Annotated in this window: 52 protein-coding genes (2 of these 52 only partly in view); all 52 read left to right on the top strand. The window is 46.4% G+C overall.

The genetic code is table 11. The annotated features are described in order from the left end of the window. A protein-coding gene (gene flhF / locus NOM90_RS10090) for a flagellar biosynthesis GTPase FlhF (protein ID WP_255941704.1) crosses the window boundary here: on the top strand, nt 1-1024 show its 3' portion. 404 nt of this gene lie to the left of the window's left edge; the window shows 1024 of its 1428 coding nt (coding positions 405-1428); the start codon falls outside the window, past its left edge; the stop codon is at nt 1022-1024. Continuing rightward, nucleotides 1021-1917, top strand: a complete 897-nt coding sequence (locus NOM90_RS10095) for a MinD/ParA family protein (RefSeq protein ID WP_255941706.1) — start codon at nt 1021-1023, stop codon at nt 1915-1917. Before flhF ends, NOM90_RS10095 begins: the two co-directional genes overlap by 4 nt. A 33-nt stretch (nt 1918-1950) precedes the next feature. Then, nucleotides 1951-3429 (top strand): protein-glutamate methylesterase/protein-glutamine glutaminase, encoded by a 1479-nt coding sequence (locus NOM90_RS10100; protein ID WP_255941708.1) that lies wholly within the window; start codon nt 1951-1953, stop codon nt 3427-3429. 29 nt (nt 3430-3458) lie between these two features. Continuing rightward, a complete protein-coding gene (locus tag NOM90_RS10105; protein ID WP_255941710.1) occupies nt 3459-5546 on the top strand; it encodes a chemotaxis protein CheA in 2088 nt (695 codons plus the stop codon). A gap of 123 nt (nt 5547-5669) precedes the next feature. Next, nucleotides 5670-6131 carry a chemotaxis protein CheW gene (locus NOM90_RS10110; RefSeq protein WP_255941712.1) on the top strand — a complete coding sequence of 154 codons (462 nt, stop codon included), beginning with the start codon at nt 5670-5672 and terminating at the stop codon, nt 6129-6131. Between the two features lie 3 nt (nt 6132-6134). Continuing rightward, complete coding sequence (locus NOM90_RS10115) at nt 6135-6761, top strand: chemotaxis protein CheC (RefSeq protein WP_255941714.1); 627 nt, start codon at nt 6135-6137, stop codon at nt 6759-6761. Continuing rightward, nucleotides 6754-7251 carry a chemotaxis protein CheD gene (locus tag NOM90_RS10120; RefSeq protein WP_255941716.1) on the top strand — a complete coding sequence of 166 codons (498 nt, stop codon included), beginning with the start codon at nt 6754-6756 and terminating at the stop codon, nt 7249-7251. The genes NOM90_RS10115 and NOM90_RS10120 overlap by 8 nt, the downstream gene beginning before the upstream one ends. A gap of 2 nt (nt 7252-7253) precedes the next feature. Next, entirely contained in the window at nt 7254-7715 is a 462-nt protein-coding gene (locus NOM90_RS10125; RefSeq protein WP_255941718.1) for a hypothetical protein, read from the top strand. Between the two features lie 2 nt (nt 7716-7717). Then, nucleotides 7718-8506: a FliA/WhiG family RNA polymerase sigma factor gene (locus tag NOM90_RS10130; protein ID WP_255941719.1), complete on the top strand. Its 789-nt coding sequence runs from the start codon at nt 7718-7720 to the stop codon at nt 8504-8506. 70 nt (nt 8507-8576) lie between these two features. Then, entirely contained in the window at nt 8577-9980 is a 1404-nt protein-coding gene (locus NOM90_RS10135; RefSeq protein ID WP_255941720.1) for a flagellar assembly protein A, read from the top strand. Nucleotides 9981-10018: 38 nt separating this feature from the next. Next, nucleotides 10019-10339 carry a hypothetical protein gene (locus tag NOM90_RS10140; protein WP_255941721.1) on the top strand — a complete coding sequence of 107 codons (321 nt, stop codon included), beginning with the start codon at nt 10019-10021 and terminating at the stop codon, nt 10337-10339. A 14-nt stretch (nt 10340-10353) separates the two neighbouring features. Next, nucleotides 10354-10920, top strand: a complete 567-nt coding sequence (locus NOM90_RS10145) for a hypothetical protein (protein WP_255941722.1) — start codon at nt 10354-10356, stop codon at nt 10918-10920. Continuing rightward, nucleotides 10920-11612 carry a hypothetical protein gene (locus NOM90_RS10150; protein ID WP_255941723.1) on the top strand — a complete coding sequence of 231 codons (693 nt, stop codon included), beginning with the start codon at nt 10920-10922 and terminating at the stop codon, nt 11610-11612. Before NOM90_RS10145 ends, NOM90_RS10150 begins: the two co-directional genes overlap by 1 nt. 253 nt (nt 11613-11865) lie before the next feature. Further along, nucleotides 11866-12564, top strand: a complete 699-nt coding sequence (rpsB, locus tag NOM90_RS10155; protein ID WP_255941724.1) for a 30S ribosomal protein S2 — start codon at nt 11866-11868, stop codon at nt 12562-12564. A gap of 136 nt (nt 12565-12700) precedes the next feature. After that, nucleotides 12701-13348 (top strand): translation elongation factor Ts, encoded by a 648-nt coding sequence (gene tsf, locus NOM90_RS10160; RefSeq protein ID WP_087800906.1) that lies wholly within the window; start codon nt 12701-12703, stop codon nt 13346-13348. Nucleotides 13349-13476: 128 nt separating this feature from the next. Then, the gene (gene pyrH, locus NOM90_RS10165) at nt 13477-14205 is read left to right on the top strand and encodes a UMP kinase (RefSeq protein WP_255941725.1); all 729 of its coding nucleotides are present in this window, start codon (nt 13477-13479) and stop codon (nt 14203-14205) included. Then, entirely contained in the window at nt 14205-14759 is a 555-nt protein-coding gene (gene frr, locus NOM90_RS10170; RefSeq protein ID WP_255941726.1) for a ribosome recycling factor, read from the top strand. Before pyrH ends, frr begins: the two co-directional genes overlap by 1 nt. An 81-nt stretch (nt 14760-14840) precedes the next feature. Then, nucleotides 14841-15617, top strand: a complete 777-nt coding sequence (locus NOM90_RS10175) for an undecaprenyl pyrophosphate synthase (RefSeq protein ID WP_255941728.1) — start codon at nt 14841-14843, stop codon at nt 15615-15617. Between the two features lie 28 nt (nt 15618-15645). Beyond that, nucleotides 15646-16446 carry a phosphatidate cytidylyltransferase gene (locus tag NOM90_RS10180; protein ID WP_255941730.1) on the top strand — a complete coding sequence of 267 codons (801 nt, stop codon included), beginning with the start codon at nt 15646-15648 and terminating at the stop codon, nt 16444-16446. Nucleotides 16447-16502: 56 nt separating this feature from the next. Continuing rightward, nucleotides 16503-17639, top strand: a complete 1137-nt coding sequence (locus NOM90_RS10185; RefSeq protein WP_255941732.1) for a 1-deoxy-D-xylulose-5-phosphate reductoisomerase — start codon at nt 16503-16505, stop codon at nt 17637-17639. A 63-nt stretch (nt 17640-17702) separates the two neighbouring features. Then, a complete protein-coding gene (gene rseP / locus NOM90_RS10190; protein ID WP_255941734.1) occupies nt 17703-18989 on the top strand; it encodes an RIP metalloprotease RseP in 1287 nt (428 codons plus the stop codon). A 39-nt stretch (nt 18990-19028) separates the two neighbouring features. Next, nucleotides 19029-20486 carry a proline--tRNA ligase gene (proS, locus tag NOM90_RS10195; protein WP_255941736.1) on the top strand — a complete coding sequence of 486 codons (1458 nt, stop codon included), beginning with the start codon at nt 19029-19031 and terminating at the stop codon, nt 20484-20486. 109 nt (nt 20487-20595) lie between these two features. Continuing rightward, nucleotides 20596-24927, top strand: a complete 4332-nt coding sequence (locus NOM90_RS10200) for a PolC-type DNA polymerase III (RefSeq protein WP_255941738.1) — start codon at nt 20596-20598, stop codon at nt 24925-24927. 206 nt (nt 24928-25133) lie between these two features. Continuing rightward, a complete protein-coding gene (gene rimP, locus NOM90_RS10205; protein WP_255941740.1) occupies nt 25134-25595 on the top strand; it encodes a ribosome maturation factor RimP in 462 nt (153 codons plus the stop codon). Between the two features lie 35 nt (nt 25596-25630). Beyond that, nucleotides 25631-26728, top strand: a complete 1098-nt coding sequence (gene nusA / locus NOM90_RS10210; protein ID WP_255941742.1) for a transcription termination factor NusA — start codon at nt 25631-25633, stop codon at nt 26726-26728. 57 nt (nt 26729-26785) lie between these two features. Further along, on the top strand, nt 26786-27097 hold the full coding sequence (gene rnpM, locus NOM90_RS10215) for an RNase P modulator RnpM (protein WP_255941743.1): 312 nt from the start codon (nt 26786-26788) through the stop codon (nt 27095-27097). Beyond that, nucleotides 27090-27413 (top strand): L7Ae/L30e/S12e/Gadd45 family ribosomal protein, encoded by a 324-nt coding sequence (locus NOM90_RS10220; protein ID WP_255941744.1) that lies wholly within the window; start codon nt 27090-27092, stop codon nt 27411-27413. Before rnpM ends, NOM90_RS10220 begins: the two co-directional genes overlap by 8 nt. After that, the gene (gene infB / locus NOM90_RS10225) at nt 27406-29832 is read left to right on the top strand and encodes a translation initiation factor IF-2 (protein WP_255941746.1); all 2427 of its coding nucleotides are present in this window, start codon (nt 27406-27408) and stop codon (nt 29830-29832) included. The genes NOM90_RS10220 and infB overlap by 8 nt, the downstream gene beginning before the upstream one ends. Before the next feature lie 17 nt (nt 29833-29849). Then, nucleotides 29850-30248 carry a 30S ribosome-binding factor RbfA gene (rbfA, locus tag NOM90_RS10230; RefSeq protein WP_255941747.1) on the top strand — a complete coding sequence of 133 codons (399 nt, stop codon included), beginning with the start codon at nt 29850-29852 and terminating at the stop codon, nt 30246-30248. Next, entirely contained in the window at nt 30235-31209 is a 975-nt protein-coding gene (locus NOM90_RS10235) for a DHH family phosphoesterase (RefSeq protein WP_255941749.1), read from the top strand. The genes rbfA and NOM90_RS10235 overlap by 14 nt, the downstream gene beginning before the upstream one ends. Next, nucleotides 31206-32120, top strand: coding sequence for a tRNA pseudouridine(55) synthase TruB (truB, locus tag NOM90_RS10240; RefSeq protein ID WP_255941750.1), 915 nt, complete (start codon nt 31206-31208; stop codon nt 32118-32120). Before NOM90_RS10235 ends, truB begins: the two co-directional genes overlap by 4 nt. 69 nt (nt 32121-32189) lie before the next feature. Further along, nucleotides 32190-33131, top strand: coding sequence for a bifunctional riboflavin kinase/FAD synthetase (locus NOM90_RS10245; protein WP_255941752.1), 942 nt, complete (start codon nt 32190-32192; stop codon nt 33129-33131). Nucleotides 33132-33315: 184 nt separating this feature from the next. Continuing rightward, the gene (gene rpsO, locus NOM90_RS10250) at nt 33316-33585 is read left to right on the top strand and encodes a 30S ribosomal protein S15 (RefSeq protein WP_255941754.1); all 270 of its coding nucleotides are present in this window, start codon (nt 33316-33318) and stop codon (nt 33583-33585) included. A gap of 162 nt (nt 33586-33747) precedes the next feature. Then, complete coding sequence (locus tag NOM90_RS10255) at nt 33748-35850, top strand: polyribonucleotide nucleotidyltransferase (RefSeq protein ID WP_255941756.1); 2103 nt, start codon at nt 33748-33750, stop codon at nt 35848-35850. Nucleotides 35851-36016: 166 nt separating this feature from the next. Continuing rightward, a complete protein-coding gene (locus NOM90_RS10260) occupies nt 36017-37282 on the top strand; it encodes a M16 family metallopeptidase (protein WP_255941758.1) in 1266 nt (421 codons plus the stop codon). Continuing rightward, on the top strand, nt 37254-37706 hold the full coding sequence (gene dut, locus NOM90_RS10265; protein WP_370866586.1) for a dUTP diphosphatase: 453 nt from the start codon (nt 37254-37256) through the stop codon (nt 37704-37706). Before NOM90_RS10260 ends, dut begins: the two co-directional genes overlap by 29 nt. A gap of 180 nt (nt 37707-37886) precedes the next feature. After that, the gene (locus NOM90_RS10270) at nt 37887-38930 is read left to right on the top strand and encodes an aspartate-semialdehyde dehydrogenase (protein WP_255941761.1); all 1044 of its coding nucleotides are present in this window, start codon (nt 37887-37889) and stop codon (nt 38928-38930) included. A 15-nt stretch (nt 38931-38945) separates the two neighbouring features. Then, nucleotides 38946-40166 carry an aspartate kinase gene (gene dapG / locus NOM90_RS10275; protein WP_255941762.1) on the top strand — a complete coding sequence of 407 codons (1221 nt, stop codon included), beginning with the start codon at nt 38946-38948 and terminating at the stop codon, nt 40164-40166. 47 nt (nt 40167-40213) lie between these two features. Continuing rightward, the gene (dapA, locus tag NOM90_RS10280) at nt 40214-41098 is read left to right on the top strand and encodes a 4-hydroxy-tetrahydrodipicolinate synthase (protein ID WP_255941764.1); all 885 of its coding nucleotides are present in this window, start codon (nt 40214-40216) and stop codon (nt 41096-41098) included. A gap of 382 nt (nt 41099-41480) precedes the next feature. Continuing rightward, nucleotides 41481-43163: a ribonuclease J gene (locus NOM90_RS10285; protein WP_255941765.1), complete on the top strand. Its 1683-nt coding sequence runs from the start codon at nt 41481-41483 to the stop codon at nt 43161-43163. A 292-nt stretch (nt 43164-43455) separates the two neighbouring features. Continuing rightward, nucleotides 43456-45996: an FtsK/SpoIIIE family DNA translocase gene (locus NOM90_RS10290; protein WP_370866595.1), complete on the top strand. Its 2541-nt coding sequence runs from the start codon at nt 43456-43458 to the stop codon at nt 45994-45996. A gap of 241 nt (nt 45997-46237) precedes the next feature. After that, on the top strand, nt 46238-47524 hold the full coding sequence (yfmF, locus tag NOM90_RS10295; RefSeq protein WP_255941769.1) for an EF-P 5-aminopentanol modification-associated protein YfmF: 1287 nt from the start codon (nt 46238-46240) through the stop codon (nt 47522-47524). A 2-nt stretch (nt 47525-47526) separates the two neighbouring features. Continuing rightward, nucleotides 47527-48807 carry an EF-P 5-aminopentanol modification-associated protein YfmH gene (gene yfmH, locus NOM90_RS10300; RefSeq protein WP_255941770.1) on the top strand — a complete coding sequence of 427 codons (1281 nt, stop codon included), beginning with the start codon at nt 47527-47529 and terminating at the stop codon, nt 48805-48807. Further along, nucleotides 48807-49580: an elongation factor P 5-aminopentanone reductase gene (gene ymfI / locus NOM90_RS10305; protein WP_255941771.1), complete on the top strand. Its 774-nt coding sequence runs from the start codon at nt 48807-48809 to the stop codon at nt 49578-49580. Before yfmH ends, ymfI begins: the two co-directional genes overlap by 1 nt. A 142-nt stretch (nt 49581-49722) precedes the next feature. Beyond that, nucleotides 49723-50490, top strand: a complete 768-nt coding sequence (locus NOM90_RS10310; RefSeq protein WP_255941772.1) for a YmfK family protein — start codon at nt 49723-49725, stop codon at nt 50488-50490. Between the two features lie 22 nt (nt 50491-50512). After that, nucleotides 50513-51616 (top strand): helix-turn-helix domain-containing protein, encoded by a 1104-nt coding sequence (locus tag NOM90_RS10315; protein ID WP_255941773.1) that lies wholly within the window; start codon nt 50513-50515, stop codon nt 51614-51616. Between the two features lie 89 nt (nt 51617-51705). Further along, nucleotides 51706-52197: a YajQ family cyclic di-GMP-binding protein gene (locus NOM90_RS10320; RefSeq protein WP_255941774.1), complete on the top strand. Its 492-nt coding sequence runs from the start codon at nt 51706-51708 to the stop codon at nt 52195-52197. Nucleotides 52198-52400: 203 nt separating this feature from the next. Further along, nucleotides 52401-52976 (top strand): CDP-diacylglycerol--glycerol-3-phosphate 3-phosphatidyltransferase, encoded by a 576-nt coding sequence (gene pgsA, locus NOM90_RS10325; RefSeq protein WP_255941775.1) that lies wholly within the window; start codon nt 52401-52403, stop codon nt 52974-52976. A gap of 42 nt (nt 52977-53018) precedes the next feature. Then, complete coding sequence (locus NOM90_RS10330; protein ID WP_255941776.1) at nt 53019-54284, top strand: competence/damage-inducible protein A; 1266 nt, start codon at nt 53019-53021, stop codon at nt 54282-54284. A gap of 284 nt (nt 54285-54568) precedes the next feature. Beyond that, entirely contained in the window at nt 54569-55630 is a 1062-nt protein-coding gene (recA, locus tag NOM90_RS10335) for a recombinase RecA (RefSeq protein ID WP_255941777.1), read from the top strand. A gap of 129 nt (nt 55631-55759) precedes the next feature. Then, nucleotides 55760-56551, top strand: coding sequence for a regulatory protein RecX (locus tag NOM90_RS10340; protein ID WP_255941778.1), 792 nt, complete (start codon nt 55760-55762; stop codon nt 56549-56551). Nucleotides 56552-56865: 314 nt separating this feature from the next. Beyond that, nucleotides 56866-57671 carry the 5' portion of a ribonuclease Y gene (gene rny, locus NOM90_RS10345; protein WP_255941780.1) on the top strand. Its footprint extends 739 nt past the window's final position, so the window shows 806 of its 1545 coding nt (coding positions 1-806); the start codon lies at nt 56866-56868; its stop codon lies beyond the right edge, outside the window.

Below are 57671 nucleotides of genomic sequence, written 5' to 3' on the forward strand. Positions count from 1 at the left end.
AACCGATAATTTGTCTAGTGGGAGCGTTTTAGCCACAGTTCCGGTTTCGAACGAAAGCGTCGAAATGTCCAAAGACTCGCCAACTATACAAGCGGAACAACAACGTCAGTTAGAAAGAAGTATTCGCGAGTATCAAAACGAGAAAAAGATGCCTGAACGAGAAGATCGATTATATGAAGAATTGCAACAAATGCGCAAAATGATCGATAAGCTTTCCCGAAACCAGGATGAACCGGATCCGCTTCCCGAAAATTTGGACAAGCTGCTTGCTAGGTTAAAAGAACAACAAGTAGAAGAAGCATTGATTGAACAGTGGTTGGAAAAAGTACGTGCTGATGAAGGCCCTGCTTTCTCCGATACTTCTGCCGAGCAAGTCAAGCAGGAGATTCGCTCCTTTACCGAGAACCGTGAAGGAGGAGGTATAGATGATCAGACACGTATCGTTTATATCGCCGGACCTACAGGTGTTGGCAAAACAACGACTATTGCTAAGCTTGCTGCGGAACAAATGTTCAAGAAAAAGCGGAAAGTCGGTTTTATCACTTCGGATACTTACCGAATTTCGGCGATCGAACAACTGCGGACGTATGCTTCAATTCTTAATGTCCCTCTGGAAGTCGTACAATCGCCTGGAGATTTGCAACGAGCTTTTCAAAAACTCGAAAATTGCGATCTGATTTTGATGGATACTGCAGGACGCAATTATCGTAATGAGTTGCTGGTATCCGAACTCCAGGCGCTAATTGCTCCCGCTGAGTACAGCGAAACGTATCTGGTGCTTAGCCTAACTTCCAAATTTATGGACATGGAAGAGATCACGGAAAACTTCAATCAGTACAAACTGGACAAAGTTATTTTCACCAAAGCGGATGAAACCGGAAGCTTTGGCAGCATTCTTAGCTTGCTCTATCGCTATCCGCTTAAGTACTCTTACATCACGAATGGACAAAATGTACCCGATGATCTGTTACTTCCAAGTGGAGAATGGCTTGTTGATGTACTGTTAGGAGAGCAAACGATATGAGTGATCAAGCTGCGGCACTTCGAGAACTTATTTCTTCGATCGATAAAGCTCCTTCGAAGCAAAAAGACACCTCCGGTTCGCAGGAAAAAACAGCGCATATTGTCGCTGTGACGAGCGGAAAAGGAGGCGTCGGTAAATCGAATTTCACGTTAAACTTTGCGCTTGAACTACAGAAGTTAGGCAAAAAAGTACTGATTTTCGATGCAGATATTGGGATGGCGAATATCGATGTACTTATGGGCGTTCGTTCACAGTACAATCTGCTTCATTTACTAAATCGGGAAAAAAAGATGAGTGAAATCATCCAGTCAGGTCCTGATTCGCTTCCTTTTATTGCAGGCGGCTCCGGTTTGACCGAACTATTTTCACTTTCGGAAGAAGATTTGATCTATTTCACGCAGCAAATTGAAGAAATTGCACATGAGATGGATTATATCTTTTTCGATACAGGTGCAGGATTATCGAAAGAAACGATTCAGTTTATTACGGCGGCGGATGAATGTATTGTGGTAACAACGCCTGAGCCTACTGCGATTACCGATGCTTACGCACTAGTTAAAGTGGTTCATGATCTTGAACATGCTGCTTTATTTCGTTTAGTTGTCAATCGTGCTTCTGATCGTCGTGAAGCCCAGCATACGGCCGATAAATTTCAATTGGTAGCTGAAAAATTTCTACAGTTGGAGATTCCAGTATTAGGCCATGTAAGCGATGACCCGCATGTCAGTCAAGCAGTTAAAAAACAAACACCTTTCTCGATTCGTTTTCCGAATACACAAGCGACAAAAGACGTCCAAACGTTGGCACTACGTTATGCAGAGCAAAATATGCAAGTTCGAAGTGATTCACCGAAAGGGTTCAAAAGTTTTGTACGCAGATTTTTAAAACGGTAATACTGATTCTGGTGCTGGACGGGAGTTGAGGATATGACGCCATATCGCGTACTTGTGGTCGACGATTCCGCTTTTATGCGGAAAATCGTATCCGACCTGATTGAAAGAGATGTATCATTTGCAGTCGTAGACACAGCAAAAAACGGTATAGAAGCCGTAGAGAAAATAAAAAAACTCAAACCGGATATTGTCACGATGGACGTAGAGATGCCTGAAATGAACGGGCTTGAATCTTTGCAACATATCATGCGCGAATATCCGCTTCCTGTCATCATGTTGTCGGGCATCAACGAAGAAGGTATGCGAGAAACAATTATGGCGCTGGAAGCAGGTGCTTTCGACTTCATCCGTAAACCTTCTGTATCGAACTCTCAAGACATCGAAGCGGTAGGCGAGGCACTGCTTCGTCAATTGCATGCAGCGGTGCACGATTCGGCTTGGAGAAAAGATAAAAAGCCTACGTTGTCTTCGACAGCTATCGTTGAAGACACGCAAAGTCAAACGCAAGATGAAGAATTAAAAGTTTCAACGCATGAGAAGCGGCAGCCAGAAGAGCGGGCTTTTGAAAGACCTCGTCGAAAGATCGATCCGCCGGCTTCTGAAGCTCGCCCTCAGAAAAATGTTCCTTCCGGAAGCGCGCCGGTAGCACCGCAGCGAAATCCGATACCTACAGCGAAGCCGAAGCCTTCCGTTTCACCTGTTCCTCCTGCTTCAGCATCATTGAATCGCCCTATTAAAACAAATGAAGAAAAAAAGCTTCCAACATCACGAAGTTCTACATCTTTAGATAAAAAGCCAATCAGCACGGAACCGGTAGGTTCGACTTCTAAGCCTTTGACAACAACGCCTAAAACGCAAGTGACGGAACGTAAAGTTCCCGAACGTCCGGTTGTACCTCCTGCATCAGGAAACCGGGCCTCCGGTGGTGAGTATATCGACCAGATCGTAGCGGTCGGATGTTCAACGGGCGGCCCAAGAGCACTCAAAGAATTGCTTGAAAATATTCCTGCTTCTTTTCCAGCCCCAATTGTGATCGTTCAGCATATGCCACCGAAATTCACACATTCGTTGGCACAGCGTCTTAACACATTGAGCCCACTTGAGGTTGTCGAAGCGGAGCATGGAATGCCATTGCGTAAAGGAACAGCTTATATCGCACCTGGGGGTCACCACTTGATGGTTAAACGTTCAGGTAACGGACAGTATGCGATTGAGTTATCGGATGCACCCCCACAGAATGGTCATAAACCTTCTGTAGGAGCCATGTTCGATTCGTTGCTGCCGATGAATGATATTCGTCGGCACGCCGTCATCATGACCGGAATGGGAAGTGATGGGGCAAAAGAAATGAAGAAATTGTACGACTCGGGCGTTTCCACCACGATTGCAGAAAGCGAAGAGACCTGCGTAGTTTACGGTATGCCACGTTCGGCTGCCGAATTAAACTGTGTCATGCACTTGCTTCCGCTGCCTCAAATTGCAACGAAATTGAACCAGGTCGTCAAATCTTAACTGCACTTTAATGGAGGAGGTGTCTCGCAATGGACATGAACCAATATTTATCCATGTTTATTGATGAGTCGAATGATCATCTGCAATCACTGAATGAAAAAATGTTGGAGTTAGAAGGAAGTCCGGAAGACATCGGAATCGTACAAGTCATTTTCCGTTCGGCACACACGCTGAAAGGGATGGCGGCTACGATGGGCTTCGAAGATTTGGCTGCTTTAACGCACCAGATGGAAAACGTGCTTGATTTGGTTCGAAACGACAAGTTGAAAATGCAAAACTTTATTTTCGACACGTTGTTCAAAAGTCTCGATGCTCTTGAAGCTATGGTGCAAGACATTACGCAAGGCGGACAAGGTAAAGCTGACGTTAGTGCGATCGTTGAATCCCTTCAAGCAATCGTACGTGGAGAAATTCCTGGCGAAAGCGGAGCTTCCGCTGCGGGATCTTCAAAAACTCAAGCGACCTCTTCAGGAAATGCAATTTCGAAAGAGCAGATTCAGTTGGACGAGTTCCAACATTCGATTCTCGAACAATCGTTAGCGGCAGGACATCGCGTACTCTATATCGAAGTTTCTATCCGTGAAGATTGTCAGCTTAAAGCGGCACGCGCGTACATGGTCTTCGATTTGTTGGAACGTAGTGGTGAAGTCGTTAAGTCGCATCCTACCGTTCAAGAAATCGAACAAGAGAAATTCGAACGCAGTTTCTCTCTTTACTTCATCACCGAAAAAGATCCAGAAGAATTGCGTAGCATGATTTTGAATCTGTCCGAAATTGAAGATGCCAAAATGGCTTCTATCGATGCAGACACCCTGGCTCAATTAGCAGAAAAATTGGAGAAAGAAGAAGTTGAAGAAGCCACTTCCGCTCCAGCAGTTTCCGAGGAAGCTGCTTCAACCGAACCGGCTACAAGCAAAGCAGTGGCAGACGACAAACCTGCTGCAGCTAAAAAAGTCGTGGCTGCTCCTTCTCGTACGATCCGCGTTGATATTGAGCGTCTGGATGTATTGATGAATTTGTTCAGCGAACTGCTGATCGACCGTGTTCGTTTGGAACAATTGGCAACAGAAATCAAAAGCCAAGAATTGACCGAGTCTGTCGAACATATGGGACGCGTAAGTAGCGATCTGCAAAACATCGTCATGAAGCTTCGGATGGTCGCGATCGATACGGTATTCAACCGCTTCCCGCGGATGGTACGAGATCTGGCGAAAACGCTGGGCAAAAAACTTGATTTGGTTATCACCGGTGCTGAAACAGAGCTAGACCGTACGGTAATCGACGAAATCGGCGATCCGCTTGTTCACTTGCTAAGAAACTCGGTTGACCACGGAATCGAGTCGATTGCTGAGCGTGTTGCAGCAGGTAAGCCGGAGACAGGTACAGTCCAACTCCGAGCATTCCACAGCGGCAACCACGTCTTTATCGAAATTCAAGATGATGGTAAAGGAATTGACCGCAACAAAATTTTGGCTTCTGCACTTAAAAAAGGAGTCGTTACCGAAGAAGAGTCACGTTCGATGACAGACGAGCAAGTGTATCAATTGCTCTTTGCTCCAGGGTTCAGTACAGCTGAAGTGATCTCCGATATTTCGGGTCGAGGCGTAGGGCTTGACGTTGTAAAATCGAAGATTGCTACGCTTGGGGGTCATGTTGCTGTGACTTCGACGCTTGGAGAAGGAACGTTGTTCTCGGTTCAACTTCCTCTGACATTGTCGATCATTTCTGCAATGATGATTCGTCTTGGTTCCGAAAAATATGCGATTCCATTGTCTTCTATCGTAGAGACTGGCATTATTCGCAAAGAGCAAGTTCGAAACGTACACGGCAGCAAACTGATTCCTTATCGCGAAGCCCATATTCCATTGATGTCGCTTAGCCAATTCTTCGACGCTGCGGATTATAGTGAAGAAGATGAAGAGGAAACCGAAATCGTCGTGATTCGTAAAGGGGATCGATTGGCTGCACTTGCGATCGACTCGTTTATTGGACAAAACGAAATCGTCATCAAAAACCTCGGAAAATACTTGCCGCAAGTTCAAGGGATTTCCGGTGCGACGATTCTCGGCGACGGTCAAGTTGCTTTGATTCTTGATCCGAATGCGCTCATTAAGTAATTAAGGTCAATACTTTTACTGAAGACAATATACCGCGTGGTGTTCGAAGGTTTAAAAAATCGGGCACCAAGCGGAGTCATTTATGCGGTCCAAGAGCGAAGGCTCAATAAAGGGGGATTTTTTGTGGCAGAACAAATTAAGGTAATTGTCTTTGCATTGGGTAATGAAGAGTACGGTATCGATGTTGATAAAGTGCGCACGATCGAACGTATGATGCCGATCACCCGTGTACCCAAAACTTACTCGTTTATCAAAGGTGTTATTAACCTGAGAGGTGTTGTTATTCCGGTTATTGACCTAAGAGGACGTTTTAATCTAGAAGAGCCGGAATACACGGATCAAACTCGAATCATTATTGTTGCTGTAGGGGATATGGAAGTTGGCTTTATCGTTGATGCTGCCAATGATGTCGTCGATCTGGATCGCGATAATATCGATTCGCCGCCTGAAGTTGTTGGAGGAGTAAAAGCCAAATACCTCGATGGTGTAGCAAAAGTCGGAGAAGATCGTTTGCTGATCATGTTGAATTTAGCAGAAGTGCTAAACCGGGGTGAAGTGGCACACCTTGAACAACTGGAGGACTAAGTTATGGAAATCTTTTCGAAACTGGAAGGATTTAAGCTTGATGTATTGAAGGAAGTTGGCAATATCGGTGCAGGTCACGCTGCCACGGCGTTATCACAACTTTTGAATAAACCGATCGATATGGCTGTCCCTAAAGTACAGATTCTTCCGTTCGAAGATATCGCTGAAAAAGTAGGCGGTGCGGAAAAAATCGTACTGACTGTATTTTTCCGCGTTGAAGGCGATGCACCAGGTAATCTGTTCTATATTATGGGACCGGAAGCTGGTAAATCGTTACTTCAACGACTTGGTGCTTTTGAGCCTACAGAAGGGCTTGAATTAACGGAGATGGAACAATCGGCACTTGGAGAGATCGGGAATATTTTAGCAGGTTCTTATCTCTCTTCGTTAGCCGATTTTACAAATCTGGCGATGTATCCAACTGTTCCTGCAATTGCTGTAGATATGGCAGGTGCTATCCTCAGTTATGGTATGATTCAATTTGGAGAGATGGGCGATGCTGCACTTTTGATCGACACGACATTTGTACAAGGAAAAGATGAGGTTGAGGGGCAATTTTTCCTTATTCCGGACCCAGAATCGTTTGACAAAATATTTACAGCACTTGGAGTTCCGCTCGAAAATGATTGATGGACAAAATTTAGTCAAAGTGGGTATGGCTGATTTGAACGTGGTTGGGAATGCCGGAATTCTCCGAACTACGGGACTCGGTTCTTGCGTAGGATTGACGTTATACGATCCACAGACTAAAGTAGCCGGTATGGCTCACGTTATGCTGCCCTCATCGGATATTGCACGTGAGAATCAGATTAACGTCGCAAAATATGCGGATACGGCGCTTCCTATTTTGGTCGACAAGCTTGTAGAAATTGGAGCATCCAAGCGCAGGCTCATTGCTAAAATGGCAGGCGGAGCTCAAATGTTTGCTTTTGCGGGCAGTGGTGATACGATGAGAATTGGACCAAGAAATGTTGAATCTTGCAAAGAAATGCTAAAAAAATTAGGAATTTCTTTGCTGAGTGAAGACACAGGAGCCAATTATGGGCGTACAATAGAAATTAACTCGGAAACTGGAATTTTGACTATACGCAGTGTTCAAAAAGGGGTAAAGGAATTGTAGCGATGAAGGGAACCATACGAGTCAATCTGATATTTGCTTTGATCGGATTTGTTATCACGTTTTTATTTGCGGTTCGAACGAACCTTCCCGTGACCAGTTTGATTCGGGGAGGAATCGGAGCGGCAGTCTGGTTTCTTTTGGCGTTTCTTTTTCGTATTGTGCTTGGCGCGCTTGAACCGTTACCTAAAGATCAGAAAGGTAGCGGTTCTTTGAACTCAGATACTGCTTCAAATGAAGACGTGCGAGGTGCTAGACTGGATCTAGTCACACCAGATGAAAGCGATGAGTTGAATGATTTACTCAAGCCTGATGCGGATAAGACTTCGATTACCGAAGAGTCATTGGGACAAGTGGATTCATTTCAACCATTAAACCCGCCAAAGCTGGTAACGACGAAAGAAAAAGATCCCGAAGAGCTGGCGAAAGCTTTGCGTCATCTTACAGAGGATGAAGGAGGGAGATAGCAATGGATGAACGCAAATCCGGTCAGTTGAATCACCTGGATTTATGGATCCGCTGGAAAGAGCATGACGAAGTTGAAGCAAAGAAGAAACTGATCGAGAATCACTTGTCCATTGTCGATTACGTCTCTTCGCGTCTTGCGGTGGGACTTCCAAAAAACGTTTCTAAAGATGATTTGGCAAGCAACGGAGTCATGGGCTTAATCGATGCGATCGAAAAGTTCGACTACAAACGCGGATTACAATTTGAGACCTATGCGTCTTGGCGTGTTCGTGGTGCGATTTTGGATGGTCTGCGTCAAGGAGATTGGGTTCCGCGTTCTGTACGCGAAAAAGCCAAAAAGATCGAAGAAGCTTATCAGAAGCTAGAGCAAGAAAATATGCGCGGCGCTTCGGATCAAGAAATGAGCGAATTTTTAGGCATCTCAGAAAAAGAATTCCAACAAATGCTTCAAGATGTCTCCGTGATGTCTTTGGTGTCGTTGGAAGATCCGATTCGAGAAGAAGAGTCAGAGACACGGTTATCCGTATTGGTCGATGAAAAAGCCAAAAATCCAGATCATAAAGTGAATGAATTTTATTTGAAAGAAGCATTAGCAAAAGGGATTGATAAATTAACAGAAAAAGAGCGAATCGTGATCTCGTTACTTTATTATGAAGATTTATCACTTAGTGAAATTGCTGAAGTTATGTCCTTGTCACCTTCACGTATTTCCCAACTGCACTCTAAAGCGATTTTGCGTTTGCGCGGCGCTTTGGATAAACAAAAAAGTTTGCTGATGCAAGATCGATAAGATTTGAAGTAGCAAGCAGCCGGTGGGCATATGGACATCGACAAGCATATGTTGAAAAGAGGGATTGTCCGTGATTGAGCCTTTAGCTTTAGGAGGGCACCTTGCTGTTTCGTTCGAACCATCTAAGTTATCTGCACGTTTAACTTTGGTTAAGGCAGACAAAAACTTTGCATGTAGCGAACAAGAATTAAAACAATTTTTAGCTGAACAGCATGTCACCTTTGGAATTATTGACGAAGCGATCAGAAGTTTTGTCAATTCGCCGCAGCTTTATGTGACGCAAGACCTTGAAATTGCTCGCGGAATTCCGGCAATCGATGGTCAAAATGGAACGATTGATTTTATGTTCGACAAAGAAGATGAAGCTAGACCGATGGAAAAAGAAGATGGAAAAGTGGATTATAAAGAACTGATCCGTTTGAAAAACGTAGGCAAAGGTCAATTGTTAGCTCGACGTTATCCGGCTAAACCCGGTACTCCGGGTAAAGATGTATCGGGAGCAGAGATTGCTTGCAAACCGGGCAAAGAAGTACGGTTCAAAATCGGAAAAAACGTTGTGACGGACGAAAATCATACATCGCTTTATGCCACGATTGAAGGTATGGTTAGTCGTACCGACAACGGAAAAATTAATGTGTTTAACGTCTATGAAGTGCATGGTGATGTCGATTACAGCACTGGTAATGTAGATTTTGTAGGAACGGTTGTGATTCGCGGTAGTGTCTTATCGGGATTCCGGGTTAAAGCTGCAGGAGACATTCGCGTACAAGGCGGTGTCGAAGGAGCAGAACTTGAAGCAGACGGTTCGATCGAAATTGCTGGAGGCGTGATTGGTTATCACAAAGGGCTGATTAAAGCCGGCATGAATATGAAGAGCTCTTTTGTTCAAGACGGAAATGTTGAAGCCGGCGAAGATATTATCGTATCCCAAAGCATTATGCACTCTGAAATCAGAGCTGGCAAAAATGTGGTTTGTAACGGCGCGAAAGGCCTGATCGTAGGCGGAAGTGTCCAAGCCGGAGAAACGGTAACCGCAAAAACAATCGGTAATAATATGGCAACACCCACCGCAATCGAAGTAGGCGTTCTGCCGAATCTTCGCAACGAGCTGGCAGACCTACATAAAACATTGCGGGAAACCGCGGACAATATGCTAAAAACGACCCAAGCGTTAAACATGCTCGACCAAATGGCTTCGGCAGGCAATTTGTCTGGAGACAAGCTTGCTCTTCGTGCCAAACTTAGTGTAACCAAGCGTAAACAGGAACAAGAACGGATTCACTGCAAAGAACGTATTTTTGAAATCGAACAGATTCTTGAAGATAGTGACCGTGCAAAAGTAATCGTCACCGATACCATTTATGGCGGAGCCAAGATCATGATTGGTCGTTATACGAAGTTTTTAAAAGAAACGTCATCTCACGTATCGTTCCAATACTTGGAAGGCGATATTGTAATGAGTGTTAACCGGTAACTAACGAGTCCATTGTTTAAGAACAGGGGTGCTTCATTATGAAAGCGATTGAAGTTCAATTATCGGTTCACCGGGCTCCAGAAAACAGTCGGATTCACCAAGATCAAATGCAGCGTCCAATCATCGATCAAGCTCAACTTGCTGGACAAGCTTCTACAGAAATCGAACGTTCAAGGCATCGGAGTGCACCTACAATGGAGGCTGCAACAGACGCCAATATTCGCAAAGACGAAGAAAGTCACAATCATCAAGATCCGCATGGAACCAAAGAATCCCATCACAGTGAAACGGAAGCTGGACCGATTGTGGTTGCAGCACCGCATCCTTTTAAAGGGAAACACTTGGACTTGTCGCTGTAAGAAAGGAATTTGAGATGAACGATGCCTGGCTTTATGTAGTTCTGCTTGGTGCCGCTGCTGTTATATATGCTTTTTTGATTCCGAAAAGCAAAACGGCTAACCAACCTCTCGGTAATGAACGAATGGTTCGGGAAGTTGAGAAAACGCTAGAACAGTATATGGCTGAAATGGAAAAAGAAAATGATGATCTGGTTAACTTGTTGGTACAAATTCGACAAGAAACAGGAGCAAAGCAATCGGCGTTGCAAGAACAGCTTGCGGATATGCGCGGACGACTTGCCGATATGGAGAAAACTTCGGGCAAGCATGAAGCGAAAATCGAGCAGTTGTCTTCTGCCGATCTGCGGATTGCTCAACAAGCTGCTGTTCAGCTTCGTAATGAGTTGTTAGAAAAAGCGGTAACCGCTCCGCCGGAGCCGGAAGTATTGCCAGAACCCGAAGATTCTGTTCGACAGCGTTATCCTCAACTGTTTGAGCTACACGATCAAGGAAAATCGGTAGATGCAATCGCCAAAGTGGTTGGGCTTCAACGCGGCGAAATTCAACTGATTTTACGTCTAGCGAAAAGGGAGGAAGGATAGTGTTTAAAAACCGTTCGTTTATGCTAGGTCTTGGAATTGGCATTATCGCCGGAGCTTTATTGCTGCAACTCATGTTGCTTGCGCAAAGCGGCAGAGAAACGTTGCCTACAGACATTGAGTCTGCGACAAACGATGCGCAAAATCAAGAACAAGCCACGCAGACGGAAGAGAATCCTTCTGATTCAGCAGAAGTTCCTGCAAGCGATACGCCAGCTTCTACAGAAGTTACAGAACAGCCAGAAGAACCGGACACTGAAGCTCCTTCTACTCCATCGTCCAATGCGGCAGAAACGCCGGATTCTGGCGAGGAGCCGACTTCATCAGAACCTTCCAAGCCGAATACTTCAGCTACGCCTACAGCACCTGAAAAAACAGCAGATGCAGATATAGACACAGAAACTCAAGCGCCTGCAACGCCCAATAAGCCAGCGTCTTCAAGTAACGTGACCCCGCAAAAGTCAAATGCTGCAGAGTCATCGAACGTATCTTTTGAAATTCAGAGTGGCATGAATTTGCAAAATGTATCTCAAGCCTTAGCCAATGCAGGCATTATAGACGATGCAGCCGCATTTGAACGCCGAGCGCAGCAAGCTGGAGTAAGCGGCAAATTGCAGATAGGCAATTATTCGTTTAGCCAAGACGATTCTTTTGCCGATATCATTCTTGAAATTTCAACGCCAAAAAATGAATAATCTTTGATTGAAAGCTGCTCGTTCCATCTAGGGATCAGCGGCTTTTTTGATTTCAAAACAAAATCGTAAACGTATAAAATAATCGCTTTTAGGCATTGCTTAGTGTAGAGCATTGTGATAAACTAATAAACGGTGTTAAAACACACGCTGATTAATTTTGCGGAAGGTGCTTCGCCCGGGGCGGAGTCTCCACAGAAGATGATTTCAGCGGAGGTACATCAAAAAACCAAAACCATTAGGAGGTGTATGGAGAATGGCAGTTATCTCCATGAAACAGCTTCTCGAAGCTGGCGTACACTTCGGTCACCAAACTCGTCGTTGGAACCCGAAGATGGACCGTTACATTTTCACAGAAAGAAACGGTATCTACATTATCGACTTGCAAAAAACAGTTAAGAAAGTTGACGAAGCGTATAACTTCGTTAAAAGTCTTGCTGGTGAAGGCGGTACGATTCTGTTCGTAGGTACGAAAAAACAAGCTCAAGATTCCGTGAAAGAAGAAGCGGAACGTTGCGGCATGTACTTCATCAACCAACGTTGGCTCGGCGGCACGCTGACTAACTTCCAAACGATCCAAAAGCGTATCGATCGTCTGAAAAAGCTTGAAGCTTGGGAAGAAGACGGTACATTCGAAGTTCTGCCTAAAAAAGAAGTTATCTTGCTCCGCAAAGAGAAAGATCGTCTTGAAAAATTCTTGGGCGGCATCAAAAACATGAAGAAATTGCCTAGCGCGCTGTTCATCATCGATCCTCGTAAAGAGCGTATCGCAGTTGCAGAAGCACGCAAGCTGAACATTCCGATCGTAGGTATCGTTGATACGAACTGTGATCCGGACGAAATCGATTATGTAATCCCAGGTAACGACGACGCGATTCGCGCTGTTAAATTGCTTACTGGTAAAATTGCAGAAGCGGTTATCGAAGCTAATCAAGGCGAACAAACAACTGCATAAGTTTGGCGACGCCCTTACGGACGTATAGCTTAACAGCATTGCAGAGTTAAATCAGAGGGTGGTTGGTGGTGAATAGCCTCTTAACCGCCCTTTTTTTAGGGATAAAAAACCAATACTTATCTGGAGGTAAACAACAATGGCAGTAAATGCGAGCGCAGTAAAAGAACTTCGTGAAAGAACGGGCGCAGGTATGCTCGATTGCAAAAAAGCACTGGAAGAAACAAACGGCGATATCGATAAAGCGGTAGACGTACTTCGCGAAAAAGGTTTGTCCGCAGCAGCGAACAAAGCTGGACGTGCAGCTACAGAAGGTACTGTTGAATCTTACATCCACGCTGGTGGACGTATCGGCGTTCTTGTTGAAATCAACTGCGAAACTGACTTTGTCGGCAAAACTGACCAATTCAAAAGCTTCGCACGTGATATCGCAATGCACATCGCTGCAGCAAGCCCGCTTTACGTTCGTCGCGAAGAAGTTCCAGCTGAAGTTGTAGAAAAAGAAAAAGAAATCTTGAAAGCTCAAGCCCTCAACGAAGGCAAGCCTGAAAAAATCGTTGAAAAAATGGTTGAAGGCCGCGTAAACAAATACTACGAAGAAAACTGCTTGCTTGAGCAGTCGTTCGTTAAAGATCCAGATAAAACAATTTCGCAACTGCTGAACGAAAAAATCAGCACAATCGGCGAAAACATCTCGATCCGTCGTTTCGCTCGTTTCGAGCTTGGCGAAGGTCTGGAAAAGAAAGTCGATAACTTCGTAGAAGAAGTTATGGCTCAAGTTAAGTAATTTAAAGCAATCTTGTAACTAATCGAACAATCACAGCTTCTGTGCATGGGGGGAACACTTGGTGTTCCTTCTTTTTTAACCAGGGTTCCTTCCTTGCCACAGATAGCGGAAAAAAGCGGAGGGTATAATTGATGCAGCCTGCATTTAAGCGAGTGGTACTCAAAGTCAGCGGTGAGTCGCTTGCGGGACAGAACGGGTACGGGATCGATGGATTGATGATTTCGGATATTGCCGAACAAATCAAAGAAGTCGTAGAATTGGGTGTAGAAGTAGCCGTAGTTTGCGGTGGCGGTAATATCTGGCGCGGAATCGCCGGTAGTGCTAGCGGAATCGATCGTTCGACGGCAGACTACATGGGAATGCTTGCGACGGTTATGAACTCGCTTGCGCTTCAAGACGCTCTGGAATCGATCGATGTGCCGACACGCGTACAAACTTCGATCGCCATGCAGCAAATTGCCGAGCCGTATATTCGCCGCAAAGCGATTCGACATCTGGAAAAAGGCCGCGTCGTCATTTTTGCAGCAGGTACAGGCAATCCCTTCTTCTCGACCGATACAACTGCGGCATTGCGCGCTGCGGAAATTGAAGCGGAAGTGATCTTGATGGCGAAAAATAAAGTCGATGGCGTTTATTCGGCTGATCCTTTCGTTGATCCAACCGCAGAGAAGTTCGAACAGCTTACTTATATGGAAGTGCTGAGCCGCAACCTGGGTGTAATGGATTCGACCGCTTCTTCCCTGTGCATGGACAATAATATTCCGCTTATCGTATTTGCCATTACCGAACAAGGTAATATCAAAAGAGTCGTGCTTGGTGAAAAGATCGGGACGACCGTTAAAGGGAGTGTAGATTAATGCCTCAGTCTGTGAAGAAAAATGCGGAAGACCGTATGGGCAAAGCGATTCAATCGCTGCAACGCGATTTGAGCACATTACGTGCTGGACGTGCCGTACCGGCTCTGCTCGACCGTGTACAAGTTGAATATTACGGAGCATTAACTCCATTGAACCAACTTGCCAATATCAATACACCGGATTCTCGGACATTGATGATTCAGCCTTGGGACAAGTCTTCTCTTGCTGAAATCGAACGTGCGATTCAAAAATCCGATCTGGGACTTACGCCATCGAATGACGGAAACTCGATCCGTTTGACGATTCCGGCTTTGACTGAAGAACGCCGCGGCGAACTCGTTAAATTAACGAAAAAGTTCGGCGAAGAAGGTAAAGTTGCGGTTCGTAATATCCGTCGTGATGCGAATGACGATATTAAAAAGATGGAAAAAGGCGAAATTTCCGAAGACGAATCGCGTGGGCATCAAGAAGATATTCAAAAGCTTACGGATAAATATATCGCGGAAGTCGATAAAGTGATTGCTGCAAAAGAAAAAGAGATTATGGAAGTTTAAGACCCCGCGACCCCTCCGTTTCAGGTGGGGTTGTGTCTTTTTTTGGGACATTTTCGGGAGCTGAAGCATGGAGGAGAAAACATGATAAATCGGTTTCGCTCGTGGATCGGTTCAAAAGAACGCGAGCAGACGTCCCAAACAACCGAGCCGTCACTAGATAACGTACCGCAGCATATCGCGATTATTATGGACGGTAATGGACGATGGGCGAAAAAGCGCGGTATGCCGCGAATCGTCGGTCATCAAAGCGGGATGAAAGCCGTTAAAAGGGCTACAGTCGCTGCGGATGAGTTGGGTGTTCGTTATCTCACGCTGTATGCCTTCTCTACAGAAAATTGGAGCAGGCCCAAAGAAGAAGTTGATTTTTTAATGCGGCTGCCGCAAGAGTTTTTGGCTCTGGAACTTGAAGAGTTAATCGAAAAAAATGTACAAGTGCGTATGATGGGCAATATGGAAAATTTGCCGGAACATACTCTAAAAGCGATGCGTGAAGCGACAGCTCGCACTCAAAATAATACAGGGCTGGTTCTGAACTTTGCTTTGAATTATGGAGCGCGAAGAGAAATGGTTGAAGGCATTCGAGAGATTGCCAAACGTGTAGAAGCTGGTGAAATTCAGGTCGAAGAGATCGATCAAGATATGGTTTCCAAACATTTGCAAAGTGTGGATATGCCGGATCCGGATTTATTGATTCGTACGAGCGGCGAGCTTCGTATCAGTAACTTTATGTTATGGCAAATCGCTTATAGCGAGTTATGGTTTACGGATGCGTATTGGCCGGAATTTGGCAGAGAGCATCTGAGAGAAGCGGTAGCCGAATACCAAAGGCGTACACGCAGATACGGCGGTTTGAAATAGCGGCGTCGCCCGGACGGAGGATGAAACGGTGAAACAACGAATAATAACCGGTGTAGTAGCGGGCGTATTATTTTTAGGGCTGTGTGTGCTGGGCGGCTTTGGATACCCGGCGTTGATTATGCTGATGGCACTCGTTGGCTTTTATGAGTTTGCCAAAATGAGCACAGGAGCTCCGTTTCGTGCGGAAGCTTGGATCGGGTATCTGGCGGTCGGGTATTTGACATTTCCTTGGCAAGTATGGGATTTGAATTTTCCGATTCCACCGCAACATGCCATCTGGCTAGCTTTACTCCTTCTGCTATGTGCCACAGTACTCACCAAAAACGAAATCAATATCAAGCAGGCTTCACTGCTCTTTTTGGGAGCGGTATATGTCGGCTTAGGTTTTTATTATATTGCCGCTTCGCGGGAAACTCCTGACGGTCACGGATTGTTTTGGACCTTTTTGTTGCTGCTTAGCATTTGGGGCAGTGATGCAGGAGCTTACTTTACAGGTAAAGCGTTTGGTAAAAACAAACTTTGGCCTGCGATTAGCCCGAATAAAACGATTGAAGGCGCGGTTGGCGGCATTTTAATTGCAGTCGTTATCGCGCTCGGATTTTCCTTGGCGTTCCCTGAACTGCTTCATCCGGTTCGAGGCATGTTGATTGGACTTGCGGCTTCCGTAGTAGGGCAGATGGGAGACCTTATTCAATCGGCTTACAAAAGAACATACGGAATCAAAGATTCCGGCAGCATTTTACCGGGGCACGGAGGCATTTTAGATCGTTGCGATAGTTGGTTGGCTGTATTTCCTTTCGTACATATCCTATTTTTACTTCCTTTTTAGTACGGGAAGTGAGTAACGGAACAAGGTAGAAAGGCAGGAAGGGGACAAATCGCATAATGAAAAAAATAGCGTTGTTAGGTTCTACAGGTTCGATCGGTACGCAGACGCTGCAAGTTGTAGCGGAACATCCCGAACATTTTCAGATTGAAGCTTTGGCGGCCGGAAACAATATCACTTTGCTGTTAGAGCAGATTCAGCAATTCAAGCCTTCTAAAGTATCTGTAGCAACCAAAGAAGCTGCCGAAGTCTTGAAAACGCAAGTGCCAAGCGGAGTCCAAGTCTTTTTCGGAGACGAAGGGTTGATTGAGATCGCAGCGGGTACGAACGCAGATACCGTTGTGACAGCTGTGACTGGAAGTATGGGACTGCCTGCGACACTTGCTGCGATTGACGAAGGCAAACATATTGCGCTTGCGAACAAAGAAACGCTTGTTACAGCAGGTCATATTGTGATGCGACGTGCCCAAGCTAAAGGCGTATCGATTCTTCCGGTAGACAGCGAACACTCTGCGATCTTTCAGTGTTTGAACGGCGAACCGAAAGATCGGCTTTCAAGTATTACGTTGACCGCTTCAGGAGGATCGTTTCGCCATCTCAAACGTGAGCAATTGTCTCAAGTCACCGTAGAAGATGCACTGAAACATCCAAACTGGTCGATGGGTGCCAAAATTACGATCGACTCGGCAACGATGGTCAACAAAGGGCTGGAAGTCATCGAAGCGCATTGGTTGTTTGGGTTGTCTTATGACGAGATTAATGTGCTGCTGCATCCGGAAAGTATCATTCATTCGTTTGTAGAGTTTGAAGACACGAGCATCATTGCCCAGTTGGGCAATCCAGATATGCGTGTGCCGATTCAATACGCACTGACCTACCCGGATCGTATCTCATTAAAATCTAATCGGTTATCACTAGCCCAAATCGGAAAATTGAATTTTCAAGAGATGGATTTTGACCGGTTCCCGTGTTTAAGGATGGCTTACGAATGTGGTAGAATAGGTGGAACCGCACCGACTGTCTTTAATGCTGCGAATGAAGTGGCGGTTGCTCGCTTTTTGAATCGTGAAATTTCGTTTTTGCAGATTGAAGATACGTTAGAAAAGGTCATGCAGCAGCATACCGCAATAGCCGATCCGGATTTGGATACCATTCGCGAAGCCGATCTTTGGGCAAGAAAAATTTCTGCTCAATAACATTGTCAACTTGCTTGCTGTAGATCAATCGGTGCGTGAACCACAGGGAGGATCAGATTAGATATGATGACACTTCAGATCGTCGTGTTAACCGTATTGATGTTTTTTGTTGTCGTTACGGTGCACGAATGGGGGCATTATTATTTTGCAAAACGCGCGGGGATCTTAGTGCGTGAGTTTGCTATCGGCTTTGGCCCCAAGCTATTTTCGTATAAACGAGACGAAACGATGTTCACGCTTCGTTTGTTGCCGCTAGGCGGTTATGCCCGGATGGCGGGTGAAGATCCTGAACTTGATCCGATTCAACCCGGACAAACGATCGCGGTTCGTTTATCGGAGGAAGGCGTCGTCAAAAAGATCTATCTCGATCAATTGGATAATCGTCGTAACGTGGTGATTGGCGAGATCGAACAGATCGATATTGAAGAACGTATGCAAATTTTGTTGAATGTCGATGGCGAGACGCAAAAACTTGAAGTCGATCGCAAAGCAGACATCGTAACACGCGGTCAAGAACTGCAAGTTGCGCCAAAAGACCGTCAATTTCGCAGTAAAAGTGTAGGCAAACGCGCACTGGCGATTTTTGCTGGCCCGTTGATGAACTTTGTTTTGGCATTCGTTTTGTTTTTGATCTACGTACAAGTCGCTGGCGTACCGGATGAAAAAGCAACAGGCATTGAAGTTGCAGATGTGGTTGCAGGCACTCCTGCCGCTTCGTCTAATCTGGTCAAAGGCGATATCATTCAATCGATTGACGGACAAGCCGTGAATGGCGATCTTGCAAAAGTCACTTCATTGGTCAACGCATCGGGCGGCAAAGAAGTCGAGATGTCTGTTGAGCGTGGAGGTCAGACGGTTGAAGTTCCTGTGACGCCCAAGCTTGTGAAAGCGGCAGATGGCAGCGAAGTGCTGCAAGTCGGGATTCAATTAAGTAAACTCAAGCGTACGGCTTCGTTCACAGAAACATTCCAATTCGCTGGAGAATCGTTCAAAAACGGCAGCACCGCAATTCTTGATGCATTGCGCAGACTTGTGTTTGAACGTTTTGATATCAATCAATTGGCAGGGCCTGTCGGTACGCTTCAAGCGACTGGGGAAATCGCAAGCCAAGGCATCGATCAGATGATTCTTTGGACAGCATTGGTAAGTATCAACCTCGGGATCTTCAACTTGTTGCCGATTCCGATGCTTGACGGAAGTCGTTTGATTTTCTTGGGAATCGAAGCGATCCGAAGACGACCGATCGATCCAAACAAAGAAGGCATGGTGCATTTTATCGGCTTTGGTCTGATTTTCTTACTCATGATCGCCGTGACGTATAACGATATTTTGCGCATTATTAAAGGCTAGACAGATAAAAAGGCTTTTTCTATAAACGGAGGGACATACATGGCAAGCGATAAACAAGATAAGCAGTTCGTTACAGAAATTACTCCACAAAGCGAAGATTTTTCCCGTTGGTATATCGACGTCATCAAAAAAGCGGAACTGATGGACTATGCACCGGTTCGCGGATGTATCGTTTTCCGTCCTGAAGGTTATGCAATCTGGGAAAATATTCAGCAAGAAATGGATCGTCGTTTCAAAGAAACCGGTCACCGCAACGCTTACTTCCCGATGTTGATTCCAGAAAGCTTTTTCCAAAAAGAAAAAGAGCATATTGAAGGATTCAACCCAGAGCTTCCATTCGTGACTGAAGCAGGCGGCGATATTTTGGAAGAACGTCTTGCGGTACGTCCGACTTCGGAAACGATGTTTGGTCATATGTATGCAAAATGGATCAAATCGTACCGCGATCTACCTGTTCTGATTAACCAGTGGGCGAACGTAATGCGTTGGGAAAAACGTACAATGCCATTTTTGCGTACCAGTGAGTTTTTGTGGCAAGAAGGCCATACAGCGCATGAGAACGAACAAGACGCACGCGAAGAAACTATGCGCATGTTGGAACTGTACCGTGATTTCGTAGAAGACTTCTTGGCTATGCCGGTCGTTATGGGTCAAAAAACACCTTCCGAAAAATTCGCGGGTGCGATGGACACGTATTCGATTGAAGCGATGATGAAAGACGGCAAGGCGGTACAAGCCGGAACTTCTCACTACATGGGAACCAACTTTGCGAAAGCTTTTGAAATTCAATATTTGAACCGCGATAACGAACTGGAGTTCACCCATACGACTTCGTGGGGAACAAGCACACGTCTGATCGGCTCGATGATTATGGCTCACGGTGATGATCGCGGTCTTGTCATTCCTCCAAAAGTTGCACCTACACAAGTAGTGTTGATCCCAATTGGGCCGCCGAAAATGCGCGATATGGTCATCGAACGCGCAGATGCTTTGTTTGCAGAACTTAAAGCAGCAGGAATTCGCGTGAATATGGATGATCGTGCAGATGTGCGTCCAGGTTGGAAATTCAATGAATACGAAATGCGCGGTGTGCCGGTACGTATTGAAATCGGACCTCGCGATATCGAAAATGGCGTTTGCCTACTCGCTTCACGTCTGGGCGGCGACAAATTGACGGTTCAGCTCGACAATGTCGTAGCTGAAGTGAAGCAATTGCTCGACGATGTACAAAAAGGCATGTTCGAGCGTGCGCTCGAATTCCGCGCAAGTCATTTCCATTCCGTCGATAACTTGGACGAAATGCGTACGCAAATGGAACAAAAACGCGGATTCTTCTTAGCCGGATGGTGTGGAAGCGAAGCATGTGAAGATACCGTTCGCGCCGAAACAGGCGCAACAAGCCGTAATATTCCGTTTGATCCACAAGAACACAAAACAACTTGCGTCGCTTGCGGAGAAGCTGCGAAACATACGGTTGTTTTTGCAAAAGCGTATTAATTTTTAATCACAACGTAACACCGGGAATGAAGCTTCCGGCGGCGAGGCGAAGAACGTTGCCCGCTGCGGAAGCTCTTCGCTTTTTACGAAACAAAAAGGGGGACATACGATGAGTGAGACGGCGGAGCGCAGGCAGCGTCTTGAATTGCTGATGAAGCAGGCAGAGATGCCCGCTAGCGCGGCGGACCCTTATTTTAACGATGGCTATATTGATCAAGTCGAAATCAGTCGCTCGAATCGGGATTGGAAAATTGTGCTGATCAAAGACACATTGGTTCCGGCTCAAATCTATCGAACATTTTGTTTGCAGATTCAAGAGCGTTTAAAACATATTGCGAAAATTCGTTTTTTGTTTCAATACACGGGCGAAAATCGTCAAAGCGAGATTGTATCCGAGTATTGGAAATTGTTTATCGAGTGGGCACAGCGGGAGATTCCGTCTGTAAACGGATGGATGGCGCGTGCCCAAGCGGTCACCGAAGGGAATGTGACGACGGTTTCGTTTGCCGATGCGATGTCGCTCGAGCTTGGGCGCAAACGCAATATCGACCGCGCTTTGACCGATTTTTACGCCAAGTATTTCGGGCTGCAATTGCAAGTGAAGTTGAACGTTGGCGAAGGTGAAGCTGCGGCGCAAGCTGCCAAAGCCGAATTCGACGAGATGCGTAGACGCGACGAACAAGCTGCTATCGAAAAAATGATGGCGGAGATCGATGCCGAGATTATCGCAGGCGAAGAAGACGAAAGTGGCGAGATTGTCAAACTCCAGATTGGTTACGATATTCGCGATGAAGCCATCCCGCTGCAAACGTTGCAAGACGAAGAAAAGAAAGTCACGATTCAAGGTCTGATTTTCGGTCTGGATCGCAAAGAGCTTCGTAACGGAAGTACGTTGTTCACGTATTATCTGACCGATTATAGCGATTCGTTGCAAATGAAAATGTTCGCGAAAAACAAAGACGATCTCAAAGTCATGAGTTTGCTGGCTAACGGAAAATGGGTGAAAGCTCGCGGACGCGTCGAGATGGACCGCTTTATGCAAATTCCTGAACTTGTCATGATTCCTTCTGATCTGATGGAAATCAAGTCACCGCCGATTCGCCAAGACAATGCGGAAGAAAAGCGCGTCGAATTCCATCTGCATACGAAAATGAGTACGATGGACGCGGTATGTTCGATCGAAGAATACGTCAAACGCGCGGCAAAATGGGGACATAAAGCGATCGCGGTTACCGATCATGGCGGCGTTCAATGTTACCCGGATGCAGCGAAAGCCGCGAAAAAGAACGGCATCAAAATGATTTATGGCGTAGAAGCCAATGTCGTGAATGATTCGGTTGCGGTCGTGCTGAATCCTCGCGAAGGCGAATTGAAATCGGCGGAATATATCGTATTCGATATCGAGACCACGGGTTTGTCGATCACGCAAAACAAAATTATCGAAATCGCGGCGGTCAAAATGAAAGACGGTCAAGAAACCGATCGTTATTCGACGTTTGTCGATCCGCATGAACGAATTCCTTACCATATTCAACAATTGACGAATATTACGGACGATATGGTGCGGGGCGCACCGGAGATCGATCAAGTCATTCGCGAATTCGTTGAATTTGCAGGAGACGGGATTCTGGTCGCGCACAACGCGAGATTCGATATTGGCTTTATTCAAGCGACGCTCAAAAACTTCGATTTGCCTCCAATGGAAAATCCGGTATTGGATACGTTGGAGATGGCAAGATTGCTGCATCCAACGATGAAAAATCACCGGTTGAACACATTGGCAAACCGTTATAAAGTTTCGCTGGAAAGCCATCACCGCGCGATCGACGATACGATTGCTTTAGGCGGCATTTTGAACGGTTTGATCGAAGACGCCGTGAAAGAACGCAATTTGAACAACTTGAGCCGTTTGAATGATTTCGTCGGCAAAGATTTGTCGAATGCGAGACCTTTCCACTGCGGGATCTATGCACTGAATGATGTCGGCAAAAAAAATCTGTATCGACTTATTTCGATGTCGCACACCGAACATTTCAAACGTGTGCCTTGTATTCCAAAATCGAAATTAGAAAAAATGCGCGAAGGGCTATTGATTTTGTCCGGTTGCGAAAAAGGTGAATTTTTCGAAGCCGTGTTAAACAAAACGGTCGAAGAAGCCGAAGATATTGCGAATTTTTACGATATTCTCGAAATTCAACCTCTTACGATGTATATGCACCTGGTGGACAAAGGCCTGGTAGGGAGCGCGGAAGAACTCAAAATCGCAGTCGAAAAAGTATGCAAAATCGGTAACAAGTTGAATAAACCGGTTGTCGCGACAGGCAATGCGCACTATTTGGATCCACGCGACAAAATGTACCGGGATATTACGATTCACGGCATTACAGGCTTTAGCCCGCTTAAAGACCAAAACAAACCCGATGCGCATCTGCGTACAACCGAAGAGATGTTGGAAGAATTCAAATTTTTGGGCGAAGAAAAAGCAAAAGAAGTGGTGATCACCAACACATCTGAACTTGCGGATCGCTTCGAAGAAATCACCTTATTCCCTTCGGAATTGTATACGCCAGTTATTGAAGGTGCCGATCAAGAAATTCGCGATACCTGCTACAATACAGCCAAACAAATGTATGGAGAAGAATTGCCGGAAGTCATTGTCGCAAGGCTTGAAAAAGAACTTGTTCCAATCATCAAGTTCGGCTTCTCCGCCAACTATTTGATTTCCGAACGTCTTGTGAAAAAGTCCAATCAAGACGGATATTTGGTCGGTTCTCGGGGTTCGGTCGGTTCGTCTGTCGTTGCGATGTTCCTTGGGATTTCCGAAGTTAATCCGTTGCCGCCTCATTATACGTGCCGCAATCCGGAATGTAGGCATAGCGAATGGTTTTTGGACGGTAGCGTGCGTAGCGGATTCGACTTGCCAAGTAAAGAATGTCCAAATTGCAATTCAATGATGCTTGGCGAAGGGCACGATATTCCGTTTGAGACGTTCCTAGGTTTTAAAGGCGACAAAGTTCCCGATATCGACTTGAACTTCTCGGGTGAATATCAGCCGCAAGCGCATAATTTTACTAAAATCATGTTTGGACCCGACAATGTATTCCGTGCAGGAACGATCGGTACGGTCGCGGAAAAAACAGCATTTGGTTTTGCGAAAAAGTATGAAGAAGAACATCAGAAACGTTGGCGTTCTGCGGAACTGAACCGTCTCGCTTCTGGTTGTACCGGCGTTAAGCGCAGTACCGGGCAGCACCCGGGCGGTATCGTCGTATTGCCGGATTATATGGAGATCGAAGATATTACTCCGGTGCAGTTCCCTGCGGACGATGTGAACGCCGAATGGAAAACGACCCATTTCGATTATCACGCGTTTGACGAAAACTTGCTTAAGCTCGATATTCTGGGGCACGATGATCCGACCATGATGCGGATGTTGCAAGACTTGACCGGGGTTGATCCAACCTCGATTCCGATGAACGATCCCAAAGTGATGAGCATGTTTAATTCGACGGATGCGCTTGGCGTTACGCCAGAGCAGATTCGTACTCCAGTAGCGACATACGGCGTACCCGAGATGGGAACAAAATTCGTACGTCAAATGTTGATCGAAGCCAAACCTTCGAGTTTTGCCGATTTACTTCAAATTTCCGGATTGTCTCACGGTACCGGAGTTTGGCTGGGCAATGCCGATCAGTTGATCAAAAACGGAACGTGTAACATCAAAACCGTAATCGGTTGTCGGGACGATATTATGTTGTTCTTGATCTACAAAGCCGACATGGATGCGGGACTCGCCTTCAAAATCACAGAAAGCGTACGTAAAGGCAAAGGGCTTCCGCAAGAATGGATTGACGAAATGAAGCGCTGCAAAGTGCCGAACTGGTACATCGATTCTTGTCTGAAAATCCAGTACATGTTCCCTAAAGCCCACGCGGCCGCTTATGTTATTTCGGCGGTACGTACCGCCTACTTCAAGCTTTATCATCCGATCGAATATTATGCGACGTATTTCTCGGTTCGTGCTGCCGACTTTGATATCGAGTTGTTCTGTCAAGGATACGAAGCGATCGGACGCAAAATCGTAGAGATTGAGCAAAAAGGATTCCAAGCGCAACCGAAAGAAAAAGCGATGTTGCCGATTTTGGAAATGGCACTGGAAATGACCGCACGCGGATTTACGTTCAAATCTATCGATTTGTATCGTTCGGATGCGCATAAATTTATCGTGGACGAGTCCAGCCTGATCTTCCCGTTCTCTGCTTTAGCCGGTCTTGGCGAAAATGCAGCGAAAGGTGTAGCAGCGGCTCGCGATCATGGTGAATTCTTGTCTATCGAAGATTTCCAGCAAAAATCGAAAGCTTCGAAAACGATCATTGAATTGCTTGGACAGCTCGGTTGTTTCCGTGGTTTGCCTGAAAGCAATCAGCTTTCGTTGTTCTAAAAAGAGCGTAACGACGCGCTTTGTAAAGCCCTTGTACTTGTCACCATTACGGTCTTGTGGTACAATATCTATAGGATTTTGGAGTTAGACACAGTGGGAGATAGAACTTTGTGTAGAGAGTGGGGAAACCCACTCTTTACTTTTGGGCTGATATCTTCTGCGCCGCCCTAGCGGACGGAACTAGATAACGCTTGGAGGGTGAATGCTTGAGCACACCGAACATTAAAACAACCGTAGAAGAGATGATCGAACCTTATTTGAACGAACAGGGTTTTGAACTGGTCGACGTAGAATACGTTAAGGAAGGCAGCAATTATTTCCTTCGCGTTTACGTAGACAAAGAAGGCGGCATCGATATTGACGACTGCGGGCAGATCAGCGAGTACATGAGCCAGAAATTGGATGAAAACGACCCGATTGAAGAAGCGTACTTCCTGGAAGTTTCTTCGCCCGGAGCTGAACGTCCGCTCAAAAAAGCGGAAGACGTGCTGAAGGCAGTCGGCAAAGACGTTTTCGTGACGACTTACGAACCGATCAGTGGGTCCAAAGAATTTGAGGGCAAACTGCTTTCGTTTGAAAACGGAGAGCTTGTAATCGCGTTCGGCAAGAAACAGGCAGCTGTACCTTACGACAAGGTCGCTAGCGCCAGACTGGCCATTATTTTCTAATATAGATAGTCCTTGAAAGGGGGAGCGTTGGGCAAATGAGTACGGATTTCATTGAAGCTTTAAATGAGCTGGAGCGCGATAGAGGGATTAGCAAAGAGGTGCTTTTCGAAGCGATCGAGGCAGCTTTGATCTCAAGTTACAAACGCAACTTTAATACAGCTCAAAATGTTCGTGTGGATATGAATCGCAATACTGGGGTAATTAAAGTATATGCGCGCAAATTGGTAGCAGAGGAAGTTCTGGACGAACGTACAGAGATTTCGCTGGAAAATGCGCGAGAAATCAACCCGCATCTGCAAATCGACGATATTGCGGAGCTTGAAGTTACACCTCGCGATTTCGGACGTATTGCGGCGCAAACGGCGAAGCAAGTCGTGACGCAGCGTATCCGCGAAGCGGAACGCGGTCTGATCTACAACGCTTTTGTAGACAAAACCGAAGATATCGTAACGGGAACGGTGCAACGTATGGATGCCCGCAACTTGTATGTGGATCTAGGCAAGATTGAGGCAGCTATGCCATTGACTGAACTGATGCCGGGCGAGAAGTTCGCGCATAACGAACGGATCAAAGGCTATATCACCAAAGTCGAGAATACGACAAAAGGTCCTCAAATCATTTTGTCTCGTACGCATCCAGGATTGCTTAAGCGTCTGTTCGAGCTTGAAGTGCCGGAAATCTTCGACGGTGTTGTCGAAATCAAATCGGTCGCTCGTGAAGCCGGTTTCCGTTCGAAGATCGCGGTATATTCCCGAAATCCAGAAGTAGATCCGGTCGGTTCTTGCGTAGGTCCGAAAGGGATTCGCGTACAAACGATCGTGAACGAACTTCGCGGTGAAAAGATCGATATCGTAAATTACTCCGAGAGCGTAGAAGAGTATGTAGCGAACGCGTTAAGCCCTTCTAAAGTAATCGAAGTCGAAGTGTTCGAAGCTGAGAAAATGGCTCGCGTTATCGTGCCGGATTATCAATTGTCTCTGGCAATTGGGATCAAAGGTCAAAATGCGCGTTTGGCTGCCAAATTGACCGGCTGGAAGATCGACATCAAAAGTGAAACTCAAGCCGAAGAAGAATTCGGCAGAGAACGTACTTACGATGGCGAAATGCCGCAAGACTCCGTTTCTATCGATTAATCGCGAATTTAGATCATCGACGGATCAGCTGTCGTAAGCGAAAGCGGGGGCGTTAAGATGAAAACCAAAAAAGTGCCGCTGCGTAAATGCGTAGCTAGCCAAGAAATGTTGCCGAAAAAGGAATTGATCCGTATTGTCCGCACTCCGGACGATCGTATCGAGATTGACCTGACAGGCAAAAAATCCGGTAGAGGTGCTTATCTGCGCGCGGATGCGGACTGTTTTAAGCTTGCTCAAAAAAACAAGTCGCTTGATCGTGCGTTGAAAAAGCCTGTACCGGCTGAAATCTATGAACAACTCGCTCGAGATTTTATCGAGGTCGAACAACAATTCCGTGAAAATCAGGAGAGACAAACAGACGATGAATAATGAGCTTTCGGGACTGGGGCTGGCAATGCGTGCCGGGAAAATGGTCAGCGGAGACGAATTGGTCACCAAAGCTATCCGGTCGCGTGAAGCCAAATTAGTCGTTTTGGCCGGCGACGCCTCACCCAACACCCAAAAAAAGTTTCGCGACAAATGCGCTTCATACGGCATTCCCCTGCTTGTTGGTTTTGACCGAGAGCGGCTAGGCGCCAGTATCGGTAAGCCGGAACGTCTTGTGCTCGCATTAACCGAACAGGGATTTGCCGACATGATCCGCAGGAAACTGGGGACAACGTCGGAGGTGGAGTATATTGAGTAAACCAGAAAACAAAGTTCGGGTCTATGAATACGCCAAATCGCTTGACATGAGCAGCAAAGAAATTATTACCATTTTGAAAAAGCTCGAAGTGCCGGTGAACAATCATATGAGTGTGATGGAACCGGAAGCAGTTGGCAAAGTGGAACAATTTTTTAAAAGCATCAAGTCGAACGCTTCGCAGCCGGCATCTCCAAGTAACAAGCCGCAATCGAACGGTGACAATCCAATAAAAAATTCACAAGAAAAGCAGGTAGGTATGAATAATAAACCTCAAACTCCAAATAGTAGTCAGTCGCAAAGTCAAGGCGGTAACCGTCCTCAGGGCAACCGCAGTTCTTCAGTAGGTGGCGGTCAAAGCCGTCCACAATCCGGTGGTCAAGGTGGACAACGCTCCGCAAGCACGACTTCGCAAAACCGTGGTCCGTCTTCTTCAAGTAACAGCAGCTATGGCGGTAACCGCAGCGGCGGTACAGGCCAAGGGGGTCAAGGTAGCCAAGGCGGTAATCGCAGCGGTGGCCAAGGTGGTCAACGCAGCGGCGGTCAAGGCGGACGTCCGGGACAACGTCGTGACGACAACCGTGGTGGATTCCGCGGCGGTCAAGGCGGTCGTGGTAAAGGTGGACGCGGGGGTAACCGCAATAACCAACCGCCAAGAGAGAAAATCGACAATACACCTAAGAAAATTATCGTTCGCGGTACAATGACCGTTGGCGAAACAGCAAAACTTCTGCATAAAGATGCTTCGGAAGTTATCAAAAAGCTGATTATGCTAGGTGTAATGGCAACAATCAACCAAGAACTTGATTTGGAAACGATTCAGTTGTTGGCAGGCGATTTTGGCGTTGAAGTTGAAATCAAAATCCCGGTTGAAGACGATCGTTTTGAAACGATCGAAGAAACCGATGAAGAAGCTGATCTGAAAGAGCGTCCTCCGGTTGTAACGATCATGGGACACGTCGATCACGGTAAAACGACGCTTCTGGATGCGATTCGTTCGACGAACGTAACAGGCGGCGAAGCCGGCGGTATCACGCAACATATCGGCGCTTACCAAGTTGAAAACAACCACAAAAAAATTACGTTCTTGGACACTCCGGGTCACGAAGCTTTCACAGCTATGCGTGCTCGCGGTGCGCAAGTTACCGATATTACAATCATCGTTGTAGCGGCAGACGACGGCGTTATGCCACAAACCGTCGAAGCGGTTAACCATGCGAAAGCGGCAAACTTGCCAATTATCGTAGCGGTAAACAAAATCGACAAACCGGGTGCTGATCCGGACCGCGTCAAACAAGAATTGACAGAGTATGGTCTGGTACCGGAAGAGTGGGGCGGCGACACCATCTTCGTTAACGTATCCGCTAAACAACGTATGGGTCTGGAAGGTCTGCTTGAAATGATCTTGCTCGTAGCCGAGGTCAACGATTATCAAGCGAACCCAGACAAACGTGCTCGCGGTACAGTGATCGAAGCCGAGCTGGACAAAGGACGCGGCCCTGTGGCTCGTATCTTGGTTCAACACGGTACATTGAAAGTCGGCGATGCTTTCGTAGCAGGTAACTGTTTCGGACGTGTACGTGCGATGGTAAATGATAAAGGTCGTCGATTGAAGGAAGCTGGCCCTTCGACTCCAGTCGAAATCACGGGTCTGACGGAAGTGCCACAAGCGGGCGATCCGTTTATGGTCTTCGAAGATGAGCGTAAAGCTCGCAGTATCGCAGACAAACGTTCGATCACACAACGTGAATCGGATATGGGTGCGAACACTCGCGTTACGCTTGACGATCTGTTCAAGCATATTAAAGACGGCGAGATCAAAGATCTCAATGTGATTATCAAAGGTGACGTTCAAGGTTCGGTCGAAGCGCTCAAAGGATCGCTTGCGAAGATCGAAGTCGAAGGCGTTCGCGTTAAGATCATTCACAGTGGCGCCGGTGCAATCAACGAATCGGATATTATTTTGGCGGCGGCTTCGAATGCGATCGTAATCGGATTCAACGTTCGTCCAGATAACCAAGCTTCGTTGACAGCAGAGCAAGAAAAAGTCGATATTCGTCTGCATCGCGTTATCTACAACGTGATCGAAGAAATCGAACAAGCGATGAAAGGCATGCTCGATCCGATTTTCAAAGAAACGGTTATCGGTCAAGCCGAAGTTCGCAGCACGTTCAAAGTTACCAAAGTCGGCGTAATCGCAGGCTCGATGGTTATTCAAGGTAAAATCGCGCGCAACGCGGAAGCTCGTCTGATCCGTGGCGGCATCGTGATCTATGAAGGTAAGATTGACTCGCTCAAACGCTACAAAGATGACGCAAAAGAAGTGTCTCAAGGCTATGAGTGCGGAATTACGCTCGATTACAACGATATCAAAGAAGGCGACATCATCGAAGCCTACGTGATGGAAGCTGTCGAGCGCTAAAAGCGAGGTGAAAAAAGATGGCGAAAATTAGAGTTGGCAGAGTTGGAGAAGAGATTAAAAAAGAACTCAGCCAGATGATTCAGAGCGAAGTGAAAGACCCGCGGATCGGATTTGTGACCGTCACTGACGTTGAGGTGACGGGCGATCTGTCCGAAGCGAACGTATACCTGAGTATTTTCGGCGATGAAGATCAGAAGAAACAATCGCTTACCGGTATTACAAAAGCAACAGGTTTCCTACGCACTGAAATCGGCAAACGGATTCGTTTGCGTCATACACCAGCATTGTTCTTCCACCTCGACGAATCGATCGCATACGGCAACAAGATCGAGACGTTACTTGGACAGATCAAGTCGGAAGATGAACCAGACAAAGCCAAACAAGAGCATAAAGGAGACGGCGATGGTGACCTATGAGCAGGAATTGATCGATGCGAAGCGTTTTATCGAACAGCACGATGACTTCCTGGTCGTGGCGCACGTACAGCCCGACGGAGATGCAGTCAGTTCTACCCTTGCGGTGGGCTGGCTTCTCTCGCGTTTGGGGAAGACCTTCACAATGATTAACGAAGGGCCGATCCCTGAGCGTATGACCTATATGGAAGGCGCTTCGCAAATTTTGGATATGAGTATGACAGATCGTACACGTACTTACAGTAATGTGATTTGTGTGGACTGCGCGGATTATAAGCGAGTTGGGCTCGTTTCCGAATGGATCGAAGAAGGAAATATGCTTAACATCGATCATCATCCAACCAACGACCGTTACGGAACACAGACGTTGATTAAAGCTGATGCAGCGGCAACAGCCGAAATCTTATACGATTTGTTGACCGTGTTCGATGTGTCTTGGGATCGTCCGGTTGCGGAAATGTTATACACCGGTATTTTGACCGATACAGGAGGTTTCCGTTATTCCAGCACATCGCCCAAAGTCATGCAGATTGCTTCGCACTTGCTTGAGCTTGGTGTGAATGGTCCGGACCTTGCAGACTCGCTGTTGGAGCAATTGACGAAGCCGCAATTTGACGTGTTGACTTTGGCGTTAAGTACGCTTGAAATGTCAGACGATCATCAAGTGGCTTGGGTTCATGTGACACCTGAGCATATGATTCAGACCGGAGCATCGAACGAAGATTTGGAAGGAATCGTCAACTACCCGCGCAATATTCAAGGCGTAGAAGTAGGCGTTTTATTCAAAGTCATTAACGAAAATGCAGTCAAAGCCAGTATGCGCTCGGCAGGCAAAGTTGATGTAGCTGCAATTGCTGCTGGATTCGGCGGCGGCGGGCATATACGCGCAGCAGGCTGTCGCCTGGAAGGTACGCTTGCTGAAGTGACGCATCTCGTGATTGAAAGGATCAAACAATCGCTATGAACGATTTTGACGGCGTACTGCCGGTATATAAGCCCGCAGGCATGACTTCTCACGACGTCGTTGCCAAATGCCGGCGATTGCTTAAAATGAAACGAATCGGTCATACCGGGACACTTGATCCTTCTGTAACCGGAGTACTTCCTCTTTGCTTGGGACGTGCAACGCGTATGGTCGAATACTTGCAAGAAATGCCCAAAGAATATCGCGCTGTACTGAAATTTGGCATCGCAACAGACACCGAAGATTTAACAGGTACCGTCATCGAAGAAATGGCGCAGACCGGAATTACCGAAGAACAAGTGCGCGAAGCGTTAACAGACTTTATCGGTCCGATTATGCAGACGCCGCCGATGTATTCGGCAATTAAGATCAATGGGAAACGACTTTACGAATTGGCTCGGGAAGGCAAAACGGTCGAACGTAAAGCGCGTGAAGTTGTGATTCATGAATTGGAAGTTACCGGATTTGAACCTGGCGATCAGCCAGAAGTTTCTTTGCGTGTTTTATGTTCCAAAGGGACGTATATCCGTACGCTTTGCGTAGATCTCGGCGCGAAATTAGGCGTACCGTCTACAATGGCAAAACTGGAGCGGACATTATCTGCGGGCATCGGTTTAGACGGCTGTCTCACTTTTGAAGAAATTGCGGAAAAAGTCGAAGACGGTACTCTTGCCGATGCGTTGATCAAATCAGATAAAGCGGCTGTACATCTTCCCGAACATGTCGTCGATGAAAGCCGATTGGAAAATGCGCTGCGTGGACAAAAACTATCCGCTTGGGCAGTTCTTCCTTCTGTAGAAGGTGCACAGCGTGAATTTCGATTGTATGCACCGGATGACCGTTTTATCGGTATTTATAAATGGGACGCAGAAGTTGAAAAAGTCGTTCCGGTTAAAGTATTTTTGCCTTAAAGTTATCATTGCGTACAGATGAAGTAGAGATCGAGCGATAATACGACGAAAAATGCAGGTGATCGAAAAATGAAGACGATAACGCTAACTTATCCTTTAATCGGGATCGGAGAACAATTCCCTGTTCAGCAGCAGGTCATGGCAATCGGACAATTTGACGGTCTTCATCTTGGACATGTCAGTGTCATCAAGCGTGCGCTTGAACTGGGACGCAGCCTCCAATTGCCGGTCGCAGTACTCACCTTCCATCCTCATCCGAAAGAAGTCATGGGGAAAGGTGATTACGAAGGCTATCTGACGCCACTCGGCGATAAAAAACAGATTTTAGAAGAACTTGGTGTAGATTATCTATATGTCGGCGAATTTACACCTGAATTTTCAAAAGTGTCGCCGTTCGATTTCGTCAATAATGTGTTGCTTCCGCTACAAGTATCGACAGCTGTTGTCGGATTCGATTTCCGCTTCGGGCACATGGGCGAAGGCAACCCGGCAACACTTAATCCGCTGAGCGGCGGGAAGATCGAAGTGGCAACAGTAGCTCCTTTTTTGCTCAATGACGAAAAAGTAGCGAGTTCACGTATCCGTGCCGCGTTAAAAGCTGGAGACCCAGAGACGGCGCAGCGTTTATTGGGACGTCCTTACCGCGTGCGTGGAACGGTCGTGGACGGAGATAAACGAGGCAGAACGATCGGGTTTCCAACAGCGAATGTCGGTATGTCTTCAAAATACGTAGCTCCTGCAAAAGGAGTGTATGCGGTTCGATTCGGAATCGGCGATGAAGTGTTTGGAGGCGTCATGAACACGGGCGTCAAACCCACTTTCACCGACGGAACGATTAAGCCGACTTTTGAAACGCATATCTTCGACTTTGATCGCAGCATCTACGGCGAAGAAGTCTGGATCGATATCGTGCAATATATTCGTCCTGAACGAAAGTTTTCGGGCATTGATGAATTAGTCGCCCAGATCGCCAAAGATGCAGAAGAAGCTCGCCGAATTTTGGATGCTTAGTTTGAAGTCGACCGTATATACTTTTTATTAAAGGTCGTTTACTTTTTACGAAACTTTTGATATACTATTCTACGTTGCTTACGCATGGCGTAAGTGACTGAACCAAGGCTTGGTTTCTGGCTTTCACCGGCCGATACGAGGCTTATGGGGATTGGCTTTGCTAATTTATTAGGAGGTGAAAAGGATGGCATTAACACAAGAACGTAAACAGCAATTGATCGAGGAGCACAGAACTCACGAATCCGACACAGGATCACCGGAGGTTCAAGTTGCAATTCTGACACAAAACATCGTCAACCTGACGGATCACCTGCGTACGCACAAGAAAGATCACCACTCGCGTCGCGGTCTTCTGAAAATGGTCGGTCAACGTCGTAGACTGCTGGCTTACCTGAAAAACAACGATGTTAGACGTTATAGCGCACTGATCGAAAAACTCGGCCTGCGTCGCTAAAATTAAAAAGATTTACACAAGCAGCCTGGTTGTGAACCGTATGGTCTTTTTTGGAGCCGACGGCAACAACTGGGTTGTTTTTGTAATCTAGGATCTCTATATAAAGGTTATCTCCCTAATACTTATAAATGAAGAAACAAACACGATTCAAGGAGGAATTTCATGGAACAGCAAGTAGAAATGCAACTTGGGGGACGTACCCTAACGTTAAAAACGGGTCGTCTAGCTAAACAAGCCAATGCAGCAGTCATGGTTCATTACGGCGAAACGGTCGTTCTTTGTACGGTAACGGCTTCGAACCAACCGAAAGACTTGGACTTCTTCCCTTTGACTGTAAACTACGAAGAAAGAATGTACGCAGTCGGCAAAATTCCAGGCGGATTTATTAAACGTGAAGGACGTCCAAGCGAAAAAGCGATCCTCGCTAGCCGCTTAACCGACCGTCCGATTCGTCCGTTGTTCCCGGAAGGATTCCGCAACGACGTTCAAATTCAAAATATCGTCATGAGTGTCGATCAAGACAACGAACCGCAAATCGCAGCAATGATCGGAACTTCCGCAGCGCTGAGCATTTCCGACGTTCCTTTTGACGGACCGATTGGCGGCGTAGCCGTTGGACGCGTAGAAGGTCAGTTCGTTGTTAACCCAACGCTTTCTCAACAAGATCAAAGCGATCTGTATCTGGTTGTAGCGGGTACAAAAGACGCGATCATGATGGTAGAAGCAGAAGGTAACGAAGTACCGGAAGAAGTGATGCTTGAAGCAATCATGTTCGGTCATGATGCAATCAAAGAAATCGTTGCTTCCATCAATGAACTCGTAGAAAAAGCCGGCAAACCGAAAATGGAAGTGAAACTGCATGCAGTGGATACTGAAGTTAACGAAGCGGTACGTGCTTTTGCAGCATCGCGTCTGGTTGAAGCTGTTCGCATCGAAGAAAAACATGCTCGTCAAGATGCGATCGACGCAGTCAGCGACGAAGCGATTGCCCATTTCTCCGAATTGTACCTGGAAACTCCAGACAAGTTGGATGATGTCAAAGAAATCCTGCATGATATCGTAAAAGAAGAAGTACGTCGTTTGATCACGCATGACAAAGTGCGTCCAGACGGACGTGGTCTTGCTGAAATTCGTCCGATCAGCTCGGATGTTGCTTTGCTGCCACGCGTTCACGGTTCGGGTCTGTTCACACGTGGACAAACGCAAGCACTTAGCATTTGTACACTGGGTGTACTTGGCGATGCGCAAATGCTCGACGGCGTTGCTCCTGAAGAAACGAAGCGCTTCATGCACCATTATAACTTCCCGCCGTTCAGCGTAGGCGAAGCTCGTCCACTTAGACCTCCAGGTCGCCGCGAGATCGGACACGGAGCACTGGGTGAGCGTGCACTGATGAAAGTTATTCCTTCGGAAACCGAATTCCCTTATACCATTCGTCTCGTATCTGAAGTATTGGAATCGAACGGTTCGACTTCACAAGCAAGTATTTGCGCAAGCACACTTGCGATGATGGATGCCGGCGTACCTTTGAAAGCTCCTGTTGCAGGTGTTGCGATGGGTCTGATCAAAGACGGCGACCACGTATCGATCTTGTCCGATATTCAAGGGATGGAAGATCACCTCGGCGATATGGACTTTAAAGTGGCAGGAACCAAAGACGGCGTAACTGCGATTCAAATGGATATCAAAATCGACGGCATCAGCCGCGAGATTTTGTCCGAAGCATTGACGCAAGCGCGCGAAGGTCGTATGCATATCTTGGAGCAAATGCTTCAAGCGATTCAGACGCCAAGAGAAAAAATGTCGAAATATGCGCCTAAGATCATGACGATCAACATCAAGCCGGATAAAATCCGCGATGTAATCGGAGCAGGCGGCAAAATCATCAACAAAATCATCGAAGAAACTGGCGTTAAGATCGATATCGAACAAGACGGTCGCGTATTTATCGCTTCGAACGACGAAGATATGATCAACAAAGCTTCCGAGATCATTCAAAATATCGTTCGTGAAGTTGCGGTTGGCGAAGTGTACGAAGGTACCGTTCGCCGCGTTGAGAAATTCGGCGCTTTCGTCGAGTTGATTCCAGGTAAAGACGGTCTGGTACACATCTCGCAACTTTCTGCAGAGCGTGTAGCGAAAGTCGAAGACGTCGTGAACGTTGGCGATAAACTACAAGTTAAAGTCACTGAGATTGATGCACAAGGACGAGTGAATTTGTCGCACAAAGTGCTGCTGAGCAATAGCACACCGGCTCAATCTTAATCCTTCTTTTTTGAATCGTGAATCGACAAGAGTCAGAATTCGTTTCTGGCTCTTTTTTTCGTATACGTATGGGATGGACAATTGAGTGCTTGGAAAAAGTTTGTTAGGATAGAGATTGCATCTTCCTATAAATGTAGAAGAGAAGTGTACGGGAGGGAAATACGCTTTGGAAAAATATACATTGAGTAACGGGCTGCGAGTGGTGGCTGAACACATCCCGGGTTCGCGCTCTGTCTCATTTGGGATTTGGGTCAAAAACGGATCTCGAAACGAAACACAAGTCAATAACGGAATCTCGCATTTTATCGAGCATATGTTATTCAAAGGCACAGATCGTTACAACGCGAGAGAAATTGCCGAACAATTCGATGCGATCGGAGGCAACGTTAACGCGTTTACTTCAAAAGAATATACGAGCTATTACGCCAAAGTATTGGATGAACATTTGCCGATTGCGATGGATACGCTAGCCGATATGTTTTTCAATTCGAAGTTCGATCCGGAAGAATTGACGCGAGAAAAAAATGTGATCTTCGAAGAAATTGCGATGTATTTGGATGATCCCGATGATCTGGTACACGATCTGATTGTTGAAGCGGCTTATGAAGGCGATGCGCTCGCGATGCCCATCTTGGGTACGCAAGAACATTTAGCAGGAATGTCTTCCGAGCATTTGATCGATTTTATGTACGAAAGATATACGATCGATAATACCATTTTGGCGATTGCCGGCAATCTGGGCGAAAATATTCGCGAGCTTTTAGAGCAACATTTCGGTTCGCTTGATCGCCGCGGAGCGGATTCGATCATGACCGAACCGTCCTTCAACGGCGGACTCGTGTATCGAAAAAAGAAAACGGAACAAAATCATATTTGCTTCGCTTTTCAAGGATTCGGTTACGATGATCCTCGTCAATACGCGATGGCACTTCTCAACAATTCGATAGGCGGCGGCATGAGTTCGAAGTTGTTCCAAGAAATTCGCGAAAAAAGAGGTTTGGCATATTCCGTATATTCGTATCATAGTTCGCATATCGATAGCGGCTACTTTACGATCTATGCAGGAACTGCACCGAAACAAACGGCTGACGTATTGGCATTGACGCGTGAAGTCTTGCAAGATGTCCAGATGAACGGGCTTAGCGAATCCGAAATTTTCAAAGGCAAACAACAGCTGAAAGGCAGTCTGATCATGGGGCTTGAAGGTAGCGGCAGCCGGATGAATCGGTTAGGCAAAAATGAAATCATGCTGGGGCGTCACGAAAGTATCGATGATACGATTGCCAAGATCGAAGCTGTTACGGAAAAAGATGTCCGGCTTGCCCTGGATCATTTATTTGCACAACCTTTCGCTGTTGCGATGGTCGGCAATTCGGATCGTGAGATTAATGCTTTAAGGAGAGATGAACTTGTCACACCTCGTACAAATTAAAAGATTTCCAGGAAATGAAGATTTGGCTTTGCCGCGTAAAATGACAGAACTTGCCGCAGGATACGATCTACAAGCCTCCGTGCTTGAACCGATTGTCCTCGAACCGATGCAGCGGACACTGGTTCCGACAGGGATCGCAATTGCAATGCCGGGTGGTCTGGAAGCGCAAATTCGTCCGCGTAGCGGGCTGGCTTTCAAACACGGTATTACGTGCTTGAACACACCGGGTACAATTGATGCGGATTACCGCGGTGAAATCAAAGTGCTGCTTATTAATCTGGGACAAGAGCCGTTTACCATTGCACGCGGCGAGCGGATTGCGCAGATGGTCTTTCAAGAAGTACCGGATACGATGCTGACCGAAGTGGAAGAGTTATCGGAAACGGTTCGCGGCGAGGGCGGCTTCGGTCATACCGGTAAATAAAATAATGGTGCAAAAAGCCGCGGCCTTTTCTCAGTGAAGAGACCGTGGGCTTTTTTGGCTTGTCTGAGGCTAACATCCTACGTCAATGTCTTGCATTTTAAACCGATACAAACTATGATAATCACAATGCAAACCTTGATGTTTAGCGATTTTGCCCTAGATAAAGGAGAGACAAGCCCCATGTCGAATCAAACATTTACTGTCGCTGTAGTCGGTGCAACTGGCGCCGTTGGCGAACAAATTCTCAGATTGCTTGAAGAACGAAATTTCCCGATCCAAACATTGAAACTGCTGTCGTCCGCGAGAAGCGCCGGAAGTAAGATTATGTTTAAAGGTCAGGAAGTAACGGTTGAAGAAGCAAAACCAGAAAGTTTTGAAGGCGTACAAATCGCGTTGTTCAGTGCAGGCGGAGACGTAAGTAAAGCCTTGGTTCCTGAAGCGATTAAACACGGTACGGTTTGTATCGATAATACGAGCGCTTTTCGGATGGATCCGACCGCTCCTCTTGTGGTTCCGGAAGTTAATGAAGAAAAGATTTTCGAACATAACGGAGTTATCGCGAATCCGAACTGCTCGACAATCCAGATGGTTGCGGCGCTTAAGCCGCTGCAAGATCGTTACGGTCTAAAACGTATTATCGTATCGACGTATCAAGCCGTATCCGGTTCAGGCGCGAAAGCGATCGCTGAATTGGAACGTCAAACGAAAGCGATCGTAAACGGCGAACCGGTTAATCCGGACGTATTGCCGGTTGCATCCCTTCCGGTCAAACACCAAATTGCTCTTAATGCGATTCCGCAAATCGATAAATTTACAGAAAACGGCTTTACGTACGAAGAAATGAAAATGATTAACGAAACCAAAAAAATTATGGGTGACGAGTCCATCCAAGTAACCGCAACTTGTGTGCGTATTCCAGTCGTATACGGCCATTCGGAGTCTGTGTATGTCGAACTGGGTTCGGAATATGATCTGCAAGACGTTCGCTCGTTACTGGAACAAGCACCGGGAATCACGGTAGTCGATGATCCAGACAATCAAGCATACCCACTCGCGACAGATGCAGCAGGCAAAAACGATGTATTCGTGGGTCGTTTGCGTCGCGATTTGGATTCGCCAACAGGGCTGAATATGTGGATCGTCTCGGACAATCTGCTTAAAGGTGCGGCTTGGAATGCTGTGCAAATTGCAGAAATTATTGCAGCGCGTTCGCAGCAGGGCTAAGGAAAAGGAGAAAACATGGCTATTCGGGTTCAAAAATTCGGCGGAACTTCGCTGTCTTCGGAAGAAGCAAGATCTCATGTCGTGCGTCACGTTCAGCGTGAACTGGCTGCCGGTTATCAATTGGTCGTTGTTGTCTCCGCAATGGGACGCAGCGGTGATCCTTATGCAACCGACACCTTATTAGGATGGGTAGCTTCAACCAGTGGAAAATCGCTTCCGGCAAAAGAAAAAGATCTACTGATGGGCTGCGGAGAAATTATTTCTGCGACGACCCTTTGCGGTATTTTACATCAAGAAGGTATCGATGCGACGGTATTGACAGGCGCTCAAGCTGGATTTATGACAGACAGTCATTTCGGGAATGCACGAATTTTGGAAATGCGTCCAGAACGTATTTTGCGCGAGCTTCAAGATCATAGCGTCGTAATCGTAACTGGGTTTCAAGGTCAAAACGAATACGGCGATCTAACAACGCTGGGCAGAGGCGGAAGCGATACGTCTGCAACCGCGCTTGGTGCTGCTTTGCACGCTGAAATTGTCGATATCTATACCGACGTGAATGGCATTTTGACAGCCGATCCACGCTTGGTTGAAGATGCAAAGCCGCTTGAAGTCGTGAGTTATACCGAAATTTGCAATATGGCTTATCAAGGCGCGAAAGTCATTCATCCACGTGCGGTTGAAATCGCGATGCAAGCACAGATTCCGGTTCGCGTTCGTTCGACGTTTTCGGAAGAAGAAGGAACACTTGTTACGCATCCTGAGAACTTCGCCGATGTATCGGCAGGCGTTGTGGATCGTTTTGTAACGGGGATTGCTTACGTAAGTAGCGTGACACAAATTACGGTTGAACAGCCGGACCCAAGCGGTCAGCTGTCACTCAATGTGTTCAAAGCGATGGCTGAAAACGCGATCAGCGTTGACTTCATTAACGTGACGCCGGTTGGAGCCGTCTATACGGTATTCGATTCCGAAGCGGAACGTGCTTTGACTGCGCTGCGAAGTATCGGTTATGACCCTCGTGCATTAAGTGGATGTGCGAAAGTATCGGTAATTGGCGGCGGCATCAACGGCGTACCGGGTATCATGTCGCATATCGTCGAAGCATTAACGATGCAAGGCGTACAAATTTTGCAGTCGGCAGACTCCAACACAACGATTTGGGTTCTTGTGAAAAAAGACGACATGGTCAAAGCACTTAAAGCTCTGCATGCTCGTTTTGAGCTTCATCGTTAATTTTTAATACAGCGATCATCAAGTACGAAAAAAGGAGCGAATCAAAAATGGAGTTCGGACGTCTGATCACCGCTATGGTTACTCCTTTCGACGAACAAGGAGAAGTGGCTTGGGAGCAAATTCCCGCGCTGATCGATATGTTGATCCAGCAGCAGCGTACGCAATCGATCGTCGTATTCGGGACGACCGGCGAATCGCCTACGCTGAGCGACGAAGAAAAGATTCGATTGCTTGAAGTCAGTGTGCAGCATGCGGCAGGTCGCTGCAAAATTATTGCGGGTACAGGCAGTAACGATACGCAGCATAGCGTTCACCTTTCGCAAGCAGCAGAGCGTGCGGGAGCAGACGGTCTGTTACTGGTTGTTCCTTATTACAATCGTCCGAATCAAGAAGGATTGTATACGCATTTTGCTACGATTGCCGAGGCGACTTCGCTTCCGGTCATGCTTTATAATGTGCCGAGTCGCACCGCGTCTAATCTTGAAGGTGCAACTACATTAAGATTAGCGGAAATCCCTAATATTATCGCAATCAAAGAATGTGCGACGATGGATCAGGTCGCTTATATTGCTTCGAATGCACCTGAAGGATTTCGTGTGTATTCCGGAGACGATGCCGCTTCGCTGCCCGCTCTGTCTGTTGGAGCTTACGGCATCGTAAGTGTAGCCAGTCATGTCGTAGGCGCTAAGATGAGTGAAATGTTAGCCGCTCATGCAACCGGAGATGCTCGCGAAGCAACGCGGATTTACCATTCGTTGTTACCGGTATTCAAAGGGCTGTTCGCTTGCCCGCATCCGGTTCCAAATCCGGTAGCGGTTAAATATGCACTTACCCTTCGGGGTCTAAAGGTTGGTGGTGTTCGATTGCCATTGATCGATGCCACGGTCGAAGAAAAAAAATACATCCAAAAGTTTATGGCTGATTTTGCTTAAACTGCTGGATTCAGCGCCGTTTCCTTAAGGGAACGGCGCTTTTTGTCGTCTATCGAAAATGAAAAAATCGGTAGAGTATCCAACTAATTGTTACAAAAGGTTAGCAGATGACAGGGCTTTCGACTTGTATTTTGGGTTTTCATTCATGTATAATGGACGCAAGTGACTGGGTGCGGGTTATAGAAAAACAACACGAACCATATTTGACGGAGGTTCGTGCATTGGCTTGATCGGATGAATCGGGCGGCTTTTTTGTATAAAAAGCCCTCTCGAATCATTGACGGTGGAAGTCTTTGTTCGAGCTATGCCAAAAACCGGAAAAATAACAAACGTCAACAATTCATAAAAATAGACTATGATTTTATTAGGAGGTTTACCTATCTTGGCTAAGAAAAATAATACAGCGGAGAAGTTAACGATCTTCGCACTTGGCGGCGTCGGCGAAATTGGTAAAAATATGTATGTTGTGCAATACGAAGACGATATTGTTGTCATCGATGCGGGTCTGAAATTCCCGGAAGAAGATATGCTCGGGATCGATTTGGTAATCCCGGACATCAGTTACCTGACTGAAAACCGTGATAAAGTGAAAGCGATTATCATTACGCACGGGCACGAAGACCATATCGGCGGTCTGCCTTACGTAATGAAACATCTTAATGTACCTTTGTATGCGACAAAGCTTACACTTGGTCTGATCGAAAACAAATTGCGCGAAGCAAATCTGCTTGGCGAAACCAAACGTATTTTAATCAACGCAGATTCGGAACTGAAGCTGGGCAGCTCGCTGACCGCTACGTTCTTCAAAACCAACCACAGTATTCCTGACTCTGTAGGGGTATGTATCGAGACTCCAGAAGGTAACGTGGTTCATACAGGTGACTTTAAATTCGATCACACGCCAGTCAACGATGAATTTGCAGATCTTCAACGTATGGCTGAAATCGGTCAAAAAGGCGTATTGGCTCTGTTATCGGACAGTACCAATGCCGAAAAACCAGGCTTTACCCCTTCGGAACGCAATGTTGGTGTCGTGCTGGAAGAAATTTTCCGTAAAGCTCGTCAACGCGTTGTTGTCGCGACTTTCGCGTCTAACGTACACCGGATTCAACAAGTCGTAAATGCAGCGATCGCAACAGATCGCAAGATCGTTGTCATCGGTCGTAGTATGGTGAATGTGGTTGCGATCGCTTCTGAACTTGGTTATCTGGAAATTCCGGAAGGAATGATCATCGAGCCCGAAGAAATTAACCGTATTGGCGCAGATCGCGTAGCGATTCTTTGCACGGGTAGCCAAGGCGAACCGATGTCGGCACTGAGCCGTATGGCACGTTCGACGCATCGTAAAGTCGATATTTTGCCAGGCGATACGGTTATCATTGCAGCAACGCCAGTTCCAGGTAACGAGAAGTATGTGGGACGCACGATCGATGCGTTGTTCCGCCTCGGCGCGGAAGTTATCTACAGCGGATCGAACAAAGGCGTTCACGTATCCGGTCACGGTTCGCAAGAAGAATTGAAATTGATGCTGAACTTGATGCGTCCTAAATTCTTTATCCCGATACACGGTGAATATCGTATGCTTCGCAAACACGCACAATTGGGTGAATCCGTAGGCGTTGATCCGGATAACATCTTCCTAATCGATATCGGCGATACCGTTGAAATCCAAAACGGTGAAGCACGTAAAGCCGGTAAAGTATCTTCCGGTAACGTCTTGATCGACGGACTGGGTGTAGGCGATGTCGGAAATATCGTATTGCGCGATCGCAAACTGTTGTCGCAAGACGGTATTCTCGTTGTAGTAGTAACACTGAGCAAGCAAGATGGACGTATCGTATCGGGTCCAGATATCATTTCGCGCGGATTCGTCTATGTACGAGAATCCGAAGGATTGCTGGATGAAGCGAACCGTGTCGTAACGAGTACTTTGCAACGTTTGATGAGCGAAAATGTCAACGAATGGGCTTCGCTCAAATCAGGCGTCAAAGACTCGCTTGGACGTTTCTTGTTCGACCAAACACGTCGTCGCCCAATGATCTTGCCGATCATTATGGAAGTTTAAAAAGCGATTATAAAAACAATTTAGCAGTGCTGGCTTATTACGCAGCGCTGCTTTTTTACGTTTATTTTGTGCGTCAAAGTAGATCAGGTTTATTCTGCCTTTTGGCGAACTTGTGTGCTATTATGAAAAGAGTGCGTGAAAGTCAGGGGGGGAAAATGTGGCTCAGAAAAAAAGTACAGGAACGCGAGCTACAAGTGGCAAAGCTCGTTCAAGCACCGCTAGAAAATCATCACCAGCTTCAAAAAGTAAAAAGAAGAAAAATAGCTCGCTTGCCAGCGCTCTCAAATACGAAATCTACGGCATCATTTTAATTACGTTGTCTGTTATTGGATTGTCCGGTCAAGCTTTTATCGGTCAGTTGCTTTCCGCTGGATTTGGTCTTGTATTGGGCAAAGCGTATGCAATTATTCCGGTACTCGGTATTTACATAGGGTTATATCTCATGATTCGCCGTGCATTGCCGTATGGGTGGAGCACGCGAAAATCAGGTTTACTGTTGGTTTCGTTATCGGGGGTTTTGATGCTATCCATTGCGGAAGCGCAAAGTCATATCCAATTGCAAGGTCAAATGACGGCGAGCGGTATTTTATCTGCGGTGCAAAATGATTTGTATATTTCGTTGATTGCACCGGATACTCAGATGAGCCAGATTACTCCGTTTTTAAGACCGATTGGCGGGGGATATCTCGGAGCTTTAGTACTGTCGCTTTTATATTGGATGGTCGGATTAACCGGAGCCAAATTAGCTTCCGCTGTGTTGTTGATTATCGGCTTAATGTTGATTACGCAAATGTCCTATGTCGATATGATGAATGCGATACGCCGTAAAGCAGGCGAAGCGGCACGTTCTGCTGGAGAACGGATGAAAGAAGATCGTCTTGCCGCCGAAGAACGCAAACTTGAAGCCGCGCAAAAAAATGAAATTCGGGCTCAAGAAAAAGCGCAACTTCAAGAACAACGACGACTTGTGCGAGAAGAAAAGCGGCAAGCTTTATCGGAACAAAACGGGAATACGACGGAAGACGATTTCACTGCAAAAGAAGAGTACAAACGACCTGTAGCTGTAGCTAAAAGTAAAACCGAGTTCTCTGATTTACCCGTCGAAGTTGTCACGCCAGAAGTATCGCCTGTCCCAACTCCGGATTCTGCGTATGCCGCGCCGATTATCCGAGATTTTTTCGAGCATATTCGTTCCGAAAAATCTCGCCAATCCGAAGCAACGATTCCTGATGTAGACGACGATGCGGAAGATTTCGAAGAAGTGGGAAGCGAACTGATTCCTGCGGTAGCGGCAGTAGAAGGAGCGGCAACATCCGACAATGACATCAGCGAGTTACCTATTGATCCTTCGATTCCCGCAGCGGCTGGCGAATTAGCCGAAGTGCCGATTACTCCGCCGCCTAAGCCTTACAAGTTGCCACCCCTTAAGCTTCTTGCTTTGCCTAAGCCTGACGAAAATGCGTCTGCCAATCAAGCAGATTATATGCAGACTGCACGGAAACTAGAATCGACATTAGAAAGTTTTGGTGTTCGCGCCAGAGTTCTCGAAGTCGTACGTGGCCCTGCGGTAACTCGGTATGAGATTCAGCCGGATGTAGGGGTAAAAGTCAGCCGCGTCGTTGGATTGACTGACGATATTGCATTAGCGCTTGCTGCCAAAGATATTCGGATGGAAGCGCCGATTCCCGGCAAATCCGCGATTGGGATCGAAGTTCCTAACAACGAGGTATCCATGGTGACGATGCGAGAAGTCATGGATACGTCAGTGTTCGCCGATGCAGCTTCTAAGCTTACCGTTGCTTTTGGCCGTGATATCTCGGGACAGACGATTGTCGGCAATCTGGCTCGCATGCCTCACTTGCTGGTCGCAGGTGCAACGGGTTCCGGTAAATCGGTATGTATTAACGGCATTATCGCTAGTATTTTGTACAAAGCAAAGCCGGATGAAGTGAAATTTTTGATGGTCGATCCCAAGATGGTCGAGCTTAATATCTACAACGGGATTCCGCATTTGCTGGCACCTGTTGTCACTGATCCGCGCCGAGCTTCATTGGCACTCAAAAAAATCGTGGTCGAGATGGAAAAGCGCTATGAATTGTTCTCCAAATCGGCAACTCGCAATATCGAAGGCTACAATACATTGATGAAAGACAATCCTTCCGCGGTACTACCGTATATCGTCGTTATTGTCGATGAGTTGGCAGACTTGATGATGGTTGCCGCAGGCGATGTCGAAGATGCGATCGCACGTCTTGCACAGATGGCTCGCGCGGCAGGGATTCATTTGATTATTGCCACGCAGCGTCCATCCGTCGATGTTATTACCGGGGTGATCAAAGCCAATATTCCGTCACGTATCGCATTCGGCGTATCGTCTCAAGTCGATTCCCGAACGATTCTGGATATGGGCGGAGCCGAAAAACTGCTCGGTCGAGGCGATATGCTCTTTATGCCGATGGGAGCTTCGAAGCCGGTTCGCGTACAAGGTGCATTTTTGAGTGATAATGAAGTGGAAGAGATCGTCGCCTATTGCAGCGGGCAAGCCGAAGCACAATATGATACAGATTTGGTGCCGGAAATTGACGATACCGCACTTGAGCCGGAAGAAGCTTTAGATGAACTGTATGATCAAGCCGTACAAATTGTGGTTGAAGCCAAACAAGCGTCGGTGTCATTACTCCAACGCCGAATGAGAGTCGGGTATACACGCGCCGCACGTCTGGTCGATTCGATGGAAGCACGCGGTATTGTCGGGCCGTATGAAGGCAGCAAACCGCGTGAAGTTTTAATTTCAATCGAACAATGGCAAGCTAGCCGAGCTGCGACTTCTTAAAACCGAATAGTTAGGTTGTATCAAGTTCCGATAGACGATAAAGAAGATCATTTTCTTTGTCGGCTATCGGAACTTTTTTTCATATAAACAGTTTGATTTGAACGTGTAGAACGTCTACCTTATATGGACATCAGTTGATTCCCGACTTCACGGTAGTATAGAATAGTCAAGAATGGTTAAAGAGTAATGGAGCAACATTGTAAGAGAATAGAATTCGCCAAAAGTCTAAGGAGTGATCATATTGAGTACCTCAGGATTTGAACGGACAGCAGAAGGTCGAATTCGGATTCACGTATTACCGACAAAACGTTTTAAAACGTTCGCTGTTTCTTTATATGCCGGAGCGCCGCTTGCGGAAGAAACAGTAACACCGATCGCTTTAACACCGTTTGTATTACGTCGAGGCAATGCTTCGTATCCAGAAACGATGCTATTCCGTGAGCGTTTGGAAGAATTGTATGGAGCAGGTTTTGGATTTGACGTGTATAAGCGGGACAACAGCCAAATCGTTCAGTTCCGTATGGACACGATTAATGACGCGTTCGTAAGTACTGATGAACCGTTATTGGAAAGTTCGCTTGCTTTTCTGGGAGAAACGTTAACGCGTCCTGCTTTGGAAAATGGCGTGTTCAAATCCAAATTCGTCGATGCCGAGCGTGATAATGTACGTAAAAAGCTCGACTCCATTATCAATAACAAAGCTCGTTATGCCGGAGTACGCTGCGTCGAAGAAATGTTTGCCGGCGAATCGTACCGCTTGAATGCACTGGGGAAACGTGAAGCTTTAGAGCATTTGGATGCTGCTGCTTTGCACGAATCTTATCGTCAGTGGTTGTCGGAAGCAACGCTTGATCTATACGTTGTAGGCGATACCACACTCGATGAAGTTCGAAGTCTGGTGCATAAGTATTTTGATATTGCAGGTCCCGGGCATACTCCGCATGTATATGAAAAAAGTGCGAAAAACGAAGGCGTAGGCAATCCGCATATCGTCAAAGAAGTGATGGATGTCTCGCAAGGCAAACTCAATATTGGATTCAAAACATCGATCGATTACAGCGATGATCGCTATGCCTCAGCTTTGGTATATAACGGGATTTTAGGCGGTTATCCGCATTCCAAGCTGTTCCAGAATGTGCGCGAAAAAGCCAGCCTTGCCTATTATGCTTCTTCGCAATATGAGCCGCATAAAGCTTTCGGTACGATTCAATCCGGTATCGAGATCAGCAATTATGATCGTGCGCTAGATATCATTCGGGTTCAGCTCGATGCGATGAAAGCGGGCGAAATTACCGAAACCGAACTTCGTCAGACGCAAGCGATGCTTGGAAATGATTTGCGCGAGATTCGCGACTCGGCATTCCAAATGATTCATCATGATTTTGGAGGACGGTTGTCGGGACGTGAACGCAATGTTTCTGAATTGATTCAACAAGTAGAGCAAATGACAAGCGAACAAGTCGCAGAAGCGGCTCAAAATTTCCGACTAGACACGATTTACTTTTTGACCGGAAAAGAGGGGGAATAACGATGGAGCGTATTCTATACGAACATTTGCAAGAAACGTTGTATTATGAAAAGTTGGATAACGGTCTTGGCGTGTACGTTCTTCCTAAAGAAGGTTTTGAAAAAACGTATGCGACGTTCTCGACAAACTATGGATCTGTCGATAATCGTTTCCGCGTTGCCGGTCAATCGGAACACCGCGTACCGGACGGGATCGCTCACTTTTTGGAGCATAAAGTATTTGAAGAACCGGATGGCGATGTGTTTTTGAAATTTTCGTCGCAAGGCGCTTCGTCCAACGCTTTTACCAGTTTCGATCAGACCGTGTATCTGTTCTCGGCAACGAATAATATCGAGCAGAATTTGGAGACATTGATCGACTTTGTGCAAAATCCTTATTTTACGGACGAAAACGTAGAAAAAGAAAAAGGCATTATCGGTCAAGAAATTCAAATGTATCAAGATAATCCGGATTGGCGTGTGTACTACGGGCTGATTGAAGCGCTATATCAAGTGCATCCGGTGCATATCGATATTGCGGGAACGATCGAATCGATCAGCGAGATCACAAAAGAAACATTGTATACGTGCTACGAAACGTTTTATCATCCGAGCAATATGCTGTTGTTTGTCGTAGGCGGTGTCGATCCCGAGCAAGTAATCGAACAAGTCAAACGCAATCAAGCAGCCAAAAATTATGGTCCGCAAGCCGAGATCGAACGTTTCTTTGATCCAGAACCCGAAGAAGTTGCGCATGAACGCAAAGAATTGAATCTTCCGGTATCGCTGCCTAAGTGCCTGTTCGGCTTCAAAGAAGCAGCGCCAAAAGTAAGCGGAACTGAACTGATGAAGCTTGATTTAACGACAGAAGTCATGTTTGATCTGTTGCTGGGAAGCAGCACCCCTCTGTATCAAAAACTGTATGACGAAGCACTGATTACAGATGGCTTCGGAGGTTCTTTCCGCGCGACGCCTGAATATGCGTTCTCGATTATCGGCGGAGATACACGTGATCCGGAATTGTTGATGCAGCGGATTCAAGAAGAATCGGAGAAATTGGCAGAGACCGGTTTTGACGCAAAAGCTTTTGAACGCGCGCGCAAAAAGAAAATCGGCGGTTATTTGCGGATGCTGAATTCTCCGGAAAATATCGCGCATGAGTTCACCAGTTATAAATTCGCGGGCGGCGATTTGTTCGAGGTACTGGAATTGTATGAAAAAATGACGCTAGACGAAGTCAACCAACGTTTGCGTGAGCATATTCGTTGGGATCGCCGCGCGGTATCGATCGTTCGAGGCGCATAATGGAAAGCAGCGAAAAAAAAGGGCGGCGCAAGCCGTCCGATATTTGCGTGTTGGTAACAGGAGCTTCCGGCGGCATCGGCTCAGCGATCGCTGAACGTTTTGCCGCAGACGGTTGCCGGGTAGCTTTACATTTTTCAAAATCAGCGGAAGCTGTCCGACTTGCGGCAGATCGCTGCGCGTCGATTGGAGCGTCAGAAGTGCTGACTGCTCGCGCTGATGTCAGTCAACGTGCCGAAGTGTTACGGATGCGAGACGAGTTGAAAGCAGCGGGGTTTATCCCCGATGTGCTCGTCAATAACGCGGGTGTTGCGCATTATGGGATGTTGCAAGACGTTACCGATGAGGATTGGGACATCGTTATGAATGTGAATCTGAAAGGTACTTTTTTGTGCAGCCAAGCTTTTATGGGAGAAATGGTTTCTCGCAAATCCGGACGAATCATCAATATGTCGTCGGTATGGGGATTGACCGGAGCTTCTTGCGAAGTGATCTATTCGGCAGCAAAAGGAGGAATCAATGCTTTTACCAAGGCGCTTGCCAAAGAACTTGCTTTGTCGGGCGTTTCGGTAAATGCGGTGGCTCCGGGAGCAGTACGAACATCGATGTTAAATACGTTATCAAGTGAAGAGTTACTTTCGCTGGCTGAAGAAATTCCGGCAGGGCGCCTTGCCGAACCCCGTGAAATTGCGGAAACGGTACACTTTTTGGCTTTACCTGAATCGGGGTATATGACCGGACAAATTTTAAGCCCAAACGGTGGTTGGATTACGTGATTGAAAATGCTTGTGCAAAAATGAAGAATCTGTTTCTTGCGTTTAAACGTCATTTTTAATATCATTAGACGAAGGTTCAGGTCGATACCTTGACTCTAATGTAAGCTTTAAAATTGCGCAGACCACGGAAGAGAGATGGATCATGGAAACCAAACAATGGTATATGGAGTATCGCATACATAAGAATCGTCCGGGTCTTCTTGGAGATATTGCGTCGATTCTGGGGATGCTGGAAGTCAATATTATTACGATCAACGGCGTAGAAGGTCGGACTCGCGGTATGTTGCTGGAGACGACAGACGATGAGAAAATCCAACTGCTCGGCGCTATGCTTAAAAAAGTCGACAGCGTGACGGTGACTGCTTTGCGTCCACCTAAGCTAGTCGATATTTTGGCTGTTCGCCACGGTAGATATATTGATCGAGATTCGGATGACCGCAAAACGTTCCGTTTTACACGTGACGAATTAGGATTATTGGTTGATTTTCTCGGTGAGCTGTTCAAGCGCGAAGGCAATCAGGTCATCGGTCTGCGCGGAATGCCGCGAGTAGGTAAAACCGAATCGATTATTGCCGGAAGTGTCTGCGCGATGAAGCATTGGACTTTTGTTTCGTCGACGCTACTTCGTCAAACGGTACGTAGTCAAATGTCGGAAGACGAAATGAATCCAAATAACGTATTCATTATCGATGGAATTGTCAGTACGATTCGTTCGAACGAAAAGCATTATCAATTGTTGAATGAAATCATGGCAATGCCTTGCACAAAAGTCATCGAGCACCCGGATATTTTTATGCGCGAATCGGATTACGATTATGCTCAATTTGATATGATTATCGAACTTCGCAGTACACCAGACGAAGAGATCACATACGATACCTTCGCAACCAGTTATACCGACGATATTTAGAAAGTGAAGGAGGCTGAACGGAATGTCCGATTTGGGACAACAGTTAAAAGAAGCTCGTTTGCAAAAAGGGCTATCGCTTGAAGATGTACAGGAAGTCACGAAAATTCGTAAACGCTATTTGGAAGCGATTGAACAAGGGGACTTTAAAGTCTTGCCAGGAAGCTTCTATGTGCGTGCTTTTATCAAAACCTATGCGGAAGCCGTCGATCTGGACCCTGAAGCTTTGCTTCAAAACCATCCCAAAGACGTACCTGCTGTTGAAACCGAAAATGTGATGGAGCCCGTATTAACCAAACGCTCCGCACGTACATCCGGAGGAAGCGGTGGAAATGGCGGCAGCTCTCGTGGCGGTTCCGCGCGCGGAGAAGGCAGCAAAGGACTGTCGACTGCATTGATGTGGACGTTCCCGATCTTAATCTTGCTGATTGTAGGGATTGTGTACTTCAACAACACAAAAGATAACAAACCAGAAACAGCAGCGACACCGACAGAAGAGACGGCGACTTCGCAGCAACCTGCGGATAATTCGACAGCGGAACCTGCGACAGACGAGACGGCAACTCCACCGGCGACAGGTGGCGGTACGCAAGATCCGACTACGGACACATCTACAGATGAACCGGCGACGGATACTCCAGATACCACGACGCCTCCCGCAACAGGAGATACCACAACAGAACCTCCTGCTGACGGAACAGGCACCGATACCGGAACAACCGAAGGAGATCCAGCAACACCGGGTACGGATGAAGGTACACAAACCGGTGAAGAAGGAACAGGCGAAACAGCTGGAACACCGAATACAAGTGGTTCGACTATTGTCACTCCGGCAGGACAAGAAGGTAAAACAACTGTGTTTAACGCTCAACCTGCACAAGGCGGAGCAGTCAAAGTCACGATCAATGCAAGTGGTTTGAGTTGGTTGGAAGTGTACCGCGGTAGCACAAGCGGCGAACGTCTGTATTATCAAAATACCGAAGCAGGCGAAGCTTTGACATTTGATTTGGATGCTCAAGGACTGTATATCAAATCAGGATATTCTCCTTATACGGATATTCGAATTGATGGTCAACAAATCACCGACGGCAAAACAACTTCGCGTTTCAAAGTCAATTTGACTAATTAAATAAAGAATGACATCTGAAGGGTTCGTGCGAGCACGGACCCTTCGCAGGTTGCCCACACATTATAGGATTTCGGAAAGGAAGATGAATCATGGCTTCAGAAAGCTCAATGGATATTGTATCCAAGATGGATATGCAAGAATTGAAAAACGCGATCGATCAAGCGGAGCGCGAAATTACAAGTCGTTTTGACTTCAAAGGGACTAAAACGAATTTTGATTTACAAAAAGATTCGTTGGTTATCGTATCGGACGATGAGTATAAACTAGGCGCGGTTATCGATATTCTTCAATCAAAAATGATCAAGCGCGGCGTCCCTTTCAAAAACCTGGAGTTCGGAAAAATCGAATCCGCGTCGCTGAATACGGTTCGTCAAAGTTTGGGACTGAAATCCGGAATCGAATCGGATAGCTCCAAAAAGATCAACACGTTGATTCGCGATTCCAAATTGAAAGTCAAAAGCCAAATTCAAGGCGATCAAATTCGCGTGACTTCGAAAAGCAGAGATGATCTGCAAGCTGTAATGAAATTGCTTCGCGAAGCCGATCTGCCGATCGAATTGCAATTCACAAACTTTAAATAATATTTTTTGAAAAGAGTCTTTTGTTTGCCAGCATGGGAACGAAAGACTTTTTTTGTTGTTTTAACGTATAAAAGGTATAAAGCTGCTAAAGTTGGCAAGCGTTTTGACACTGAAAGTTTCGGATATTATACTTGTAACGGCGCGTTAAGATCGTAGACGCATTCGGGTATATATCATGAGACATCGGAAGGAATGAACAAAGAATGAATCTTCCCAATCGTATTACATTAAGTCGGATTTTTATGATTCCGATCATGATGGTGTTTTTGCTGGTTGATCTGCCATTTTTACCGGAACCTTTGATCTGGGGAGGCGTCGAATTAAGCTGGGGGCAACTGATCGCTTGTATCATCTTTATTATCGCTTCGTGTACGGACGGTATCGACGGATACATTGCACGCAGTCGTAATCTCGTTACGAACCTCGGTAAACTGATGGACCCGCTAGCCGATAAGTTATTGGTTTCCGCTGCATTTATTTCATTGGTACAAATGGACAAGCTTGCGGCATGGATGGCAATCGTGATTATTAGCCGAGAATTTGCGGTAACGGGTCTGCGGCAGATTGCGTTGCTCGACGGATCGGTTATGGCTGCTGGAGCCGGCGGGAAAGTCAAAACGGTACTACAGATCGCGGCGATTATCTTTTTGCTACTCAACAACTTGCCTTTCGAGATCTGGAACTTCCCAGCCGCTGAAATTCTCGCTTGGGCGGCAGTGATCGTGACTGTGTATACGGGAGTCGATTACTTTGTACGCAACCGTAATTTATTAAAATAACTTGAGATCTAATTACTTCTCGATACTGGAGTGTGAGACATCATGAAAGCTGAAATCATCGCAGTAGGAACCGAAATTTTGCTAGGACAAATCGTCAATACGAATGCACAATATTTATCGCAAGAATTAGCAGCGATCGGAATCGACGTCTACTTCCAAACTGTCGTAGGCGATAATAAAGAACGTCTCAAAGAAGCGATTCGTCAAGCACAGAGTCGCGCAGACGTGTTGGTATTTTCAGGAGGCATCGGTCCAACGCAAGACGATCTGACCAAAGACGCGATTGCCGAGGTGCTTGGACGCGAACTACGTACCGACCGTCCTGCTATGGATAAGTTGACCGAATTTTTCGCAGGTCGCGATATTCCAATGACGGAAAATAATAAGCGCCAAGCTCTGGTGATCGACGGCTGTACGCCTTTGGCGAATTCAACAGGTTTAGCTGTAGGTGTAGCGATCAGTGAAGACTCCCATCATTATATTGTCCTTCCCGGGCCTCCAAGCGAGCTTAAGCCTATGTTTGCCGATGAAGCGAAGCCGTGGCTTCTTCATCAAGTGCTGACAGGTGAAATGCCAATCTATTCGCGGATTTTGAAATTTGCGGGAATCGGCGAATCGGCTCTCGAAGATAAACTGCTGGATTTGATCGACGCACAGACCGATCCGACGATTGCGCCTTATGCCAAAGAAGGCGAAGTGGCTATTCGTTTATCGACCAAAGCGGAAGATATTCAAGAAGCCAATACCAAGCTCGATACGTTGGAAGTTCAAATTCAAAGTCGCCTTGCCGAGCACATGTATGCCAATGAAGATGTTCCGATTGAAGAAACGATCGTTAAAATGATGGCGGATCTCGGATTGACGCTCAGCGCCGCGGAAAGTTGCACAGGCGGTATGGTCATGCAAAGCCTGACTTCTATCCCGGGGAGTGCGGCAATACTTCGCGGCGGTATTGTCTGCTATTCCAACGAAATGAAAGAAAAGCTTCTGCATGTCCCGCACGAGTATCTTGAAGGGGACGATGCGCCCGGCGCGGTTAGCCGGGAAGTGGCAGAAGTATTAGCGGAGCAAGTTCGCATCATCACCGATTCTGATTTTGGATTGTCGGTTACCGGTGTAGCAGGTCCGGGATTTTCGGAGCGCAAGCCTGCGGGATTAGTATATATCGGGATTGCCCAAAAGGGCGGCGATACCGAAGTGTTCGAACTTCAAATCAAAGGCAATCGGAGCACGGTTCGCAAACGTTCGACCAAAACGTTGTTGTACCGCTTATGGAGACGTTTGGTACAAGTCGAAAAAAAATCGTAGAATCTGCTTCTGCGTTTGACCCGCAATATCGAATTTGATACAATAAGAGTACGGAAGAACCGCTGGCAAACCACAGACTGCCTGCGGTTTTTTTGTGGACTGGGGGGCTTTTTTAGTTCCGACTTGGAGTTTGTCCGAGGCAAATTCCAAGATTCTGCGTTTCTAAAAAAATACGAATATATGTTCGAAAAACGCTTGGCAAACTCTGTGAAAAGCAGTATAATAAAGGTATAGAAAAGATGTAATGAACAGAAATCATACTAATAGATAAGGGTGTGGATATATTGTCAGATCGTCGTGCTGCGCTTGATATGGCGCTTCGCCAAATAGAGAAACAATTCGGTAAAGGTTCGGTTATGAAGCTCGGAGAATCTACGCATATGAACGTAGAGGTTGTACCTAGTGGTTCGATCGCTTTGGACGTCGCTTTAGGAACAGGCGGTATGCCTCGTGGACGTATCATTGAAATCTACGGACCGGAATCTTCGGGTAAAACAACAGTAGCTCTGCACGCTGTAGCCGAAGTACAAAAAGTGGGCGGACAAGCTGCATTTATCGATGCCGAGCATGCTCTTGATCCAAAATACGCACGTAAGCTGGGCGTTAACGTTGACGAACTGTTGCTGTCGCAACCAGATACCGGTGAACAAGGTCTGGAAATCGCAGAAGCACTCGTACGCAGTGGCGCAGTAGATATCATTGTTATCGACTCCGTAGCTGCTTTGGTTCCAAAAGCGGAAATCGAAGGCGAGATGGGCGATTCGCACGTAGGTCTGCAAGCTCGTCTGATGTCGCAAGCTTTGCGTAAACTCTCCGGTGCAATCAGCAAATCGAATACGATTGCGATCTTTATCAACCAATTGCGCGAAAAAATCGGCGTAATGTTTGGTAACCCGGAAACAACTCCAGGCGGTCGCGCGCTGAAATTCTATTCCACAGTACGTCTTGATGTACGCCGGATTGAATCGATCAAAATGGGCAACGACATTGTCGGTAACCGTACACGGATTAAAGTCGTAAAAAATAAAGTCGCTCCTCCGTTCAAACAAGCGGAAGTCGATATTATGTACGGCGAAGGCATCTCGAAAGAAGGCAGCTTGATCGATATGGGTACGGATCTGGACATCGTGGAAAAAAGCGGTGCATGGTATTCCTATTCGGGCGAACGTCTGGGTCAAGGTCGCGAGAATGCGAAACAGTTCCTCAAAGAGCACAAAGATATTGCGATTGCTATCGAAACCAAAATTCGTGATGCAAGCAATTTGAATACAACGGTTGAAGAGCAATCTGAAGCTGAGAGAAAAGCCGAAGAAAAAGAAGAACAAGAATTGTTGGAATTGGAATAATCTCTTCTTAGATCTTCTATTGAAAGATCGAAGAAATGATTTGAAGCGCTCAGCCCTTTGCGGCTTGGGCGCTTTATTCAGTTAGGTGCTCTATTTACATCTAAATTACATTTAGAAAAGAGGGATCGAATGGCATTTGGAAAAAATAACTACGGAAATCGCCGGAATCGAAAAAACGACGATGATCCAAACGAAGAAAAAAGCCGCAAAGAGCGCCGTGAAGAACGAATGCACCAATTACATGACTTTCCCGAAGAAGAGGCGCAAGAAGTCACTCTAGTCGAGCTGCTGCGGCGTCCCATCAATAGTTACCGTATTTATTTTGGCAGTAGTCATATCACGGTACATGAATCGACGATGATTCGTTATGGCATGACCAAAGGTAGTTTTTTCGATAAAAAAGCAGTCCAAGATATTATTGTCGATAATGAACGTCAAGTTGCTTATGCCCAAGCGATCTATTATTTGAGTTTTAAAGCCCGAACGTCAGGTGAAGTTGAGCAAAAGCTGTTAGAAAAAGAATTAGATCCGCAGGCAATTGAAGAAACGATCAAACGCTTGATTGATGAAAAGTTGATCGACGATGCGTTTTATGCTCAAGAATGGACCAAGCAACGTGTGACCAATAAGAAAAAAGGCAAAGTAGTCGTGAAGCAAGAGTTAAAACGTAAAGGAATCAATCCGGAGTTAATTGATGAAGCGCTAGAAGCGATCGACGACGAAGATGAACTGCGTAGTGCCGAAGAATTGGCTGCTAAAAAATGGCGAACGACCAAAGGAGAATTATGGGAGCGCAAGCGCAAAACAGCAGCTTTTGTCATGCGTCGAGGGTTTTCCAGCGAGCTTGTACGCAGAGCGTTAGACAACGTATTAAGCCGTGAAGGAGAAGACGCTGAAGAGCTAGGAACCGAATTCGATTGAAGACTGAAAATTGTGTATCAAGCAAATTTGGCAATAGCTTGACAATAACTTTTGACGAAGACTACAATAAATGAGGAACGTAGTTTGAGCGAAAGCCTTTTTCCTTCCAAAAATGTGCTTTTTCCGACTATTGCTTCTGCCTAATTGACTCTCCCCCGCTTGTAAAAGACGGGCTCGGCAGCCGGTTGTTGACAACCGTCTTGCCTTATGGGAATAGCGTTGAGCTGTACCTTGAATGGACGAATGAGGGTATGAAAACCAAATGAATGATCCCGAGATCAATCTCGGAGGAACCAACGAGGAGGTGAGCAGAAATGTTAGAGCTCTGGATCGCGATTCTCGTTGCTGTCGTAACCTTATTCTTAGGGTTCATGGTTGGATATTTTATTCGCAAATCTATTGCTGAAGCTAAGATTTCCAGTGCGGAGCAAGCTGCTGAACAGATCGTAGAAAATGCGAAAAAAGATGCAGAAGCACTGAAAAAAGAAACGGTTCTCGAAGCGAAAGACGAAGTCCACCGCATAAGAACTGAAGCTGAAAAAGACATTCGTGAACGTCGGAATGAAAATCAACGACTGGAAAGACGATTGTTGCAAAAAGAAGAGTCGCTGGATAAAAAATTGGAATCGCATGAACGTAAAGAAGAACAGGTAGCGAACAAAGAGAAACGCATTGAAGAAATCAAACAACAGACAGAGAAAACGCTCGCCGAACAGTTATCAGAGTTGGAACGCATTTCTAACTTGACTACCGACGATGCAAGAACGATCATTTTGAGCAGTGTTGAACAAGAAACACGTCATGAAGCTGCCCAAATGATGAAAGACATTGAGACGCAAGCTAAAGAAGAAGCGGATCGTAAGGCTAGAGAGATCATTTCGCTTTCGATTCAGCGTTGCGCTGCGGATCACGTTGCAGAGACGACCGTATCTGTCGTCACTTTGCCTAACGAAGAAATGAAAGGTCGGATTATCGGCCGTGAAGGACGTAACATCCGGGCGCTGGAGACGTTGACAGGGATCGACCTGATCATCGACGATACGCCGGAAGCCGTAATCTTGTCCGGCTTTGATCCGATTCGCCGTGAAATCGCGCGCACAGCACTTGAGAAATTGGTTGC

The sequence above is a fragment of the Saccharibacillus sp. JS10 genome, assembly GCF_024436065.1.
Taxonomy (GTDB): Bacteria; Bacillota; Bacilli; order Paenibacillales; family Paenibacillaceae; genus Saccharibacillus.

Coding starts and splice junctions, on each gene's coding strand:
- NOM90_RS10140 (WP_255941721.1), top strand. CDS start 10,019: ATGAAAGCGATTGAAGTTCAATTATCGGTTCACCGGGCTCCAGAAAAC.
- yfmH (WP_255941770.1), top strand. CDS start 47,527: ATGGAGCGTATTCTATACGAACATTTGCAAGAAACGTTGTATTATGAA.
- dut (WP_370866586.1), top strand. CDS start 37,254: ATGAACTTGTCACACCTCGTACAAATTAAAAGATTTCCAGGAAATGAA.
- NOM90_RS10105 (WP_255941710.1), top strand. CDS start 3,459: ATGGACATGAACCAATATTTATCCATGTTTATTGATGAGTCGAATGAT.
- NOM90_RS10270 (WP_255941761.1), top strand. CDS start 37,887: ATGTCGAATCAAACATTTACTGTCGCTGTAGTCGGTGCAACTGGCGCC.
- rseP (WP_255941734.1), top strand. CDS start 17,703: ATGATGACACTTCAGATCGTCGTGTTAACCGTATTGATGTTTTTTGTT.
- nusA (WP_255941742.1), top strand. CDS start 25,631: ATGAGTACGGATTTCATTGAAGCTTTAAATGAGCTGGAGCGCGATAGA.
- NOM90_RS10255 (WP_255941756.1), top strand. CDS start 33,748: ATGGAACAGCAAGTAGAAATGCAACTTGGGGGACGTACCCTAACGTTA.
- NOM90_RS10175 (WP_255941728.1), top strand. CDS start 14,841: ATGATAAATCGGTTTCGCTCGTGGATCGGTTCAAAAGAACGCGAGCAG.
- NOM90_RS10330 (WP_255941776.1), top strand. CDS start 53,019: ATGAAAGCTGAAATCATCGCAGTAGGAACCGAAATTTTGCTAGGACAA.
- dapA (WP_255941764.1), top strand. CDS start 40,214: ATGGAGTTCGGACGTCTGATCACCGCTATGGTTACTCCTTTCGACGAA.
- NOM90_RS10115 (WP_255941714.1), top strand. CDS start 6,135: ATGGAAATCTTTTCGAAACTGGAAGGATTTAAGCTTGATGTATTGAAG.
- ymfI (WP_255941771.1), top strand. CDS start 48,807: ATGGAAAGCAGCGAAAAAAAAGGGCGGCGCAAGCCGTCCGATATTTGC.
- rpsB (WP_255941724.1), top strand. CDS start 11,866: ATGGCAGTTATCTCCATGAAACAGCTTCTCGAAGCTGGCGTACACTTC.
- NOM90_RS10245 (WP_255941752.1), top strand. CDS start 32,190: ATGAAGACGATAACGCTAACTTATCCTTTAATCGGGATCGGAGAACAA.
- NOM90_RS10200 (WP_255941738.1), top strand. CDS start 20,596: ATGAGTGAGACGGCGGAGCGCAGGCAGCGTCTTGAATTGCTGATGAAG.
- NOM90_RS10095 (WP_255941706.1), top strand. CDS start 1,021: ATGAGTGATCAAGCTGCGGCACTTCGAGAACTTATTTCTTCGATCGAT.
- NOM90_RS10125 (WP_255941718.1), top strand. CDS start 7,254: ATGAAGGGAACCATACGAGTCAATCTGATATTTGCTTTGATCGGATTT.
- tsf (WP_087800906.1), top strand. CDS start 12,701: ATGGCAGTAAATGCGAGCGCAGTAAAAGAACTTCGTGAAAGAACGGGC.
- rpsO (WP_255941754.1), top strand. CDS start 33,316: ATGGCATTAACACAAGAACGTAAACAGCAATTGATCGAGGAGCACAGA.
- NOM90_RS10100 (WP_255941708.1), top strand. CDS start 1,951: ATGACGCCATATCGCGTACTTGTGGTCGACGATTCCGCTTTTATGCGG.
- pgsA (WP_255941775.1), top strand. CDS start 52,401: ATGAATCTTCCCAATCGTATTACATTAAGTCGGATTTTTATGATTCCG.
- NOM90_RS10320 (WP_255941774.1), top strand. CDS start 51,706: ATGGCTTCAGAAAGCTCAATGGATATTGTATCCAAGATGGATATGCAA.
- NOM90_RS10220 (WP_255941744.1), top strand. CDS start 27,090: ATGAATAATGAGCTTTCGGGACTGGGGCTGGCAATGCGTGCCGGGAAA.
- NOM90_RS10340 (WP_255941778.1), top strand. CDS start 55,760: ATGGCATTTGGAAAAAATAACTACGGAAATCGCCGGAATCGAAAAAAC.
- proS (WP_255941736.1), top strand. CDS start 19,029: ATGGCAAGCGATAAACAAGATAAGCAGTTCGTTACAGAAATTACTCCA.
- NOM90_RS10130 (WP_255941719.1), top strand. CDS start 7,718: ATGGATGAACGCAAATCCGGTCAGTTGAATCACCTGGATTTATGGATC.
- NOM90_RS10315 (WP_255941773.1), top strand. CDS start 50,513: ATGTCCGATTTGGGACAACAGTTAAAAGAAGCTCGTTTGCAAAAAGGG.
- NOM90_RS10120 (WP_255941716.1), top strand. CDS start 6,754: ATGATTGATGGACAAAATTTAGTCAAAGTGGGTATGGCTGATTTGAAC.
- NOM90_RS10235 (WP_255941749.1), top strand. CDS start 30,235: ATGGTGACCTATGAGCAGGAATTGATCGATGCGAAGCGTTTTATCGAA.
- NOM90_RS10185 (WP_255941732.1), top strand. CDS start 16,503: ATGAAAAAAATAGCGTTGTTAGGTTCTACAGGTTCGATCGGTACGCAG.
- frr (WP_255941726.1), top strand. CDS start 14,205: ATGCCTCAGTCTGTGAAGAAAAATGCGGAAGACCGTATGGGCAAAGCG.
- dapG (WP_255941762.1), top strand. CDS start 38,946: ATGGCTATTCGGGTTCAAAAATTCGGCGGAACTTCGCTGTCTTCGGAA.
- truB (WP_255941750.1), top strand. CDS start 31,206: ATGAACGATTTTGACGGCGTACTGCCGGTATATAAGCCCGCAGGCATG.
- rnpM (WP_255941743.1), top strand. CDS start 26,786: ATGAAAACCAAAAAAGTGCCGCTGCGTAAATGCGTAGCTAGCCAAGAA.
- NOM90_RS10145 (WP_255941722.1), top strand. CDS start 10,354: ATGAACGATGCCTGGCTTTATGTAGTTCTGCTTGGTGCCGCTGCTGTT.
- NOM90_RS10310 (WP_255941772.1), top strand. CDS start 49,723: ATGGAAACCAAACAATGGTATATGGAGTATCGCATACATAAGAATCGT.
- rbfA (WP_255941747.1), top strand. CDS start 29,850: ATGGCGAAAATTAGAGTTGGCAGAGTTGGAGAAGAGATTAAAAAAGAA.